At 67.1% G+C, this 57,671-nt stretch carries 46 protein-coding genes (1 of these 46 running past the window's edge); 31 read left to right on the top strand and 15 right to left on the bottom strand.

Going from position 1 to position 57,671, the window contains the following annotated elements:
- The 9 genes from EV672_RS11185 to EV672_RS11145 form a co-directional block, all read left to right on the top strand.
- Positions 1–1,609, top strand: partial view of an XrtA/PEP-CTERM system-associated ATPase gene (locus EV672_RS11185; RefSeq protein ID WP_133609228.1) — the 3' portion only. It extends 566 nt beyond the left edge of the window; 1,609 of the gene's 2,175 nt are visible here — the last part of the coding sequence; its start codon lies off the left edge, out of view; its stop codon occupies positions 1,607–1,609.
- Between the two features lie 383 nt (positions 1,610–1,992).
- Positions 1,993–3,399 carry a TIGR03013 family XrtA/PEP-CTERM system glycosyltransferase gene (locus EV672_RS11180; RefSeq protein WP_133609226.1) on the top strand — a complete coding sequence of 469 codons (1,407 nt, stop codon included), beginning with the start codon at positions 1,993–1,995 and terminating at the stop codon, positions 3,397–3,399.
- Positions 3,400–3,649: 250 nt separating this feature from the next.
- Positions 3,650–4,651, top strand: a complete 1,002-nt coding sequence (locus EV672_RS11175; RefSeq protein ID WP_243738664.1) for a lysylphosphatidylglycerol synthase domain-containing protein — start codon at positions 3,650–3,652, stop codon at positions 4,649–4,651.
- Positions 4,652–4,678: 27 nt separating this feature from the next.
- Positions 4,679–5,707 (top strand): glycosyltransferase family 2 protein, encoded by a 1,029-nt coding sequence (locus EV672_RS11170; RefSeq protein ID WP_133609222.1) that lies wholly within the window; start codon positions 4,679–4,681, stop codon positions 5,705–5,707.
- Positions 5,708–5,734: 27 nt separating this feature from the next.
- Positions 5,735–7,531, top strand: a complete 1,797-nt coding sequence (locus EV672_RS11165; protein WP_133609220.1) for an ArnT family glycosyltransferase — start codon at positions 5,735–5,737, stop codon at positions 7,529–7,531.
- Between the two features lie 10 nt (positions 7,532–7,541).
- Entirely contained in the window at positions 7,542–8,342 is an 801-nt protein-coding gene (locus tag EV672_RS11160) for a phosphatase PAP2 family protein (RefSeq protein ID WP_133609218.1), read from the top strand.
- Positions 8,343–8,386: 44 nt separating this feature from the next.
- Positions 8,387–9,520 (top strand): quinolinate synthase NadA, encoded by a 1,134-nt coding sequence (nadA, locus tag EV672_RS11155; protein ID WP_133609216.1) that lies wholly within the window; start codon positions 8,387–8,389, stop codon positions 9,518–9,520.
- A 48-nt stretch (positions 9,521–9,568) separates the two neighbouring features.
- Positions 9,569–10,474 (top strand): carboxylating nicotinate-nucleotide diphosphorylase, encoded by a 906-nt coding sequence (nadC, locus tag EV672_RS11150; RefSeq protein WP_133609214.1) that lies wholly within the window; start codon positions 9,569–9,571, stop codon positions 10,472–10,474.
- An 87-nt stretch (positions 10,475–10,561) separates the two neighbouring features.
- Positions 10,562–10,846 (top strand): late competence development ComFB family protein, encoded by a 285-nt coding sequence (locus EV672_RS11145; RefSeq protein ID WP_133609212.1) that lies wholly within the window; start codon positions 10,562–10,564, stop codon positions 10,844–10,846.
- Positions 10,847–10,867: 21 nt separating this feature from the next.
- Here the strand turns inward: EV672_RS11145 and EV672_RS11140 are convergent, their stop codons facing one another.
- Together EV672_RS11140 and nadB are read right to left on the bottom strand one after the other, a co-directional pair.
- On the bottom strand, positions 10,868–11,737 hold the full coding sequence (locus EV672_RS11140) for a hypothetical protein (RefSeq protein WP_133609210.1): 870 nt from the start codon (positions 11,735–11,737) through the stop codon (positions 10,868–10,870).
- Between the two features lie 597 nt (positions 11,738–12,334).
- A complete protein-coding gene (gene nadB / locus EV672_RS11135) occupies positions 12,335–13,981 on the bottom strand; it encodes an L-aspartate oxidase (protein ID WP_133609208.1) in 1,647 nt (548 codons plus the stop codon).
- 132 nt (positions 13,982–14,113) lie between these two features.
- On the opposite strand from nadB, the gene ypfJ reads away from it, so the two are divergent.
- Both ypfJ and EV672_RS11125 read left to right on the top strand, forming a co-directional pair.
- Complete coding sequence (gene ypfJ, locus EV672_RS11130; protein ID WP_133609206.1) at positions 14,114–15,046, top strand: KPN_02809 family neutral zinc metallopeptidase; 933 nt, start codon at positions 14,114–14,116, stop codon at positions 15,044–15,046.
- Between the two features lie 27 nt (positions 15,047–15,073).
- Positions 15,074–16,051 carry an NADPH:quinone oxidoreductase family protein gene (locus tag EV672_RS11125; protein WP_133609204.1) on the top strand — a complete coding sequence of 326 codons (978 nt, stop codon included), beginning with the start codon at positions 15,074–15,076 and terminating at the stop codon, positions 16,049–16,051.
- 427 nt (positions 16,052–16,478) lie between these two features.
- On the opposite strand, the gene queG is transcribed toward EV672_RS11125, so the two are convergent.
- Positions 16,479–17,657, bottom strand: a complete 1,179-nt coding sequence (gene queG, locus EV672_RS11120; protein WP_133609202.1) for a tRNA epoxyqueuosine(34) reductase QueG — start codon at positions 17,655–17,657, stop codon at positions 16,479–16,481.
- Here queG and tsaE point away from each other — a divergent pair.
- Both tsaE and EV672_RS11110 read left to right on the top strand, forming a co-directional pair.
- A complete protein-coding gene (gene tsaE, locus EV672_RS11115) occupies positions 17,649–18,233 on the top strand; it encodes a tRNA (adenosine(37)-N6)-threonylcarbamoyltransferase complex ATPase subunit type 1 TsaE (RefSeq protein ID WP_133609200.1) in 585 nt (194 codons plus the stop codon). The two genes, queG and tsaE, sit on opposite strands and share 9 nt — an antisense overlap.
- Complete coding sequence (locus EV672_RS11110; protein ID WP_133609198.1) at positions 18,226–19,773, top strand: N-acetylmuramoyl-L-alanine amidase; 1,548 nt, start codon at positions 18,226–18,228, stop codon at positions 19,771–19,773. The genes tsaE and EV672_RS11110 overlap by 8 nt, the downstream gene beginning before the upstream one ends.
- A 15-nt stretch (positions 19,774–19,788) precedes the next feature.
- Here the strand turns inward: EV672_RS11110 and EV672_RS11105 are convergent, their stop codons facing one another.
- Positions 19,789–20,445: a DedA family protein gene (locus tag EV672_RS11105; RefSeq protein ID WP_133609196.1), complete on the bottom strand. Its 657-nt coding sequence runs from the start codon at positions 20,443–20,445 to the stop codon at positions 19,789–19,791.
- Between the two features lie 95 nt (positions 20,446–20,540).
- On the opposite strand from EV672_RS11105, the gene mutL reads away from it, so the two are divergent.
- The 4 genes from mutL to EV672_RS11085 all read left to right on the top strand — a co-directional run bounded on the left by mutL (position 20,541) and on the right by EV672_RS11085 (position 25,819).
- Positions 20,541–22,616: a DNA mismatch repair endonuclease MutL gene (mutL, locus tag EV672_RS11100; RefSeq protein ID WP_133609194.1), complete on the top strand. Its 2,076-nt coding sequence runs from the start codon at positions 20,541–20,543 to the stop codon at positions 22,614–22,616.
- Positions 22,617–22,620: 4 nt separating this feature from the next.
- Positions 22,621–23,886 carry a pseudouridine synthase gene (locus EV672_RS19375; protein ID WP_133609192.1) on the top strand — a complete coding sequence of 422 codons (1,266 nt, stop codon included), beginning with the start codon at positions 22,621–22,623 and terminating at the stop codon, positions 23,884–23,886.
- Positions 23,873–24,934: a tRNA (adenosine(37)-N6)-dimethylallyltransferase MiaA gene (miaA, locus tag EV672_RS11090; RefSeq protein WP_424923148.1), complete on the top strand. Its 1,062-nt coding sequence runs from the start codon at positions 23,873–23,875 to the stop codon at positions 24,932–24,934. Before EV672_RS19375 ends, miaA begins: the two co-directional genes overlap by 14 nt.
- Positions 24,935–25,048: 114 nt before the next feature.
- Entirely contained in the window at positions 25,049–25,819 is a 771-nt protein-coding gene (locus tag EV672_RS11085; RefSeq protein WP_133609190.1) for an oxygen-binding di-iron domain-containing protein, read from the top strand.
- Positions 25,820–25,834: 15 nt separating this feature from the next.
- Here the strand turns inward: EV672_RS11085 and EV672_RS11080 are convergent, their stop codons facing one another.
- Genes EV672_RS11080 through EV672_RS11065 form a run of 4 tightly spaced genes read right to left on the bottom strand, consistent with a single transcriptional unit; the run spans position 25,835 to position 30,800 of the window.
- On the bottom strand, positions 25,835–27,388 hold the full coding sequence (locus tag EV672_RS11080; RefSeq protein ID WP_424923147.1) for a DHA2 family efflux MFS transporter permease subunit: 1,554 nt from the start codon (positions 27,386–27,388) through the stop codon (positions 25,835–25,837).
- Positions 27,389–27,390: 2 nt separating this feature from the next.
- Entirely contained in the window at positions 27,391–28,659 is a 1,269-nt protein-coding gene (locus EV672_RS11075) for an HlyD family secretion protein (RefSeq protein WP_133609188.1), read from the bottom strand.
- The gene (locus EV672_RS11070; protein WP_243738640.1) at positions 28,656–30,191 is read right to left on the bottom strand and encodes an efflux transporter outer membrane subunit; all 1,536 of its coding nucleotides are present in this window, start codon (positions 30,189–30,191) and stop codon (positions 28,656–28,658) included. The genes EV672_RS11075 and EV672_RS11070 overlap by 4 nt, the downstream gene beginning before the upstream one ends.
- Positions 30,192–30,221: 30 nt before the next feature.
- Positions 30,222–30,800 (bottom strand): MarR family winged helix-turn-helix transcriptional regulator, encoded by a 579-nt coding sequence (locus tag EV672_RS11065; protein WP_133609184.1) that lies wholly within the window; start codon positions 30,798–30,800, stop codon positions 30,222–30,224.
- A 72-nt stretch (positions 30,801–30,872) separates the two neighbouring features.
- Between EV672_RS11065 and EV672_RS11060 the strand changes: the two genes are divergently transcribed.
- The 10 genes from EV672_RS11060 (at position 30,873) to EV672_RS11015 (ending at position 43,775) form a co-directional block, all read left to right on the top strand.
- On the top strand, positions 30,873–32,663 hold the full coding sequence (locus tag EV672_RS11060; protein ID WP_133609182.1) for an ABC transporter transmembrane domain-containing protein: 1,791 nt from the start codon (positions 30,873–30,875) through the stop codon (positions 32,661–32,663).
- 98 nt (positions 32,664–32,761) lie between these two features.
- Positions 32,762–33,475 (top strand): YiaD family glycine zipper/OmpA-like lipoprotein, encoded by a 714-nt coding sequence (locus tag EV672_RS11055; protein ID WP_133609574.1) that lies wholly within the window; start codon positions 32,762–32,764, stop codon positions 33,473–33,475.
- A 128-nt stretch (positions 33,476–33,603) separates the two neighbouring features.
- Positions 33,604–36,708, top strand: a complete 3,105-nt coding sequence (locus tag EV672_RS11050; protein ID WP_133609180.1) for a type VI secretion system Vgr family protein — start codon at positions 33,604–33,606, stop codon at positions 36,706–36,708.
- Positions 36,692–38,101 (top strand): LysM peptidoglycan-binding domain-containing protein, encoded by a 1,410-nt coding sequence (locus tag EV672_RS11045; RefSeq protein ID WP_243738639.1) that lies wholly within the window; start codon positions 36,692–36,694, stop codon positions 38,099–38,101. Before EV672_RS11050 ends, EV672_RS11045 begins: the two co-directional genes overlap by 17 nt.
- Positions 38,061–38,891 (top strand): hypothetical protein, encoded by an 831-nt coding sequence (locus EV672_RS11040; RefSeq protein WP_243738638.1) that lies wholly within the window; start codon positions 38,061–38,063, stop codon positions 38,889–38,891. Before EV672_RS11045 ends, EV672_RS11040 begins: the two co-directional genes overlap by 41 nt.
- Before the next feature lie 127 nt (positions 38,892–39,018).
- Entirely contained in the window at positions 39,019–39,948 is a 930-nt protein-coding gene (locus tag EV672_RS11035; protein WP_133609178.1) for a class I SAM-dependent methyltransferase, read from the top strand.
- A 147-nt stretch (positions 39,949–40,095) separates the two neighbouring features.
- Positions 40,096–41,655: a M20 family peptidase gene (locus EV672_RS11030; RefSeq protein ID WP_279536184.1), complete on the top strand. Its 1,560-nt coding sequence runs from the start codon at positions 40,096–40,098 to the stop codon at positions 41,653–41,655.
- Between the two features lie 29 nt (positions 41,656–41,684).
- On the top strand, positions 41,685–42,533 hold the full coding sequence (locus EV672_RS11025; protein WP_133609176.1) for a thymidylate synthase: 849 nt from the start codon (positions 41,685–41,687) through the stop codon (positions 42,531–42,533).
- Entirely contained in the window at positions 42,533–43,051 is a 519-nt protein-coding gene (locus EV672_RS11020; RefSeq protein ID WP_243738637.1) for a dihydrofolate reductase, read from the top strand. The genes EV672_RS11025 and EV672_RS11020 overlap by 1 nt, the downstream gene beginning before the upstream one ends.
- 136 nt (positions 43,052–43,187) lie before the next feature.
- Positions 43,188–43,775: an outer membrane beta-barrel protein gene (locus tag EV672_RS11015; RefSeq protein ID WP_166643546.1), complete on the top strand. Its 588-nt coding sequence runs from the start codon at positions 43,188–43,190 to the stop codon at positions 43,773–43,775.
- 19 nt (positions 43,776–43,794) lie between these two features.
- On the opposite strand, the gene EV672_RS11010 is transcribed toward EV672_RS11015, so the two are convergent.
- The 4 genes from EV672_RS11010 to EV672_RS10995 all read right to left on the bottom strand — a co-directional run bounded on the left by EV672_RS11010 (position 43,795) and on the right by EV672_RS10995 (position 48,405).
- Positions 43,795–45,171 carry a HupE/UreJ family protein gene (locus EV672_RS11010; protein ID WP_133609172.1) on the bottom strand — a complete coding sequence of 459 codons (1,377 nt, stop codon included), beginning with the start codon at positions 45,169–45,171 and terminating at the stop codon, positions 43,795–43,797.
- A complete protein-coding gene (locus tag EV672_RS11005; protein ID WP_133609170.1) occupies positions 45,171–46,385 on the bottom strand; it encodes a hypothetical protein in 1,215 nt (404 codons plus the stop codon). Before EV672_RS11005 ends, EV672_RS11010 begins: the two co-directional genes overlap by 1 nt.
- Before the next feature lie 87 nt (positions 46,386–46,472).
- Positions 46,473–46,751 (bottom strand): hypothetical protein, encoded by a 279-nt coding sequence (locus EV672_RS11000; RefSeq protein ID WP_133609168.1) that lies wholly within the window; start codon positions 46,749–46,751, stop codon positions 46,473–46,475.
- Positions 46,752–46,761: 10 nt separating this feature from the next.
- Positions 46,762–48,405: a DUF4331 domain-containing protein gene (locus EV672_RS10995; protein WP_133609564.1), complete on the bottom strand. Its 1,644-nt coding sequence runs from the start codon at positions 48,403–48,405 to the stop codon at positions 46,762–46,764.
- Between the two features lie 249 nt (positions 48,406–48,654).
- On the opposite strand from EV672_RS10995, the gene EV672_RS10990 reads away from it, so the two are divergent.
- The 3 genes from EV672_RS10990 (at position 48,655) to EV672_RS10980 (ending at position 53,507) form a co-directional block, all read left to right on the top strand.
- On the top strand, positions 48,655–49,632 hold the full coding sequence (locus EV672_RS10990; RefSeq protein ID WP_133609166.1) for an ABC transporter substrate-binding protein: 978 nt from the start codon (positions 48,655–48,657) through the stop codon (positions 49,630–49,632).
- Entirely contained in the window at positions 49,629–51,995 is a 2,367-nt protein-coding gene (locus tag EV672_RS10985) for an ATP-binding protein (protein WP_133609164.1), read from the top strand. Before EV672_RS10990 ends, EV672_RS10985 begins: the two co-directional genes overlap by 4 nt.
- 252 nt (positions 51,996–52,247) lie before the next feature.
- On the top strand, positions 52,248–53,507 hold the full coding sequence (locus EV672_RS10980) for a tyrosine-type recombinase/integrase (protein ID WP_133609162.1): 1,260 nt from the start codon (positions 52,248–52,250) through the stop codon (positions 53,505–53,507).
- A 5-nt stretch (positions 53,508–53,512) separates the two neighbouring features.
- Here the strand turns inward: EV672_RS10980 and EV672_RS10975 are convergent, their stop codons facing one another.
- Positions 53,513–55,576: a hypothetical protein gene (locus EV672_RS10975; protein ID WP_133609160.1), complete on the bottom strand. Its 2,064-nt coding sequence runs from the start codon at positions 55,574–55,576 to the stop codon at positions 53,513–53,515.
- A 61-nt stretch (positions 55,577–55,637) separates the two neighbouring features.
- Here EV672_RS10975 and EV672_RS10970 point away from each other — a divergent pair, with 61 nt between their 5' ends.
- The gene (locus EV672_RS10970) at positions 55,638–56,417 is read left to right on the top strand and encodes an HNH endonuclease (RefSeq protein ID WP_133609158.1); all 780 of its coding nucleotides are present in this window, start codon (positions 55,638–55,640) and stop codon (positions 56,415–56,417) included.
- Positions 56,418–56,464: 47 nt separating this feature from the next.
- On the opposite strand, the gene EV672_RS10965 is transcribed toward EV672_RS10970, so the two are convergent.
- Together EV672_RS10965 and EV672_RS10960 are read right to left on the bottom strand one after the other, a co-directional pair.
- Positions 56,465–56,743: a hypothetical protein gene (locus EV672_RS10965; RefSeq protein WP_133609156.1), complete on the bottom strand. Its 279-nt coding sequence runs from the start codon at positions 56,741–56,743 to the stop codon at positions 56,465–56,467.
- Positions 56,740–57,570 (bottom strand): PRTRC system protein D, encoded by an 831-nt coding sequence (locus EV672_RS10960; RefSeq protein ID WP_243738636.1) that lies wholly within the window; start codon positions 57,568–57,570, stop codon positions 56,740–56,742. Before EV672_RS10960 ends, EV672_RS10965 begins: the two co-directional genes overlap by 4 nt.
- Positions 57,571–57,671: the final 101 nt, after the last annotated feature.

The raw sequence follows: 57,671 nt of genomic DNA, 5'->3' as shown, positions 1-57,671 counted from the left end.
GGGGCCGATGGACCGGGAGGAAACGCGCAGCTACATCGAGCACCGCCTGCGCAAGGTCGGCTGGGACAATCGCCCGCATTTCGATGACGACGCCTTCGACGAGATCTACCAGTGGACCTCGGGCATCCCTCGCCGCATCAACCTGTTGTGCAACCGGATCCTGCTGGCCACCTTCCTGGCCGAAGGCAACGAGATCACGGCGGCCGATGTGGCGCGCATCGCGCTGGAAATCCGCGCCGAGATTGGCGAAGCCACGCTCAGTCCGCCGCCAGTGATGGGGTCAACACCCGCCCACCTGGCCAGCGACGTCACAGCCACCAGCATGCAGGCAGGTCTGCAACAGGGTCTGCCGTCGCACCTGTCCATGCCCACGCTGACAGACAGCGTGCTGCCCTTGCCAACTCAGCCGCAGTTCCGCAACGAGTTGTTCGCGCCCACGGTCCACGCCCACACGGACCAGGCATTTTTGCTGCTGATCGCCAGTTCGCGCACCTGCTGCGTCCGCGCCGCCGCCTTGCAAAAGGCCTTTGCCAGCCGCCAGGACCTGCCCGCGCTCAAGTGGCTGATGATCGATGCGCCCGGACGGTTCGAGCTCACCAGCGACTGGTGCGAGCACATGGGCCTGCGCGCACCGGATGTGCAGATGCGTGTGCCCGCTGGCACGCCCGTGGCCCAAACCGCCGACGCCATGCGCCAGCTGGACCACGTCCTGGGTGAGTTCAGGCCCGCCGCCGTGATCGTTCAGAACGGCGACGACGCTGCCATGGCCGCCAGCCTGGCCGCCCACCGCCAGGGCATCCCCATCCTGCACCTGGAAGCAGGCTTGCGCAGCTTCGACCGCAGCCGCCCGCAAGAGATCAACGCCATGATGTGCGACCACATGGCCGACCTGCTGTTGACCTCCGAATGGGTGGCGCACGACAACCTCACGCGCGAGGGCATCCCCGCCGACCGCGTCGTGTTTGCCGGCAACCTCATGATGGACACCATGCGCGCCATGCTGCCGCAGGCCTCTCCGCCAAAGTACACCCTGCGCCAGTTCAACCAGTCGCCCGAACTGCTCAAGGCAGGGCGAGGCTACGGCGTGGTGTATCTGCAGAGCCAGGGACCATCGCAACAGGTGCAAGCCCTGGCGGAGCTCACCGCCATCCTGAAATCAATCGGCCGTGACATGCCGCTGATCTGGGTGGCCAGCGAAACCACACGTTCGCTCATCCAGTCGAACCACTTGCTCAGCGACGCGCCTGGCAGCCAGATCGCGCTGCTGCCCATCGTGCCCTACTTCAAAATGATGGGCCTGATCGGCACCGCCGCCTGCGTGCTCACCGATTCGTCCACCGTGCAGGAAGAGGCCACCATCCTGGGTGTGCCTTGCCTGACGCTGCACAACTACACGGAACGTCGCATCACGGTCGAGCAAGGCACGAACATCGCGGTCGGGCGCAACAGCAGCCTGATTCACCGCGCTGTGGCGGAAATCATCCGCGGCGGTGGCAAAAAAGGCCGCCTGCCAAAGTTCTGGGATGGCATGACGGCCAGCCGCGTGGCCGATCACCTTGCCGCCTGGTGGAAGCAGCGCCAGCCGCGCACCATGGTCACGCCCAGCTGAAGCAGGGGCCCCAGGGACAGCAGCAAGTGGCGTGGCAAGCACGCTGCGCTGCACAAACAAACGCCAGGACTGCTCAATGGTTCACGGCACTTTGTAACAGCCACACCCTGCGCGACGGGCACAGCCAAGGTGCCCCCTCCACAATGGATTTGTGGCTTGTGCGTGCGCCATGCAACCTGACATTGTCCGCTATTCCCATGGCCAATGGGCTGCAATTCGCGATGCGGCATGCGGATCCCCCAAAGTTTAGGGTGCACCCCACAAACGAAGGATGTTGGAACACGGCCATCTTCTTGACAATGGCTGGATTACAAAATCTTACCAATCCGAATCACCGGTTGCAGCTCTTGCGCATTGCAAGGGCCGGCACAGAGAGGCCAAACATGTTCCGGGTATTTCAGCACCACATCTCGCTGGTCACCTTGGCTGAGTTGATCGCAGACAGCCTCACCAGCTTTCTGGCGATCCTGCTGGGCACCCTGACGCTTGCGCACTTCTCTGGTGACGCAGGTTCGTTTGGCATGGCAACGGCGCTTCGCGCAGGTCTGGGCTTTGCCTTCCTGATCCCCCTGCATTGCGGCTTGGTCGGTGTGTACCGCGAAGGTGCGATCCGCAAAACCGCCAGGGCCAAGTTGGGTCGTGCCGTGCTGGGCTGCCTGATCGCAGCACCGATCGCTTACCAACTGGCCATCAAGACGTCTGTGGACGGCGCTCAGGCACACCACCTGATGGGCTTTGCCATCGTTTACCTCATGGTCGGCCTCGTGCTGGTGCGCGGTCTCCTGCTGACCGCCTGGAACGGCTCGCTCGTGCAACAACGCGTGCTGATCATCGGCACAGGCAACGAAGCCCATGCCGTGGCTGCCGACCTGAAGTCGCGCCGCCTGCGCAGCCACTCGGTGGTGGGCTTCTACCCCGCCGGCGAGTCGGTGCTCCCCGCCGAAGACAAGCGCTTCAACATCTTCCCTCGCGCAGCCTCTATCGACGACATCGTGAGCCGTCACGATGTCAACCAGATCATCGTGGCCGTCAAGGAGCAACGCGGCGGCAATGTGCCGATGGACCAGCTGCTGCAGGCCCGCATCCAGGGCATCCCCGTGATGGACCTCGCCGCTTTTTACGAGCAGACCACCGGGGAAGTGCCCGTGGACAGCCTGAAAGCCAGCTTCCTGGTCTATGGCCGCGGCTTCGCGCAGGACCGCGCTCGCATCATCGTCAAGCGCATGTTCGACGTCGTCACCTCGGGCACCCTGTTGCTGCTGACCTCGCCGGTGATGCTGATCACGGCCATCGCCATCAAGCTGGAGAGCCACGGCCCGCTGATTTACAGCCAGGAGCGCGTCGGTTTGGGTGGCAAGGGTTTCATGTGCCTGAAGTTCCGCAGCATGTGCAATGACGCCGAAAAAGATGGCGTGGCCGTGTGGGCCAAGAAGAACGACGCCCGCGTGACACGCGTTGGCAAGATCATCCGCAAGACCCGCATCGACGAACTGCCCCAGTTGTTCAGCGTGCTCAAGGGTGAAATGAGCATGGTGGGCCCGCGCCCGGAGCGCCCCACGTTCGTTGCCCAACTGCGCGAGCAGCTGCCCTTCTACGACGTGCGCCACAGCGTGAAGCCGGGTGTGACGGGCTGGGCCCAGGTGCGCTACGCCTACGGTGCATCGGTCGAGGACGCGCTGCACAAGCACCAGTACGACCTGTACTACGTGAAGAACAACTCGCTGTTCCTGGACCTGCTGGTGCTGTTCGAAACCGTGAGCGTGGTGTTGTTCCGCGAGGGCGCACAGTGACGTGAGCCACGGCGGCCAGCCTGATGGCTGTCACACAGAGGCGGGCTTCGGCCCGCTTTTGCCTTTTCGGCCCAAGCTCGCAAATGCGAGACAATCCCGCCTTTGCGTCAGACCGCTCCGCCTGCTCGCCCGCTTTTTTGCCTGCTTTTGCCCACCTCTGTCCACTTTCGTGCCAGACACCCGCCCCCTCCCATCGCCATCGCCTGATGCAGATGCTGCACCCGTTGCAGGCCGGCGCTCGCGCGTGAAAATGGCAGTGGCCTGGACGCTGGGCCTGGTGCTGCTGGGCTGGCTGTTGCACAAAACACCGCTGCACGAGGCACAAGCCGCGCTGGCGCGCCCCACCCTGCTGACCTGGGTGTTGACGCTGCTGGGGCTGCTGGGCAGCTATGGCCTGCGTTCGGCGCGCTTGCAGGTGGTGCTCGACCTCGACGCCCACCACCGCGCCGCGGGCCGCTGGTTCGGGCTGCGCACCGATGCGCTGCGCGTGATCCTGATGCACAACGCCGCCGTCAACCTGCTGCCCATGCGCGCCGGCGAGTTGAGTTTCCCCTGGCTGGCGGCCCGTCAGTTGGGCTACCCCGTGCCCCGCGCGGTGGTCTGCCTGATGTGGATGCGCCTGCAGGACCTCAGCGTGCTGGCACTGCTGGGCTTGCTGTTGTGGCCGGGTTTGCCGCTGGCCTGGCGTGCGGCCGGGCTGGCCGTGCTGGTGCTCGGATGGGTGGCGCTCACGCAGGGCCTCCAGCGCTGGTTCGAGGACCACCCGCAAGACGTCGATGAAGCCGCCCAAGGCTGGCGCGGTCACCTCTCCCGCCTGCGCCACGCCCTGATGGAGCCGGCACACCACCGCCCTGCGGCCTGGCTGCTGACCCTGGCCAACTGGGCGCTGAAGCTGGCCGCGGGTGCGGGCCTGCTGGCCGCCATCACCGACGCGGGCTTCATGCAGGCATGGGCCGGTGCTTTGGGGGGAGAATTGGCGGCGATTGTGCCCGTGCAAGGCCCTGCGGGCTTCGGCACCTACGAAGCGGGCGTCTGGGTCGGCATGGCCAACGGCCTGTCTGACCTGTCCGACCCGCCCACCGGCGTGGGCAACATGCCTCCCCCGCTCGCCCAAGCCATCAGCGCAGCCCTGGCGCTGCACCTGTGTTTCCTGCTGTGCGCCGTGCTGGCCGGCCTGGTGGCGCTGTGGCTCAGCCGCGGCGCGCCCAAAGTGCCCAAAGCGCCCGAAGCCCCGCCGCGCCCCGGCACTTGAGCCGCATCCGACACGAAAGAGAAGTCCATGAACACCGTCGCGAACCTATCCCCAGCCACAGGCCAGGTGCCTGACCACCGCCTGTCCATCGTGGTGCCCATGTACAACGAGGTGGAGAACGTCGAGCCCTTCGTCACCGCCGTGCACGAGGCCTTGGCCGACTACCCCTTCCCCTGGGAGCTGCTGATCGTCAACGATGGCAGCCGCGATGGCACGCAACAGGCCCTGGACGAACAAGCGCGCCTGCGCGGCCCGCACGTGCGCCCCATCCACCTGTGGCGCAACTTCCGCCAGACGGCGGCCATGCAGGCCGGCATCGACGCGGCGCGCGGTGACGTCATCGTGACGCTGGACGGTGACCTGCAGAACGACCCGAAAGACATCCCCAAGCTGGTGGCCCGCCTGCTGCGCGAGGACCTCGACCTGGTCGCTGGCTGGCGCCAGAACCGCCAGGACGGCCTGTGGCTGCGCAAGGTGCCTTCGCGCATCGCCAACCGACTGATCCGCAAGATCACGCAACTGGAGTTCCAGGACCTGGGTTGCAGCCTGAAGGCCTACCGTGCCACCGTGCTCAAGCGCGTGAGCCTGTACGGCGAAATGCACCGCTTCATCCCGGCGTGGATGGCCACCGTGACCTCGCCGGCCCGCATGGCCGAGGAACCGGTGAGCCACCATGCGCGCACGCGCGGCGAATCGAAGTACGGCATCTCGCGCACGCTGCGCGTGGTGCTGGACCTGCTGGCCGTCAACTTCTTCCTGCGCTTCTCGGGCCGCCCTGGGCACTTCTTTGGCGGTTTGGGCCTGGGCATCGGCTTGCTGGGCGGCGCCATCCTGAGCTACCTGGCGGTGCTGAAGATGTTCGGTGAGCAGATCGGGGGGCGCCCCCTGCTGTGGCTGGGCTTCTTCTGTGTGTTGGGCGGGCTGCAGTTCCTGACCACTGGCGTGCTGGCCGAGCTGCTCATCCGCATCTACTACGACCGGGGCGATGTGGCGCCATACCACACCACCCAGGGCCCGCAACTGGCCGCAGAATCGGCCTGGCACCAGACGCACTGAGCCGCCTTTGCAGCACCCCACCCGACCATGAACGAGCGCTCCACAGCAACCCCACCGGCCACCTCGCCTTCTGCCAAGGCCCCAGCCGTGCGCAAGCCCGCGGGTCAACGCTGGCCGCAGATCTGGGGGCCACGCCTGTGGATGCTGCTGGCCTTCGCCGTGGTGTTGCTGATCTACCGCGTGTGGTTGATCGGGCACAGCGGCATCTCGCTGTTCTTCGATGAGGCCCAGTACTGGGACTGGTCGCGTCACCTGGCCTGGGGCTACTACTCCAAGCCGCCGATGATCGCGGGCCTGATCTGGCTGAGCACGAAGCTGTTTGGCTCGGGCGTGGTCGGTGTCAAGCTGATGACCATGCTGCTCTACCCGGTCACGGCGCTGGTGATGGTCGGCTTTGCACGCGCCCTGTGGCCGACCAGCAGCGGTGTGCGCACAGGCGTCGTGGCGGGCGCCCTTTTCCTGACCCTGCCCATGGTCGGTGCCTTGGGGCTGTTCGCCAGCACCGATGCGCCTTTGCTGCTGTGCTGGACCGTCGCTGGCTGGATGCTGTGGCGCGCCCAGGTCACCAACCGCATGGCTTACTGGGTGGGAGTGGGCCTGGCCTGCGGCCTGGGCCTGATGAGCAAGTACACGATGGCGGCTTTTGCGCTGACGGCGCTCTGGACGCTGTGGGCCGTGCATGGCCCGCGCCGCGGCCTGATGCGACCGGGGCCGTGGGTGGCCATCGCGCTGGCGCTGCTGATCCTGTCGCCCAACCTGTGGTGGAACGCGCACCACGGCTTCCCGACCCTGCAGCACACGGCCGAGCTGACCACGAAGTCGGGGCGCAACGGCGGCTTGCTGTCCGCGCTCGAGTTCGCTGGTGGGCAGTTGCTGATGCTGGGCCCGGTCGTCGTCGTGGCCGGCCTGTGGCTGGCCTGGCGCCAGCGCCGTGCCCTCGGCCAGACGCCGGTCGCACCGCGCAGCCAGTGGGCGAACTCCAGCCAGGTGATGCCGCCGAGCCAATGGGCACACTCGACCCTGGGCAGCGCCCCTTCGGCTGCAGGCACGGAGGCCCGGCCCGTGGCGCGGACATCGGCTTACTACCTGGCGTCGGTGTCCAGCCGCCGCTACCTGTGGGCCATGAGCCTGCCGCTGCTGCTGCTCGCGCTGGGCCAAGCGCTTTATGCAGATGCGAACCTGAACTGGGCCGCGCCGGGCATGATCGGCCTGACGCTGCTGCTGGCCACACTCTTGAGCCCGCCCCTGGTGCCGCTGGCGGCACCGCGCCCGCACCGCTGGCTGGTCGTCATGCTGGGCGGCAACCTGCTGCTGACCGGGCTGGTGATGCACGCGCGCGATTTGTCCACTGCGCCGCTGCCTCATCAGTTCGACGCCATGTGGCGCATGCGCGGCTGGCAGGAGGCTTTCGCTGATTTGGCCCCGGCCCTGGACGACCCGGTGGTCGCAGGCCTGCCCGTGCTGGCCGACCAGCGCGTGCTCGTCACCCAGGCGGCCTACAACTGGCGCAGCCACGGCGTGAAGACGCTGTTCTGGAACCCCAAGGGCACGCGCAACAACCACTACGAGCTGACGCAGAGCCTGCCGGACCGCGTCGGCCCCGACGTGCTGCTGATCAGCAACTCGCCCCAGCCAGACGCCATCACCCAGCGCTTTGCCATCGTGCGGCACCTGAAATCCACCGTGGTGCCGGTGTCCTCGGACCGCAAGATCGAATTGCATCTCTTCTTCCTGCGCGGCTTCCTGGGCTACACGCAGCAGTCCTACATGGAGCAAAGCGGCACCCAGCCGGACAGTCGCTCCGCCCCCTTGCTGACGCCCTGAGGCTCATCCCATGACCGCCCCAAGCGCCCCGGCCAACGCGCCGGAAGTGGCAGAGCCCGCCGCCAGCATCGACAGCCGCCTGCTCTGGGCCGGCCTGTTCTTCGCCGTGGCCGTGTTCTCGAAGTTCCCGGGCCTGGACCTGCTGGTCTCGGCGCGCTACTTCGATCTGGATCTCGGCTTCTTCCGCGCGAAAGACCCCCTCGTGCTGGCGCTCTACAACTGGACGCCCATCCTCGGGCGTGCGCTCTTCCTGGCCATGCTCCTGCACGCCCTGCTCGCACCCTGGCTGGCCCGCGCGTTGGCCTCGGCCGGCAAGCCCGAGGCGGCCCAGCGCTGCCGCGGCCCCTGGCGCCACCTGTCCACCGTCTTTGTGTGTGCGGCGCTGCTGGGACCTGGCCTGCTCATCGAAGGCGTGCTGAAAAACACCGTGGGCCGCCCCCGACCGGTGCAGACCGTGCCTTTCGGCGGCCCAGAGCCTTACCACGGCCCTTTCTCCCCCGGCGACACCCCCGGGAGCCACCGCAGCTTCGTCAGCAGCCATGCGGCCACGGGCTTCGCGCTGATGGCCCTGGGCCTGACCTGCCGTCCTGCGGCACGCCGGCGCTGGCTCATCATCGGCCTGATGGCGGGCAGCGCCATCGGTGCAGGGCGCATCATGCAAGGCGGGCACTTCCTCAGCGACATCGTCTTTGCCTTCTACGCGGTGTGGTTGTCCTGCGAACTGGTAGTCTGGCTGGACCGCCAACGGTTGCAGCGCGGCCAGCCTCCCGCACCGCGCCAGCGCAGGCCCCATGCGCCCCCGCTGCCTTGACCCTGCACCCCCACCCTGAGCCTTCGGACCCGACCGCGAGCGCCATGAACACCTCCACCGGCACCCCCACCTCCGTCAGCTACGACTATGACCTGCAAGACGCCAGCGGCGCCACCTGCACCGCCCACGCCTGGGCCCGCGTGCCCGCGCCCCTGAGCCCCAGCGCCAAGGCCGCCACCAAGGCGCGCATCGCCGAGTTGCTCAAGGCCCGCAACGCCGTGCTGGTGGCCCACTACTACGTCGATGGCGACCTGCAGGACCTGGCCCTGGCCACCGGCGGCTGCGTTTCTGACTCGCTGGAGATGGCCCGCTTCGGCCGCGACCACGCCGCGCAAACGCTGATCGTCGCTGGCGTGAAGTTCATGGGCGAGTCGGCCAAGATCCTGTCGCCCGGCAAAACTGTGCTGATGCCCGACCTGGACGCGACCTGCTCGCTCGACCTGGGTTGCCCGGCCGATGACTTCGCGACGTTCTGCGACGCCCACCCCGACCGCAAGGTCGTGGTCTATGCCAACACCAGCGCCGCCGTGAAGGCCCGCGCCGACTGGATGGTCACCAGCTCCTGCGCACTGGCCATCGTCAAGCACCTCAAGGACCAGGGCGAGAAGATCCTGTGGGCGCCCGACCGCCACCTGGGCCGCTACATCCAGAAGGAAACCGGCGCCGACATGCTGATGTGGAACGGCGCCTGCATCGTCCACGACGAGTTCAAGGGCCTGGAGCTGGACCTGCTCAAGAAGGACCACCCCAACGCATTGGTGCTGGTGCACCCCGAGTCGCCCGAAAGCGTCGTGGCCCAGGCCGACGTGGTGGGCTCGACCTCGCAACTGCTCAAGGCCGTGGTCGAGTCGAACGCGCCCGAGTTCATCGTGGCCACCGACAACGGCATCCTGCACCGCATGCGCCAGTTGGCGCCAAACAAGGTGCTGATCGAGGCCCCGACGGCCGGCAACAGCGCCACCTGCAAGAGCTGCGCACACTGCCCCTGGATGGCCATGAACGGCCTGCAAGGCGTGCTCGACTGCCTCGAAAAGGGCGTGGGCGAGATCACCGTGGACGAAGCCATCCGCCTCAAGGCCCACGGCTGCATCGACCGCATGCTGGCCTTCGTGGCGCAGAACCCCGCCGCCATCGCCCAACCGGCCCAGGGTTTCGTGCCCAACGTCGGCGCCGCCTGAGCCGCTTTCGCCCCCCCAACTTCGCCCCCTTTCGATTGCCGCCCGACCATGTTCGACCACAACGAAACCCTGGAAGAAGCCCGCGCCCGCAACGTCCACGACGCCTTGTTCGAAGACGTGGGCGTGTGCGACTGGACGGCGCAGCTGGTGCCCAGCGAGCGCGTGCACGCCCGCCTGCTGGTGCGCGAAGAGGCCGTGCTGTGCGGGCGCGACTGGTTCGAGGCCTGCCTCTTCCAGCTGGACCCTTCCACCACCGTCGAGTGGGCCTACGCCGAAGGTGACCTCATGGTCGCCAACACCGACGTCTGCCAGATCCAGGCCGATGCCCGCGCCCTGCTGACGGCCGAGCGCCCGAGCATGAACTTCCTGCAGACGCTGTCGGCCGTGGCCACCCAGACCTTCCGCCACATGAAGGCCATCGAGCGCGCCTCGCCCAACCCGCGCGGCTGCGCCGTGCTAGACACCCGCAAGACCCTGCCGGGCCTGCGCCTGGCGCAGAAGTACGCGGTGCGCGTGGGTGGCGGCGTCAACCAGCGCCTGGCGCTGTACGACGGCATCCTCATCAAGGAAAACCACATCGCCGCGGCCGGCTCGGTGACGGCGGCGCTGCTCAGCGCCCAGACCCTGGTGGCCGAAGAGGCGGCCAAGCATGGCCGCGACATCGGCATCCAGATCGAGGTGGAAACGCTGGAGCAACTGCGCGAGGCCTTCACGGCGGGCGCCACCAGCATCCTGCTGGACAACTTCGACGAAGCCTTGATGCGCCAGGCCGTGGCCATCAACCAGGAGATGACCGGCGGCCATGCCCTGCTGGAGGCGTCTGGCGGCGTGACGCTGGCGCAGTTGCGCGGCATCGCGGCCACGGGGGTCGATCGCATCTCGATTGGCAAGCTCACGAAAGACGTGACGGCCATCGACTTCTCGATGCGGGTGCTGGGCAAGGTCGCAGGCTGAGGCGGCTTTTGCCGCTTTTTTCACGCCACGGCGCAGCCCCGCTGGGAGACACTGGCGAGCGTCGCTCCCAAAGCACCGTCACCGCCCATGCCCGCCGACTTCAGCACGATCCACAATTTCTACGAACAGCAGGTCGTGAACCTGGTGAGTGACCTGTCGGCCAACTACCCCTTGCTGACGGAAGACCACCACCCGGACGTGGCCTGCGTGGCGCTGAACCGCCTGCCCCCACGCTACATCCGCCACCAAGTGGACTTGGCTTTCCACATGACGGAGAAAGAGCGCCAGGACAGCGAGCAGCTCATCCACGACACCGTGGTCTATGCCTTCGAGTTCGTGCAGGCCCGCTACGCGATGCGGGCGCGGCGCTGATCCGGCTCAGCACCGCATGCATCAATCAGGGCAGTTTGCGCGTGTGTGCACCACCTGCAGGGCGGGCAAGAGGGTCGCGTCATCCTCTGTCTGTTGAGCAACAGCGCGATCGATGATCGCCATTCGCTTGCCCGCAGGCAGCACGCCCTTTTCGGCATCGATCCAACGGCCATCGGGCCGAATCTTGGCCGTGTACAAAATCCGCTCGCTCAGCGGCGCACCCAGCTCCACCATCATCTGCGGACGGTATTCGGCCACGATCAAGAAATCCGGACCATCCGGCTGTTCAAGGACCTCCTTGACCGCGACACCCACACAGTGCCGGCGCGCCTGAACAGCAACATCGCGCAGCACCAGACCTTGGCGCAGCAACTTCACGCCGCCATCTGGCGCACGCCCCAGTCCGCCAAACAGCGCAGACAGTGCCAAAGCACCGCTCAACAGGCACAAGGTGATCCAGTGGGCTGAGCGGGCAACCAGCCAGTACCCTCCCAGCAAGGCGGGCGCCAAGTACATGGCTTCATCAGGCAAGCGCACGAACAGCAAGCCATACAGCACGATCAGGCTCACGGACCAGGCCACCATGCCACGGTCCACCGGCGTGAGCGGCAGAGAACGACGGCGCATGCGCCAGGCGTCCACCACTGCCACTGCAACCACAGGGACCCCGATGGGCCCGAACAGGTTGATGCTCATGTTGAGCGCGAAAGTCAACCACCGCCCAACGCCTGGTGCAGGCGTTTGGACGACACGCCAGCCGATGGACTGGATCACAGGCACAAACAAAGCCAGCGTGATGGCGCCGGAGAGCAAGGCGAAAACACCCAGCGCGCGCCATGTGGCCAGCCTGCGCAGCCGCTGAAAGTCGCCTTGCAGGAACAGCAGCGCCAAAGGCACCACACCTGCGGCGTACGTGGGCCTGGACGCCGCTGCCAAGCCCAGGAACACCGCAGCTGCCAGCAGCTTCTGCTGCCTCATGAACAAGGTGGCGATCAGGAAGAACACCATGCCCCACAGGTAATCCATCACCGTGATCGACGCCACGAAAATGGCCGGCGTCATGGTCAGCGCCAACGCTGCCGCCAAGGCGCGCCCAAGACCAGCACCAGCCGAGACAGTGAACATCAAGGCGCCAACACAACCAGACAGCACCGCGGAAACCAAGGTCATGGCCAGAGGTGTGTCCCAACCCAGCCCATGGCAAAACGCCAGGAAGTACTCGGGCAGCGGGTAGCCCGGGGGGCGAGAGGGGATGTAGGTGCCCGTCTCAAACAAATGGGCGCCCGCTTGCACGGCACGCCATGCGTCTGCATCGGCACCGTAGCCCTGCCCCACCCATGGCAGCCGCGTCAACACAACCAAACAACCCAAAATGACAGGCAACCAAAATGGCAGCGACCCAAACTGGCCCCAAGGTGCGGACGGTGTGGAAGCTGTTGACTTGTTCATGGCATCGGTGGGGGGTGTTCACGCCAAAATCAAGTGACGTCACGGCAGCCAGGCGTCTTTGCGCTTGGGCTTCTTGCACAGGATGGTGGGGAAGCTCACTGGCAAGGTGCGCGGGTAATCGCGGCTGTAGTGCAGGCCACGGCTTTCCTGGCGCGACAGGGCCGAGCGCACGATGAGTTCGGCGCAATCCACCAGGTTGCGCAACTCCAGCAGGTCGCGGCTGACGCGGAAGGCGGCGTAGTACTCGTCGATTTCCTGGCGCAGCAGCTTGATGCGGTGCAGGGCGCGCTCCAGGCGGCGCGTGGTCCGCACGATGCCCACGTAGTTCCACATCAGCAGGCGCAGCTCGTCCCAGTTGTGGGCGATGACCACTTCCTCGTCGGCGTCCGTCACCTGGCTTTCGTCCCAGCCGGGCAGCTTGGGCGCCTTCTCGGGCAGGTTGGCCTGGATGTCGTCGGCGCAGCTGCGGCCCAGCACCACGCACTCCAGCAGCGAGTTGCTGGCCAGGCGGTTGGCGCCGTGCAGGCCGGTGTAGGTGGTCTCGCCCACGGCGTACAGGCCCGGCAGGTCGGTGCGGCCGTGCAGGTCGGTGACCACGCCGCCGCAGGTGTAATGCGCCGCCGGCACCACGGGGATGGGCTGCTTGCTGATGTCGATGCCCAGCGAGAGGCATCGCGCGAAAATCGTCGGGAAGTGCTCTTTGAGGAAGGCTTCGCCCAGGTGGGTCGCGTCCAGCCAGACGTGGTCCAGGCCGTGCTTCTTCATCTCGAAGTCGATGGCGCGGGCGACGATGTCGCGCGGGGCCAGTTCGCCGCGCTCGTCGTGCGCCGGCATGAAGCGCGTGCCATCGGGCAGGCGCAGGATGCCGCCTTCGCCGCGCAGGGCCTCGGTGATGAGGAAGCTGCGCTCCTGCGGGTGGTACAGGCAGGTCGGGTGGAACTGGATGAACTCCATGTTGCCGATGCGGCAGCCCGCGCGCCAGGCCATGGCGATGCCGTCGCCCGTGGAGGTTTCGGGGTTGGTCGTGTAGCGATAGACCTTGCCCGCACCGCCCGAGGCCAGCACCACGGCCGCGGCGTGCAGGGTTTCGATGCGGCCGTTCTCGATGTCCAGCGCATAGACGCCATGGCAGCGGCCCATGTCGCGGGCCTGCTCGTAAGCCTCCTGGGCGCTGCGCTTGAGGTGGCGGTTGGTGATGAGGTCGATGGCCATCCACTTCTCGCGCAGCGTGATGTTGGGATGGCGTTTGACCTCGTCGAGCAGCACGTCGTGGATGGCCTTGCCCGTGGCGTCGGCCGCGTGCGCGATGCGGCGCACCGCGTGGCCACCTTCGCGCGTCAGGTGCAAGCCCAGCGGGCCTTCGGGGTCGGGCGAGAAGGGCACGCCGCGCGCCACCAGCCACGCGACGGCTTCGGCGCTGTGGCGGGCGATGAACTCGGCGGTGCGCTCGTCCACCAGACCGGCGCCGGCCTCCTGGGTGTCGCGCACATGGGACTCGATGCTGTCGTCGCTGCCCAGCACGCCGACGATGCCGCCCTGCGCCCAGGCCGTGGCGCCTTCTTCCAGCTGGCGCTTGGCCAGCACGATGACGGGCTGGGTTTCGGCCAGGTGCAACGCCACGGTCAGGCCGGCCAGGCCAGCTCCGATGATGACGACGGGCAACGGGGAATCCGGCGCTTGGGGCATGGCGTGGGGTGGGGCTGAGCGGAGCGCCTGGGTGGGGCGCGGTTGGGCGGAATGCTGCCGCGATTGTAGTCAGGCGGGACGGCCGACACGCGCTGCTACCATCTGACCCGCATTGCGCACAGGGAGACACACATGCGGTTGGACGGTCAACGTGAAAGCGACAACGTCGATGACGTGCGCGACGCTTCAGGCCAGGGCGGCGGGTTTGGCGGCGGCGGTGGCCGTGGCGGCCTCGGGGGCCTGATCGGTGGCCGGCTCGGCCTGGGTGGCGTGGCCGTGGCCCTGGTGGCCAGCTACTTCCTGGGCATCAACCCGCTGACCGTGCTCAGCCTGCTCAACGGCGGCGGCCCGGTGGACGGCGGCCTCGGCCAGGGTGCACCCACCGAGGTGCAGCGCCCCAGCCCAGCCACCGCCCAGGCCAATGACCCCGGCGCCCGCTTCGTGCGCCAGGTGCTGGCCACCACCGAAGACGTCTGGCAAACCCAGTTCCAGGCGCACGGAAGTCAGTACGCGCACCCCCGCCTGACACTGTTCCGCGGCAGCACGGCCACGGCCTGCGGCAAGGGCGAGGCGGCCATGGGCCCCTTTTATTGCCCCGCCGACCACCGCATCTACATCGACCTGGGCTTTCACGACACCCTGCGCGACCGCCTGGGCGCCCCCGGCGATTTCGCCCAGGCCTACGTCATCGCGCACGAGGTCGGCCACCATGTGCAGAACCTGCAAGGCACGTCCGAGAAGCTCGACCGCCTGCGCGGCCGCGTCAGCGAAGCCCAGTACAACGCCGCCAGCGTGCGCCTGGAGCTGCAGGCCGATTGCTACGCCGGCATCTGGGCGCATGACACCCAGCAGGCCAAGGGCTTGATGGAATCGGGCGACCTGGAAGAGGCGCTCAACGCCGCCTCCCAAATCGGTGACGACACCCTGCAGCGCGAAACGCAGGGGCGCGTCGTGCCCGAAAGCTTCACCCACGGCACGAGCGCGCAGCGCATGCGCTGGTTCAAGCGCGGTTTCGAGACGGGCGACATGGCCCAGTGCGACACCTTCAACACCCGCCAGCTCTGACCACACAACGACGATAGGAGACACGACATGCAAGCCTGGTTCTGCGACACCCTCGACGGCCCCGACGCCCTGAGCTGGAAAGACGCCCCGACACCCGAGCCGGGCAAAGGCGAAGTCCGCGTGGCGATCAAGGCGGCCAGCCTGAACTTCCCCGACCTGCTCATCGTGCAGGGCAAGTACCAGATGAAGCCGCCCATGCCCTTCGTGCCCGGTGCCGAGTTCGCCGGCGTGGTCGAAGCTGTGGGCGAAGGCGTCAAGCACCTGGCCGTGGGCACGCACGTGGCGGGCTTCGCGGGCACCGGCGGCTTCGGCACCCACACCCTGGCGCCGGCCTTCGCGTTGATGCCGCTGCCGCCCGCCTTCAGCTTCGAAGACGCCGCCGCCTTCCTGTGCACCTATGGCACCACCTACCACGCGCTGATGGACCGCGCCGCCCTGAAGGCCGGTGAGACCGTGCTGGTGCTGGGCGCTGCCGGGGGCGTGGGCACGGCCGCCATCCAGATCGCCAAAGCCGCAGGCGCCAAGGTGATTGCCGCGGCCTCGACCGACGAGAAGTGCGCGCTGTGCACCACGCTGGGCGCCGACGCCACCATCAACTACACGACGCAGAACCTGCGCGAGGCGCTCAAGGCCATCACCGAGGGCAAGGGCCCCGACGTGGTCTATGACCCGGTGGGTGGCGAGTTGACCGAACAGACCTTCCGCTCCATCGCCTGGCGCGGTCGCCACCTCGTCGTCGGCTTCGCCAATGGCGCGATCCCCAACCTGCCGCTGAACCTGGCCCTGCTCAAGGGCGCCTCCGTCATGGGCGTGTTCTGGGGCGAGTTCGCCAAGCGCGAGCCGCAGAACAACGCCGCCTGCCTGATGCAGCTGGCCGCCTGGTACATGGAGGGCAAGATCAAGCCCGTCATCGAGCACACGCTGCCCATGTCCGCCCTCAAGCAGGCCTTCGACCTGATGGGCTCGCGTCAGGTGCGGGGCAAGGTGGTGCTGACGAACGGCTGAAGCTGGGCGCGCAGCGTCGGCGTCCGGCATCACCCACGGACGCCGCGCGCCGAATGGCTCCGTGCGTGGCCTGATGTGCTCGGCCCGCCAACCGATGAGCCTGGCGCGCAAGCCCCCAAGACCCGCCCGCCGCCCGCTCTGGGCCGCGCGCGATGCCACGGGCACTCGCCCGCGAACCGAAACGCTCGGCGTGCAACCCGGTTTGGCTGGCGCGCAAGGCTCACCGGGCGGCACGCCACCCAACTTGACCCGCGCGTGCAGTCGGTCGGTGTTGCGCACAAGCCAACAGGGTCGGCGCCTGCCCCGGCGCGGCTTGCGCGCGACTGACATCGCTTGGCGGCCCGCACTGTGCCGCAGGTGCGCCGTGCTGTCCGGCTTGTGCACCGCCCCCATCGGCTGGCGCGCCGCACCGGATGGCCGATCACCGTCACCGATCCGCTGGCACCTGGGCCAGCGCCCACCGCACGTGCTCCGCCACCATGGCCTGCTGCTCGCCCAAGGCCGGCGGCTGGGCCAACCAGGCTTGCAGGGCGGCGCGGATGGCTTGACGCAAGGGCTCATCGGTCGGTTCATCGGGCAGGTGACCGGTCGGCTGGCCAGTGGCATCGGCCCTCGCAGCCAGCGCATTGCCCATCGCCACCGCGATGTTGCGCTGCCAGCGCGCAAAGCCGATGCGGCGGATCGCGCTGCCCTCGGTGCTGCGCAGGAAGGTGGCCTCGTCCCAGGCCCAGAGCTGCAGCAGCGTGGCGCGGTCCAGGCCGATGCGGGTGTCGAAATCGGGCAGGCGGGCGCGTTGGGCGAATTTGTTCCAGGGGCAGATGAGCTGGCAGTCGTCGCAGCCATAGATGCGGTTGCCGATGTGCGGGCGCATGGCCTCGGGGATGGGGCCGTCGAGCTCGATGGTGAGGTAGGAGATGCAACGCCGTGCATCGACCACCCCTTCTTCGACGATGGCGCCCGTGGGGCAGACGTCGATGCAGGCGGTGCACTGGCCGCAATGCGCCGTCTCAGGCTGCGTCAGCGGCAGCGGCACATCGACGTAGATTTCGCCCAGGAAGAATGTCGAGCCGCTCTGGCGCGACAGCAACAGCGAGTGCTTGCCGCGCCAGCCCAGGCCGCTGCGGCTGGCCAGCTCGACCTCCAGCACCGGCGCCGAATCGGTGAAGGCGCGGTGCCCGAACGGCCCGATGGCCTCGGCCAGGCGCTCGGCGAGTTTTTGCAGGCGGTTGCGCAGCACCTTGTGGTAATCCCGCCCATGGGCGTAGAGCGACACCACCGCCGCCGAGGGCGTGGCCATGCGCTCCCAGCTGACCGCCTGCCAGCCATCGGGCAGGGCTTGCGGCAGGTAATCCATGCGCGCGGTGATGACGCGCACGGTGCCCGGCACCAGCTCGGCGGGCCGTGCGCGCTTGAGGCCGTGGGCCGCCATGTAGTGCATCTCGCCGTGGAAACCGCGGCCCAGCCAGGCCATCAAAGGCGCTTCGGCACTTGACAGATCGACATCGGCCACGCCAATCTGAGAAAATCCCAGTTCAGTGGCCCATTGGCGCAAGGACGCCAGCACCTCGTCGGGGTTCCAGGCCGTGTCTGCAGATTCATGACGCATCCAAGCATCCTAGCAAGCCAACACGCGTCGCACGTGCCACAAGCGCTGCACGCTGGCGCCGAACCACGCGACCTCGTCTGGCACGACGAGGCCGCGTGTGCCGCCCTGGCCGCGCAACTGGCGCAGGCCCTGCAGCCTCGCCTGCGCGCGGGCGGCTCGGTCACGCTGGAACTGCACGGCACGCTGGGCGCCGGCAAGACGACCTTCACCCGCCACCTGCTGCGCGCCCTGGGCGTGCAGGGCCGCATCAAGAGCCCGAGCTACGCCGTGGTCGAGCCGCACGAGGCCCCGGGCATGGCCATCCACCACTTCGATTTCTACCGCTTCAACGACCCGCAGGAGTGGGAAGACGCCGGCTTTCGGGACCTGTTCGGTGCGCCCGGCCTCAAGGTCGTGGAGTGGCCTGAGAAGGCCGCGGGCCTGCTGCCGGTGGCCGACCTGCAGATGCACATCGGTGTGCTGGGCGAGGCAGGCCTTGTGCGCGGCGAAGATGCCGACACGCCGCCAGCCCGCAGCGTGCGCTTGCAGGCCGGCACGCCCCTGGGCATGACCGTGAAGGAGTCGCTCCATGGATGACACGCGCCACGAGCTGCCCGACAACGCCCGTCGCCGCGGCCTGCTCAAGCAAGCCCTGGGCGGCGTGGCCGTGCTGGTGCTGGGCCCGCATGAGCTGGCCTGGGGCGCGCAGCTGCTGGCCGTGCGCCTGTGGCCGGCGGCCGACTACACCCGCGTGACGCTGGAATCGGACATCCCGCTCAACGCCACCTTCTTCGCGGTGGACAACCCGCACCGCCTGGTCATCGACATCGACGACCTGGAGCTCAGCCCCCAGCTGCGCGACCTGGTGCGCAAGGTGCGCTCGGACGATCCCTTCATCGCCGGCGTGCGCGTGGGCCAGAACCGGCCCAAGGTGGTGCGCCTGGTCATCGACCTCAAGCAGGCCATCAAGCCGCAGGTCTTCGGCCTGCACCCGGTGGCCGCCTACCAGCACCGCCTGGTGTTCGACCTCTACCCCACCCAGGCGGCGGACCCGCGCGCCGGCCTGCAGGTGGCCGCGAGTGCGCCGCAGACGGGTGCTGCCGCAAGTGCTCAGGGCTCGGCCACGGCTTCAGCCCCCCCCGCCTTGCCGGCTGCCCCCGCCTCCCCCACGGCACCTGCCACGCCAAGCACAGGGGCCGGCACCGGCACACCCTCATCGCAGGCGGCCGATGCCGTCAACGACGCCCTGGGCGAGTTCATCGGTGGGCTCAAGAAAGGTGGCACGGCCACGGCAGGCAACAGTTCGGTGGGCGGGTCAGGCGGCAATGCGAGCGGTAATGCGAGCGGCAACGCGGGCAAGGTCGCTGAGCGCAGCGCAGCCGCCAATGCCGCATCGGCCGAAGCCAGCAAAGCGGCCAACGACACCTCGCGCCTGGTCATCGTCGCCATCGACGCAGGCCACGGTGGCGAAGACCCCGGCGCCGTCGGCCCCAGCGGCCTCTATGAGAAAGACGTGGTGCTGTCGATCGCGCTCAAGCTGCGCGCCCGCATCAACGCCCAACCGGGCATGCGCGCCATGCTGACGCGCGAGTCCGACTATTTCGTGCCCCTGCAGGAGCGCGTGTTGAAAGCCCGCCGCGTGCAGGCCGACCTGTTCGTCTCGGTGCATGCCGACGCCTTCATGAACCCCGAGGCGCGCGGCGCGTCCATCTTCGCCCTGTCCGAGAACGGTGCCACGAGCGCCGCCGCACGCTGGATGGCCAAGAAGGAAAACGCGTCCGACCTGGTGGGGGGCGTCAACATCAAGGCGCGCGACGCCTCGGTGATGCGCGCCCTGCTGGACATGTCCACCACCGCCCAGATCAAGGACAGCCTCAAGCTCGGCCAAGCCATCCTGGGTCACCTGGGCAAGGTCGGCCGGCTGCACAAGCCTCGGGTGGAGCAGGCCGGATTCGCGGTGCTCAAGGCGCCGGACATCCCGTCCATCCTGGTCGAGACGGGCTTCATCTCCAACCCGGAGGAAGAGTCCAAGCTCAAGGACGACACCTACCAGGGGCAGCTCGCCGACGCCTTGCTGGCGGGCATCCAGCGCTATTTCGCGCGCAACCCGCCGCTGGCACGCAACCGGGCGCTGTGAACCCGGGCGCCGCGCTCAGGCCTGCTGGCCCTTCGCTTCCTGGCGGCCGGCTTTCCAGGCCCCGAAGATGGCGATCAGGCCCGGCACGATGATCATGGCCAGGATGATCTTGCTCAGGTGCTGCTGCACGAAGGGAATGTTGCCGAAGAAGTAGCCGGCCAGCGTCAAGCCCACCACCCAGATCAGCGCGCCCACCACGTTGTAGAGCGTGAAGGTCACGCGGTTCATCTCGGCCACACCGGCCACGAAGGGCGCGAAGGTGCGGATGAACGGCATGAAGCGCGCCAGGACGATGGTGATGCCGCCGCGCTCCTCGTAGAAGCGGTGGGCGGCGTCGAAGCCCTTGCGGCTGAACCAGCGCGAATCCTCCCACTGGAAGACCTTCGGCCCGAGGTGGCGCCCGATGCTGTAGTTGAGCTGGTCGCCCAGGATGGCCGCCACCAGCAGCACGCCCATCGCCACGGGCAGGCTCATGGCGCCGCCTGCGGCCAGCGCGCCGACCATGAAGAGCAGGGAGTCGCCCGGCAGGAAGGGCATCACCACCAGGCCGGTTTCGACGAACACGATCAGGAACAGCAGGCCATAGACCCAGGTGCCGTGCATCTGGACGAACTCGGCCAGGTGCTTGTCGATGTGCAGGATGAAGTCGATGAGGAAGGTGGCGATTTCCATGGGGACGGCGTGGGTCTGGCGAGAAAGGTGCGCAGGGCGCAAGGTTGGCGAAAAGGCAGGCGCCCTTTCACGAGCGCCCCTTTTACAATAACAGCATGACGTCCGACCGCCGCAGCACCGCCCTTGCCCTCGATGAGGCGGCATCTTCACCCGAAACCGGGGGGCCGGCCCGCGCAGGTGAGGTGCGCGCACGGCGCCAGATCCAGGCCCTGCCCGACGAGCTGGTCAGCCAGATCGCCGCGGGCGAGGTGGTCGAGCGCCCGGCCTCGGTGGTGCGCGAGCTGGTGGACAACGCGTTGGACGCGGGCGCCAGCCAGATCACGGTCAAGCTCATGGGCGGTGGGGTGCGGCAAATCCTGGTGGAAGACGACGGCTGCGGCATCCCCGTCAGCGAGCTGCCCCTGGCCCTGCTGCGCCACGCCACCAGCAAGATCCGCTCGCTCGATGACCTGGAAAGCGTGGCCACCATGGGCTTTCGCGGCGAGGCCCTGGCGGCCATCGCGTCGGTGTCGGAGGCGGCCATCGCCAGCCGCACGGCGGAAGACGCCCACGCCCACCGCCTGGACGCCCGCTCGGGCGAGCTGACGCCGGCCGCGCGCAGCATCGGCACCAGCGTCGAGGTGCGCGAGCTGTTCTTCAGCACCCCGGCACGCCGCAAATTCCTCAAAACCGACGCCACCGAGCTGGCGCACTGCCTGGAATCGGTGCGCCGCCATGCCCTGGCGCGGCCCGATGTGGGCTTCAGCGTCTGGCACGAAGGCAAGCTGGTCGAGCAGCTGCGTCCGGGAAGCCTGCAGCAGCGCATGCAGGACGTGCTCGGCGAGGCCTTCACCGACACCAGCCGCGAGGTGGACCTGCAAATCGGCCCGATGCGGGTGCACGGCCGCACCGGCCTGCCCGACGCAGCCCGTTCGCGTTCGGACTGGCAGTACTGCTACGTCAACGGCCGCCATGTGCGCGACAAGCTCATCTCGCACGGCATCCGCTCGGCCTACGAAGACGTGCTGCACGGCAGCCGCCAACCCACCTACGTGCTGTTCATCGAGATCGCGCCCGAGCGTGTTGACGTGAACGTGCACCCGACCAAGATCGAGGTGCGCTTCCGCGATTCGCGCGAGGTGCACCAGGCGGTGCGCAAGGCGGTGGAGTCGGCGCTGGCGCTGTCGCGGGCGGCGGGGACGGGTGCGGCGGCGGGGGCATCGATGGGCGCCATGGCCGGCGCTGCCGGGCAGGTCGAAGGCGGCAGCACGCTGCGGGCCGATGGTTCCTACATGCCCGTGCAAGCGCCCTTGCACGCACCTGGCCACGCACTGCAAGCTCAGGCCCCAGCCCCCCTGGGCGGCGCCTCGCAATCCGCCCTGCCCTGGCGCGCCGCCGATGCCGCCAGCGAGCAGCGCTGGGCCGGCTGGCCAAGCGCTGGCTTGCCTGCAGAGGCCACGGCGGCTCGCACCGGCCCGGTCGATGCCTTCGCCGACCTCGCCCTGCCGCAGGTGCGCAAGGCCGCCGATGACACCGAGGCGCAGGCGGCATCCTCCTGGCCCCGCCTGCCAGCCGCTGAAGCACCGCCCACCGACCCGAGCGGCCACGAATGGCCCTTGGGCCGCGCCATCGCACAGGTGGGTGGCATCTACGTGCTGGCCGAAAACGCCCAGGGCCTGGTCATCGTGGACATGCACGCCGCGCACGAGCGCGTCGTCTATGAACGCCTGAAGGCCCAGCTCGATGCGGCCCCGCTGCACAGCCAGCCGCTGCTGATCCCGCTGACCTTTGCCGCCACGCCGCAGGAATGCGCCACGGCCGAATCCCACCACGCAGCGCTGCTGCTGCTCGGCCTGGACGTGGGCCTGATCGGCCCGGGCAAGCTGGCGGTGCGCGCCGTGCCTGCGGCGCTGCAACAGGCCGATGGCGTGGCGTTGGCGCGCTCGGTGCTGGCCGAGCTGGCCCACCTGGACGCCAGCGACGTGGTGCGCCGCGCCCAACACGAACTGCTGGCCACCATGGCCTGCCACGGCGCCGTGCGCGCCAACCGCCGGCTCAACCTGGCGGAGATGAGTGCCCTGCTGCGCGACATGGAAGCCACCGAGCGCGCCGACCAATGCAACCACGGCCGGCCCACCTGGCGCCAGCTCACCCTCAAGGAGCTGGACGCGCTTTTCCTGCGCGGCCGCTGACGCCATGACCGAACGCAAAAAAATCACCCTGTCGCGCCCCGCCGGCGCCGACAGCAACGCCCCTTCCCAGACGCCTGAATTCGGCGGGCGCAAGCCCCCGGTGCGTGGCAGTGGCACGGCACCGCGCAAGCGCATGACAGCGGCCGAAGCCGAGCAGGCACGCGCCGAAGCCGCCGCCCGCGCCCCGGGCCAGTGGCAAGACCGTGGCCCCGGCCCGGACCGCCCGCGTGGCGACGACCGCCGCCGGGATCCACGCGATGCACGCGACAACCGCGGTCCGCGCGATCCCCGTGACCCTCGCGCGCCTCGCGATGCGCGGGATGCCCCCGAGCGCTGGGGCGAGCCGCGCTACGACCGCGACCCACGTGACGCCTACCCCCCGGCCCGCCAGGACCAACGCCGCCTGGGCACCACGTCCTCGCGCCGAGACAGCGGGCCCCACCAGGATCCACACCAGCGACAGCCCGCCTACGCCCACGCTGCACCGCGCCAGGAAGCCGCCGAGTCCGACGGCCGCCTGCGCCTGTCCAAGCTGATGAGCGAGCGCGGTCTGGCCTCGCGCCGCGAAGCCGACGAGTGGATCGACGCCGGCTGGGTGCGCGTGGATGGCGAAGTCGCCGAGCTGGGCACGCGCGTGCTGCCCACCGTGCACATCGACATCGACCCGCAGGCCCGCGAACAGCAAACGCAGCGCGTCACCATCCTGCTGCACAAGCCCATCGGCTACGTCAGCGGCCAGGCCGAAGATGGCTACGAGCCCGCCGTCGTGCTCGTCCAGCCGCAGAACCGCTGGGCCGACGACAAGCTGCCCATCCAGTTCAACCGCGCCCACCACCGCCACCTCGCGCCCGCCGGCCGCCTGGACATCGACTCCACCGGCCTGCTCGTGCTGACGCAGGATGGCCGTGTGGCCAAGGCCCTCATCGGCGAGGACTCGGGCGTCGAGAAGGAATACCTGGTGCGCGTGCAGCTCATCGAGCAGCCCGAGGCCGAGAACGTGATGGCCGTGACGCCGCCCGAGGCCATCGAAGCCCTGCGCTTCGGCCTGGAGCTCGACGGCAAGCCGCTCAAGCACGCCCAGGTGTCGTGGCAAAACGAGCAGCAGCTGCGCGTGGTGCTGCGCGAAGGCCGCAAGCGCCAGATCCGCCGCATGTGCGAGCTGGTCGGCCTCAAGGTGGTTGGCCTCAAACGCGTGCGCATGGGCAGCGTGGTGCTGGGCAAGCTGCCCGCCGGCCAGTGGCGCTACCTGCGACCCGATGAGCGCTTCTGAGGCCAGTCTGAACACCCCCGGCAACATGACCGCTGCCGCCCCGCTTTGGGTGCTCACCGGCCCGACCGCCTGCGGCAAAACCGCGGTGGCCTTGGCCCTGGCCGAACGCCTGAGCCAACAGGGCGGCGCCACCGAAGCTGTGGAAATCGTCAGCGTGGATTCGGCCCTGATCTACCGCGGCATGGACATCGGCACGGCCAAGCCCACGCCCGCCGAGATGGCCCAGGTGCCCCACCACCTGATCGACACCGTGGACGCCACCGAGCGCTACAGCGCCGCGCGCTTCGTGGCCGATGCGCTGGCCGCCGTGGCCGACATCCGCGCGCGAGGTCGCACCCCGCTGCTGGTCGGCGGCACCATGCTCTACCTGAAGGCCTTGCTCGAAGGCATGGACGAGATGCCCGCCATCCCATCCGAGGTGCGCGCCGAGGTCGATGCACGCATGAAGGCGCAAGGCAGCCTCGCCCTGCACGCCGAACTGCAGCGGGTGGACCCCCTCACCGCCGCGCGCCTGGCCCCGGGCGACACCCAACGCATCCAGCGCGCCATCGAGGTCTGGGCGGCCACCGGCCAGCCACTGTCGGCCTTCCAGCAAAAGCGGCACGGCGCGGGTGCCGCCACATCGGGCACATCGGGCACACCCGCCACGCTGGTGTCGCTGGAGCCCCAAGACCGCGCCTGGTTGCACCGCCGCATCGCCCTGCGTTTTGAGCAGATGATGGCCGCCGGCTTCATCGACGAAGTCGTGCGCCTGCGTGCGCGTGGCGACCTCGATGCCGATCTGCCCTCGATGCGTTGCGTGGGCTACCGCCAGGTTTGGGAAGCCCTGGACGCGGGCCTCGACCTGCGCGACCAGCGCACCCTGGCCGAGCTCACCGAGCGCGGCATCGCCGCCACCCGCCAGCTCGCCAAGCGGCAAAGCACCTGGCTGCGCAGCATGCCGCAGCGCCACGTGTTGGCCTGCGACAGCGGCCTGTCTGCCAACGCCCTGGCCGAGCAAGCCTGTGCCATCTTCACGACGGCAGCGCCGCCACATCCACCGCGCTGACCCCGAGGCCGGGGCCATCACCTCGCTTGCGCTGGCTTGATTTGGCTTGATCTGGATTAAGCCTCCCCACGAGGCCTGCGACGTAAGCTCGCGCATCCAAAGACGGGAGGCCGCATGCCACAAGAGTTGTTCCGCAGCGCCCACCACGCCTGCCTGATGTTTTCCGACCTGGGCAACGAAGGCGGCGAGGCGGTGCAGGCCAACCAGTTCCTCATCGTCGATGGCGATGTCGGCGCCATCATCGACCCGGGCGGCAACCTGGCCTACAGCGAGCTCTACCTGGGCATGACGCGGCACTTCCCGCCCTCCAAGCTCTCGGCCATCCTGGCCTCGCACGCAGACCCGGACATCATCGCCTCGCTCGACCGCTGGATGACGGCCACACCCGACGCCAAGCTCTACGTCTCGACGCTGTGGGAACGCTTCGTGCCGCACTTCTGCAAGCCAGGCAAGACCACCGGTCGCATCGTCGGCATTCCCGACGCTGGCATGCGCATCCCCGTGGGCCGGCACGAACTCATCGCCCTGCCCGCGCACTTCATGCACGCCGAGGGCAACTTCCAGTTCTACGACCCGGTCAGCCGCATCCTGTTCTCGGGCGACCTGGGCGTGTCCATGCAGACCGGGCCCGACGCCACGAAACCCATCACCTCGCTGGCCACGCTGCCGCCAGGCATGGAGGCCTTCCACCGCCGCTACATGGTGTCCAACAAGATTTTGCGCTGCTGGGCCCGCATGGTGCGCGAGCTGCCCATTGACATGATCGCGCCCCAGCACGGCGCGCCGCTGGTGGGCGAGGCCGTGCCGCAGTTCATCCAGTGGGCCGAGAACCTGGCCTGCGGCATCGACCTGATGGGCGAGGCGCACTACCAGGTGCCAGCCTGAGCGGTCAGGCCCCCGTCAATGCGCCCCTGAATCCACCGCCGCGCCGCCCTTCTTGACCTTGGCCAGCCACACGATGGGGATCAGGCACAGGAACAAGATGGACGAGGCCAGATAGACGTCGTCGGCCGCTCGCGTGAAGGCCTGTTGGTCGATGAGCCGGTTGATCTGCGCCGCGGCCTGCTCGAAGCTCATGCCGGTGGACATCAAGGTGCCGATGCCCTCCACGGCCGCGCCATCGGTGGGCGTGATCTTCTCGACCATGTGCGCGTGGTGCAGGGTGGCGCGGTTGTCCCAGATGGTCGTGACCAGCGAGGTGCCCATGGCGCCCGCCGTGATGCGCACGAAGTTGCTCAGGCCCGAGGCCGAGGGGATGCGGTCTGGCGTCAGGCCCGACAGCGTGATCGCGCTCAAGGGGATGAAGAAGAAGGCGATGGCCGCGCCCTGCAGGATGGTCGGCACCATGATGGTGTTGAAGTCGGCCTGCACGGTGAAGTGCGAGCGCATCCACAGCACCAGCGCAAAGCCAGAAAACGCCACCGTTGCCAGGATGCGCGGGTCCACCCGGGTCACGTTCTTGCCCACCAGCGGCGACAGCAGGATGGCCAGGATGCCCACCGGCGCCACCGCCATGCCGGCCACCGAGGCCGTGTAGCCCATGTACTGCTGCAGCCACAGCGGCAGCAGCACCACGTTGCCAAAGAACAGGCCGTAGCCAATCGACAGCGCCAGCACGCCGAACAGGAAGTTGCGCTTGGCGAACAGACGCAGCTCCACCACCGGGTGCTCCTGCGTCAACTCCCAGATCACGAAGACGACGAAGCCGATGGCCGCCACGGCCGTGAGCGCCACGATCTGGCCGCTCTCGAACCAGTCGAGCTCCTTGCCCTTGTCGAGCATGATCTGCAGCGCGCCCACCCAAATCACCAGCAGCGCCAACCCCACCGTGTCGATGGGCAGTTTGCGGATGGGCGTCTCGCGTTTGGCGTAGATGCGCCAGGTCACCAGCGCGGCCCCCAGGCCCACCGGCACGTTGATGTAAAAAATCCAGGGCCAGGTGATGTTGTCCGTGATCCAGCCCCCCAACAAAGGCCCGGTCACGGGCGCCACCAGCGTGGTCATGGCCCACATCGCCAGCGCCATCCCCGCTTTCGACGGTGGGTAGCTGGACAGCAGCAAGGTCTGCGACAGCGGGATCATCGGCCCGGCCACCAGGCCCTGCAGCACGCGGAAGCCGATCAGCATCTCCAGCGACGAGGCCAGGCCGCACAACCAGGACGCCAGCACGAACAGCAGCACGCTCATGGTGAACAGCCGCACCGCGCCAAAGCGCTGCGTCAGCCAGCCCGTCAAAGGCACCGAGATCGCGTTGGACACGCCAAAGCTGGTGATGACCCAGGTGCCCTGCGTCGGGCTCACACCCAGGTCACCGGCGATGGCGGGCAGCGAGACGTTGGCGATGGACGAATCGAGCACGTTCATGAACGTCGCCAGCGACAGGGCGATGGTGCCCAGCAGCAGCGACGAGCCTTGCAGCGGCTGCAGGGCCGCGGGCCCGTGGTTCCCACTCACGCTCAGGCTCCGGGGCGGGCGGCCACAGGGGCGACGGCCTGCGCAGGCACAGGGGCACGCGCGCGGCCCAGGTTGGCGTCGATGATGCGGCGCACCAGGGCATCGGCGTCTTTTTGCACGACATCGAACACCGCGGTCTGTGCCACCGCGTGTTCACGCGGGTGCTGCGCCAGCACCGGGCCATCCTGCTGGGCCACGTCCACCTCGACCTCCATCGACAGGCCCACGCGCAGCGGGTGCGCCTTGACCTCGGCCAAGTCCAGCGACAGGCGCACCGGCACGCGTTGCACCACCTTGATCCAGTTGCCCGTGGCGTTCTGCGCCGGCAGCAGCGAGAAGGCCGCGCCCGTGCCCGCACCCAGCCCCACCACCTTGCCGTGGTAAGTCACTTTCTGGCCATAGACGTCGGCCGTCAGCGTGGCCGGCTGGCCGATGCGGATGCGCTGCAGCTGGCTTTCCTTGAAGTTGGCGTCCACCCAGGGCTGGTCCAGCGTGACGAGCGCCATCACCGGACTGCCGGCCTGCACGCGCTGGCCGACCTGCACGCTGCGCTTGGCGACGTGGCCATCGACCGGCGCGGGCAAAGCAGCGCGTTGCAAGGCCAGGTAGGTTTCGCGCACGCGGGCGGCGGCGCGGGCCACGTTGGGGTGCTGGTCCACGGTCGTGCCATCGGTCAGCGACTGGTTGGACATCAGCTGCTCACGGGCGGCAGACAGCGCCGACTCGGCTCCGGCCTGGGCACTGCGGGCCGCGGCCAGCTGCGCCGTGGCGTGGTTGTACTCCTCCTTGCCCACGGCACCGCTGGCCAGCAAGGGCGCACGGCGGTTGACGTCGTCCTGCGCGCGGGCCACCTCGGTCTGCGTGCGGGTGAGGTCAGCCTGGCGCAGTCGGATCTGCGCCTCCAGGCTGCCGTTGTTGGCGAACAGGGTGCGCACCTCGCGCACGGTCTGGGCCAGCTGGGCCTGGGCCTGGTCGAGCGCCACGCGGGCATCGGCGGGGTCGAGCTTGACCAGCACCTGGCCGGCCTGGACCTTGTCGGTGTCGTCGGCGGCAATCGCCACCACCGTGCCACCGACCTGGGGCGTGATCTGCACGACGTTGGCCTGCACGTAGGCGTTGTCGGTGTGCTCGAAGTGGTTGGCCACCAGCGCGTAATAAGCGCCGTAGCCGATGCCACCGATCACCACGGCGGCGGCCACCAGGGTCAGGGCCTTCTTGCGGCCGGGCGCGGCTTGGGTGGCCTCGGGAGCGGATGGGGTGGGCTGGCTCATGCGGGATCTCCGGACTTCTGGGGCAAGGTCTGCGACGGCGCCTGGGCCTCGCTGGGGGATGTGGATGCGGGCGTGGCTGCGATCGACGCGGGCGGCGGCGTCCCTGCCGTCGGTGCTTTGGCCGCGGGCTGCAAGCTGCCGCCCAGAGCGCGCACCAGGCTGAACTGGGTGTCGAAGGTGCGGGCCTGCAGGTCCACGGCCTGACGGCGCTGGTTCAGCACGGCCGTTTCTGCGGCCAGCACATTGAGGTAGTTGCCCAAGCCGGCGCGGTAGCGCTCTGTGGCCAGGGCGTAGGCGGCTTCGGTGTGGCCTTGTGCGCTGCGCTGCTCGGCCTGCTGGCGCGCGATGGCCTGCAAGCTGCCCAACTGATCGACCGTCTCTTGCACGGCCTGCAGCACGGTCTGGTTGTAGTTGGCCACCGCCACGTCTTCTTCCGCGACGCGGCCTTGCAGGTTGGCCAGGCGGCGGTCACCGTCGAACAGCGGCAGGTGGATCGCGGGCATCAAGCCCCATTGCCAGCTGCCCGGCTTGAGCAGGCGGTCCAGGCCGATGGCGTTGTAACCGGCATAGCCCACCAGGTCGATGTTGGGATAGAACAGTGCGCGGGCTGCCTTGATGTCGTAGCGCGACACCTCGACGCGCCAGCGCGCGGCCATCACGTCGGCGCGGCGGGCCAGCAGGTCCATCGGCACGGCCGGCGGCAGCGCGGGCTGTTGCATGGCATCGAGCTTCACGTCCAGCGTGTCCAGCGCATTCGGAGCCTGGCCCGTCAGCACCGCCAGGGCATGGCGCGTGAGCATGATCTGCTCGTTGAGCGCCTCGATCTGCAGGCGCGCATCGGGCAAGGCGCCCTGCCCCTGGCGCAGCTCGACGCTGGTGTCCAGGCCGGCCTGCACGCGCTGGCGGATCAGCTTGAGCACGTCATCGCGCTGGGCCAGCGTGCGCTGCAAAACATCCGCCTGGGCTTGCAGTCGGCCCAGCGCAACGTAGCTGCGCGCCACTTGCGAGGACAGCAGCACCCGCGCGGCCTGCGCATCGGCCTCGCTGGCGCGGGTCTGGCCGATGCTGGCCTGGACCTCGGCGCGCTGCTTGCCGAACAGGTCCAGCTCCCAGCTGCCCGCCAGCTGCAGGGTGCCGGTGTTGCGCACCGTGCCCGCCACCGGCGGCGGCACCAGGCCGTTTTCGGTGAAGCGCTGGCGGCTCAGCTCGGCGGAGGCCTCCAGCTGCGGCATGTCGCTGCCTCGGGTGAGGCGCTCCTGGGCGGCTGCGCGCTGGAGGCGGGCCGCTGCGGCCTGCATGTTGGGGTTGCCCGCCAAGGCTTGCTGGACGAGCGCCGACAGGCGGGCATCGCCATGGGCCTCCCACCAGGGCGTGAGGTCCCGGACCACGGGGGCGGGCTCTGCGGCCTGGACACCCAGCGCCTGGGTGTCCAGCGCCTTCAAACGGGGCTGGATGTCCTGCCCGGTGGAGCAGCCGGCCAGCGACACCAGCGTCGCCAGGGCTGCGAGGGTCAGCAAACGGGCGTGCTGCATGGTCACTCCAGAAATCATCTGCGGCTGAGCTCAGTCTTCCCGGTGCCGCTCGGGCACCGTCGTGGGCAAGGGGGCCTTGAGCGTCTCCACATTGGCCACCATGCGGCGCAGGAAGCCCATCAGCGTCTCCCACTCCTCGCGGGAAAAGCCTTGCAGCATGGTGTTGGAGACGTCGCACAGCACGCCTGGCACGGGGGCGGCGGCTTTTTCCCCCTCGGGGGTGAGGGTCAGGTGGATCACCCGGCGGTCATCGACCGACCGCTCACGCCGGCACAGGCCCTTGGCCTCCAAGCGGTCCAGCGTGCGCGTCAGGGCACCGGCATCCAATTGCAGGTCGCGCGCCAGGGCGGCCAGCGTGTTGGCCTGCCCGCGGTGGATGAGGAACAGCGGCGTCCACTGCGCGTGGGTCAGCCCGCCATCGGCCAGGCGGTGGTCCACCTCGTTGACCATCAGGTGAACGATGCGGCGCATGAGGTACCCCACGCTGTTTTCGCGGGTGAAGGTGCCCGGTCCGTAGATCGGCTCGTTCTGAGGCGCATCGTGGGGCGTACCCGGCGGATCAGCAGCCTCAGGGACGCTGGCGGGGTCGGAATTCGAGCGTTTGACCATGGGCAGAAATTTAGTTGCCTACGCAAATATTGTCAAGGCATGATAATGTCCGATCGATCACACGCTGTTGTCATGTCCGGCTCCCACACCCCTCCCGCTGCCAAATCCCCCCGCGCCCTGGCCAGCCTGCGCCCCTTCTTGCGCCCATACCGCGGCCGCATGGTCATGGCCCTGGTGTTCCTGGTGATGGCCGCCGTCACGACGCTGGTGCTGCCGATCGCGCTGCGCACCCTCATCGACCAGGGCATGGTCTCGGCCGACCCTGGCCAGCGCGTCATGGCGCTGCGCACGCACTTCCTCGCGCTGTTCGGCGTGGGGGCGGCGCTGGGGCTGTTCTCCGCCTCGCGCTACTTCGTCGTCACCTGGCTGGGTGAGCGCATCACGGCCGACATCAAGCAGGCCGTGTATGCCCACGTGCTGCGCCAGAGCCCCGAATTCTTCGAGACCACGCAAAGCGGCGAAGTGCTCTCGCGCCTGACCGCCGACACCACCCTCATCCAGACCGTGGTGGGCACCAGCGTGTCCATGGGCCTGCGCAACGCCATCATGACCGTCGGCGCCTTGACCATGCTCATCGTCACCAACCCCTTCGTGATGGCGCAGGTGCTGGGCGGCCTGGTGCTCGTCGTGCTGCCAGCGATTGCGTACGGCCGCCGTGTGCGCAAACTCTCGCGCGCCAGCCAGGACCGCATCGCCGATGCCAGCGCGATCGCCGCCGAGGTGCTCAATGCCGTGCCCGTGGTGCAAAGCCACAACGCCGAAGGCCGCGAAGCCCGGCGCTTTGACGACGCCACCGAAGGCGCTTTCCGCACCGGCGAGCGCCGCATCCGTGCCCGCGCCATCCTCGTGGCCTTCGTCATCACCGCCACCACTGGCGCCCTGCTGTGGGGCCTGTACCAGGGCACCCAGGCCGTCATGGACGGCCGCATCAGCGCCGGCCACCTGGGCCAGACCGTGGTCTATGTGATCCTGCTGCTGAGCTCGGTGGCGGCGCTCTCCGAGGTCTATGGCGACATCCTGCGCGCCGCGGGCGCCACCGAGCGCCTGATGGAGCTGCTCGCGGCCCAATCGCCCATCCAGTCGCCCGCTTCGCCGCGCGCCTTGCCAGCCACCACCGAGGGCTCGCGCCTGAGCCTGCAGCAACTGCGCTTCAGCTACCCCTCGCGCCCCGGCCAATTGGCGCTGGACGAGGTCACGCTCGACGTCGCCCCGGGCGAAACCATCGCCCTGGTCGGCCCCAGCGGCGCCGGCAAAACCACCGTCTTCCAGCTGCTGCTGCGCTTCTATGACCCTCAATCCGGCCAGATCACGCTGGACGGCGTGCCCATCACGGCGCTGTCGCTGCAGGACCTGCGCCAGCGCATCGGCATCGTCCCGCAAGACAGCACCATCTTCTCGACCAGCGCCATCGAGAACATCCGCTACGGCCGCCCCGACGCCAGCGACGACCAGGTCATGGCCGCTGCACGTGCAGCCCACGCCCACGACTTCATCCAGAAGCTGCCCGAGGGCTACGCCACCTTCCTGGGCGAGCGCGGCGTGCGCCTGTCGGGCGGTCAGCGCCAGCGCATCAGCATCGCACGGGCCATCCTGAAGAACGCCCCGTTGTTGCTGCTCGACGAAGCCACCAGCGCCCTCGACACCGAGAGCGAGCGCGCCGTGCAGGCCGCCCTGGAAGAAGCCATGAAGGACCGCACCACCCTGGTCATCGCCCACCGCCTGAGCACGGTGGTCAATGCCGACCGCATCGTGGTGCTGGACGGCGGGCGCATCGTGGACGTGGGCACCCATGCCGAGCTCATGGCCCGCAACGGCCTGTATGCTCGGCTGGCATCGATGCAGTTCGACCAGGTCGCGGCTTGACGCCGTGTGAAGTCTTGTTGCCGGCGTCATCCGCGCCCTGCCTTGCCCCGTTGATACCCGGTCTCTCACAACGAAAGGTTCCTGCCATGTCCGCTCCCATGCCCGCTTCCCTGAACGCCACCGCAGCCACCCGCAGCCCCTCGCGCCGTGGCGTCACCCTGGTCGCCGCCGCCACCGGCGTGGCCATGCTGCTGGCCGGCTGCGAGAACATGGGCGCACGTGAGCGCGGCACAGCCCAAGGCGCGGGCCTCGGTGCGGTCGCCGGTGCGGCCATCGGCGCCATGACCGGCGGCAACAACATCGGCAAGAGCGCCGTCATCGGTGCGGCAGCGGGTGCCATCGCCGGCAACCTGTGGTCCAAGCACATGGAAGACCAGCGCCGCGCCATGGAACGCGCGACCGAAGGCACCGGCGTGGACGTCGTGCGCACGCCGGACAACCAGCTCAAGCTCAACATTCCCAGCGACATCTCCTTCGCCACCGGCAGCGCCGCGTTGAAGCCCGAGCTGCGCACCGTGCTGCAGCAGTTCTCGCAAGGCCTGAAAGAGAACCCCGGCACCCTGGTGCGCGTGGTCGGCCACACCGACAACGTGGGCTCCGACACGCTGAACAACAAGCTCTCGCTGGACCGCGCCGACACCGTGCGTGACTTCCTGGAAGACCGCGGCGTGTCGCGCAGCCGCATCGACGTGGCCGGCCGCGGTGAGCGCGAGCCCATCGCCAGCAACGAGACCGCAGAAGGCCGTGGCAAAAACCGCCGCGTGGAAATCTTCCTGCGCGAACCCGAAAGCGCCGCCGGCACCGTGCGCTGACCGTCGCGCTGGGGAGCTTGCGAAACATCTGATTGCAAATCTCCCCCGCCGAGCCCCCTTCGTGGGGGACCGGTGCGGCACCTTCCTGAGACAGAATCCGCGCCAGAACAAAACATTCAGGTGGATTCATGTGGGGTACCCAGGACCTGTCAGCGGTCCTCCCGGAGGGCGCCAGCGGCTTGCTGGCGCAGCTTCGAGCCGCGCTGTCGCTCACGCAAAACACGCGCCTGCTGCAACTGGACACGGCCTTGCCGTCCGGCACGCTCATCCCTGAGCGCTGCAGCGTGCACGAGGCCCTCCACGCCGAGCAGCCCTTCCTCGCAGAGCTCGACTGCGTCAGCACCCACAGCGGCATCCCCCTGACCTCGCTCATGGGCACCGGGGCCACGCTGCAGCTGCGCTTGCAAGACGGCGGCTGGCGCGCCTGGCACGGGCACGTTGCGCGCGCCGCCCACCTGGGCAGCGATGGCGGCCTGACACGCTACCGCCTGCAGCTGCGTGACTTCACCCACTGGGCCAGCCTGCGGCGCGACACCCGCATCTTCCAGGACCAGACCGCCGCTGACATCGTCCAGAGCGTGCTCATGGCACACCCACAAGCCCAACTGCGGCTGGACGTCAGCCACCCGGGCCCGGTGCGCGCCATCACCACCCAATACCGCGAAACCGACTGGGCATTCGCCCAACGCCTGATGGCCAGCGAAGGCTGGAGCTGGCGCATCGACCACGACCCGCACAACACAGACAGCCCCAGTGGCACGACCAGCCTGCTGACGCCCTCGCGCCACACGCTCGTGGTCTTCGATGCCCAGGCACCGCGCCCAGAACTGGGCACCTTGCGCTTCAGCCGCCCCGGCATGCGAGGCGCCACGCCCGACGGCTTCGCCCAAGACACGCTCACCGCCTGGGCACCGGCCCGCCAGGTCGGCACGAACGCCATCACCCTCGGTGCCTGGGACGAACGCCAACTGAGCGGCGTGAGCGGCAGCAGCGCCCTGCCCGATGCACAACGCCCACCCGGCGTGCCCATGCTGGAACGTTACGTCGGCGTTGGCGAGCGACAGTTTGCCGACGGACGGGTCGCCGACGCGCAACACGGCGCACCCGATCTTGCCAACGCACGCGCCCAAGCCTGGCTGGACGCCCTGCTGCTGGCACAGCAAACGGTTGAAGGCCAAGGCGCCGTGCGTGCGCTGAGCGTCGGCGCCACCTTCACCTTGGCCGAGCACTTCACCAGCGGCGCCCTCGACGGCAGTACTTTCGGCAGCAACGCATTCAGCGTCATCGGCATCACCCACGAAGCCGCCAACAACCTGGGTGTGCGCACCGCACCGCTGGCATCGGCCACCAAGGTCGAAGCCGGCAGCTACCGCAACCGCTTCCAGGCCGCGCCAGGTCACCTGCGGCTGGTGCCTGCCCCGCTGGCGGCACCGCCCTCGCCGGGCCTGCAAACGGCGGTGGTCATGGCGCAGCTCTCCGGCGGCGGTGTTGGCAGCGATGCTGGCCGCACCGCCATCCACAGCGACCGCGACGGCCGCATCCGCATCCAGTTCCCGTGGCAACGCGGCGCGCCCGATGACACGCCCTTGGCAGGCGGCTTGGCGGCACCAGCGTCGCCCAACGGCCAAACCACCGGTCACGCCCCGGGCGACGCGCGCGGCGGCACCTGGGTGCGCGTGCTGCAAGACCAGGCCGGGCCCGACTGGGGCGCCGTGTTCACGCCCCGCCCGGGCACCGAGGTGCTGGTGGATTTCATCGACGGCGACATCGACCGCCCCATCGTCATCGGCCAGCTGCACAACGGCCCGCACACCCTGCCCTGGCCCGCAGGCGCAGGCAGCCAGGCCAACCACCCCGGCACCCTCTCAGGCTGGCACCACCCCCTGCTCGACGAGGCCGGTGGCCAGTCGGGTGCGAACCAATGGCTGATCGACGACAGCCAGGGCCAGCTGCGCATGCGACTGCTGAGCTATTCGGCCAGCCACGGCCACAGCGAGCTCAGCCTCGGCCACCTGGTGCAACACAGCGCAAGGCACGACGCCCAGGGCTCACAAGCCCGGCGCGGCCACTGGCTGGGCGAAGGTTTCTATGGGCACACCGAGGGCTGGGCAGTCGTGCGCGCAGGCCAGGGCATGCTGTTGAGCACTTCTGCCCGCGCCGCGCAAGGCAGCAGCGTGGCCAGCACACAGATGGACGCCAGCGAGGCCGTGGCCCAACTGCGGGCCAGCCGACAGCTGGGCCAGGCCCTCGGCGACAGCGCCCGCCAGCAAGGTGCGCTTGGCCTTGACAGCCACGGTGACGGCCACGGTGACAACGGCCCAGCCTGGATGGCGCACACCGCCGCCATGGCCCCCGCCGCCAGCGGCAAGCTGCCCGCCACACTCAACGGCCAGGACGCCCGCAAAGCCCAAGCTGGCAGCCGCACCTTGGCAGACCCCGTCGAGGCCTTCGCACGCGCACAGTTGCACCTCGACACCCCGAGCAGCGCCGCCCTGGTCAGCGCCGAGCACCTGAGCATGTTCAGCGGCCAGGACACTTCCTTGAGCACCCAGGGCGACGCACACCTCACAGCCGCTCACACGCTGAGCGCCGTCAGCGGCCAGACCACCAGCCTCTACACCCACGCCGGCGGCATCCACGCCATCGCCGCCAACGCCACCCTGAGCCTGCGCGCCCACACCGACGCCCAGCAACTCTGGGCCGACCAGGACATCACGGTGCAAAGCACCACCGACGAAGTGCGCGTCTTCGCGCAAGACAGCATCACCCTCACCGCCGGGCAAAGCCAAATCACCCTGCAAGGCGGGGACATCACCTTCACTTGCCCGGGGAGTTTCACGGTCAAGGGGGCTAGTCATGAGTGGGGTGGGGGCGCGAACGCAAGCTCGTCTTTGCTGGCATTGCCCTCTGGAACGCATCAGATCGAAGCTGTTTCGACTCCACTCGAGCGCGTCTATGGCCAAGCTGTCAGCGTGGAAGAAGTACCCGCTGAATGGTTACCCAACCCGATATCGCGGCAAGTCAAGGGGTACCTGCAAAGCCAGTCAGTAGCCGAAGCACCCATGTCGAGAGGACAGGTCTCAAGCGAAACCATGCTGCTTGACCGCCCGGCAGACCTTCAGCTGTGGTTGCTTTCATCGGCCGCATGGCACGTCAGCGAGGACGTCTTGCAGCCGTTGGAGGACTCATCCGTGCATCAAGAGGATCGGGGCGAAGATGACAATGACCAATGAAGAAAAAGGCGTTCAAAGGGCAGCGACGAAGCTCGCGGACCCCTACCGAACCCGACCAGGCGACACCTTGTCATCCATCGCCCGCCGTTCGGGCGCGAGCATGGCTGATCTTCAGCGCTGGAACGGCCTTCGTGACGCGAACAAGATCCAAGTCGGCCAGGTGCTCTATTTGTCGGAGTTGTCAGCTTTCGGTGTCAGTGTGGCCTTCCTCGATGCCTTGCGGCACCCGATTGCCAACCTGACGTACAAATTGGAGGTCGATGGTCACCGCGTGATGGGCAAGACCTCAGCCGATGGACAGGTCCCGACGCAAATCACCCAAAGTGCGCGATCACAAGTGGATGTGTGGGTGCAAGACGCACAGCGCCAATGGCAAAAGCTGGCCAGCACCGCCTCGGGATATGGCCACAAGCTGATCACCTTGGTCAGTGGTGCCATCGTGGTGCCCACCACGCTGCAAGAGGTGTCTGCCGACGCCGCCAAAGCGCCCTTGAAGCCGCGCGAGACAACGGCCACGGCCAGCAACCAGGCCAAGCCACCTGTCAAACCCACCGGAGCCCCCTCGAAGAACAACCCAACCGTCACAGCCAAGCAGGTCAAAGGGCCGCAAGGCCTGCCAACCATCGTCATCGGGGTGGATTTGCCAAAAGGGTTGATAGACCACTTCGATTGCTTCGAGGGGGGCGACATCACAGAAGAGGATTGGACCGATGTCGCCGCAGAGTTGAAATGCGAAGTAGAGGTCCTCAAGGCGATTGCCAAGGTGGAAAGCGGGGGCCGCAGCGCCTTCTGGCGCCTGATGGACGGCCAGGGCGGCCATGTGCCGGCCATCCTGTACGAGCGCCATTACTTCAGCCGCCTGAGTGCGCGCGCGCATGACAAAGACCACCCGGATATCTCATGGCCGGTGGGTTACCGAACGAGCAAGCGGCTGGGCAAAGAAGACAAGAAGATGCACGACGGCAAGGTGGACGACGATGACATCTACGCCAGTTACGCCACGTCTTACCTGCGACTGATCAACGCCTACCGGCTCGATCCCGATGCCGCGCTCAAATCTTGCTCTTGGGGCAAGTTCCAGATCATGGGGGCGAACCACGAACTGTGTGACGAACCTTCTCTCAAGAAGTTTGTCAACAAAATGTGCACGTCGAATGCGGCACAGATCAAGCTGCTGGCGGGCTTCATTCGAAACAAGCCGCGAGCCTGGAAAGACCCCAAAAACAAGAAACTCGGCAAAGAAATTTCTTTGTGGGATGCGGTCAAGACCAAGAACTGGCGGGCCATGGCCTTCAACTACAACGGCCCAGCATATGAAACGTATCACTACCACACCAAACTGGAAAATGCTTATGAGCAATACAAAAAGGCCCGTGAAGCCAAGAAGGCTTGAAGGCTTGGGGCTCTCGCTGGCCGCTGCGGCTTGGCTCAGCATGCCGTCGCTTGCCCACGCAGACGTCAAACTGTCGAATGACTGGAACGAAGACCGCACCTGCACCGGTTCTGCACGCAACAATGCCGAGTTGGCAGAGATGCAGCAGGGGCTGCGGCCCAGATCGGTGTGCACAAAGACTGAACCCGACAAGGTTAGAGATGCTTCAGCTCTGTCAGCCACGGCGCGCTCTGCAGCCATGAGCCGCACGAAGCCGACCGAGCGCGGTTTCAATCAGTATCTGGGCTTCAAAATGCAATTGGATGGGCTTCAGCACTATCTGGAGCCCGTCGGCTTCATGACAAAGAGCCGGCCCGATGAGGTTTGCACGCCGTCTGACTTCAAAGGCCAGCCCACCTACCGCTGCGATGAAGGGCAGCGCCACACCGTGGACTGCCACATCCTGATCTTCAACGACAAGTTTGAAGAGGTCGGCTACCACCGCATCGTGGTCAAGGAGCCCTACCAGTTCTACTGCAATGCGGTGCCCGCCGTGGGAGTGGGCGATTCGGCCAACAACCTGGTGCTGGCCACCATCCAGTACTTTCCCATCGACCGCAAGCACGCCAGCACCGTCGCGGAAGTCGGCCAGGGCTGGAATCGCATGACCGTCGCACTGCGACTGAAGCGCCAGGCGGACGGTCATGTGCTCATCGAACAAGAAGACGATTGCCTGGGCAACCCCAACCGCATCGACACCGTGCCAGATGCAAAGCGGTTGTTGAGGAAATGCGCGGCACAGCGCAAGTAACTGCTGAGGCCAAAGACCGGCGCGGTATAGCTCAGATGCATACACTCCACGCTCTGCCGCTCCGCCGCACCGCGCGCGGCACACTTCATCCTGTGCGCAGCCCCGCGTTTTTCCGCCTCACGCCACCATGCAAGCCCTGCTCGACGCCATCGCCCAGACGGCCCTGCCCACCGAGGCCCAACGCATCTTCCACGGCCGGGGCGGCATGCACCCGGGCTGCGAGCAGTGGTCGCTGGACGCCTACCCGCCGGTGTGGGTGCTGACCTCCTTCCAGCCCACGTCTGACGATGAATTGGCCGCCATCCACGCCGCGCTGTCCGAGCGCTGGCAGCAGCTGGCGCCGCAGCAGCCCTTGAGCTGGGTGTACCAGTGCCGGCACGAAGGCCGCACCGAGACGCGCCTGATGGCCGGCGAGGTGCCGGATCCCCATGTGGTGAGTGCCGAGGGCGCACGGTTCAAGGTGCACGTGCTGCGGGGTCAGAACCATGGCCTGTTCCTGGACATGGCCGAGGGGCGGCGCTGGGTCGCCGAGCATGTCGCGGCCCACCCGCGGCGGGAGCGGCTGAAGGTGCTCAACCTGTTCGCCTACACCTGCGCGTTTTCCGTGGTGGCCCTGCAAGCCGGCGCGCGCCAGGTCGTCAATGTGGACATGAGCCATGGCGCCATGGGCATCGGGCAGCAAAACCACCACCTCAACGGGGTGGCCGCCGGCGCCAGCTTCCTGGTGCACGACATCTTCAAGTCCTGGGGCAAGGTGGGCAGACCCGGGCCTTACGACCTGATCATCGTGGACCCGCCGAGCTACCAGAAGGGCAGCTTCGTGGCGACCAAGGATTACGCCCGCCTGATGCGCCGCTTGCCGGAGCTGCTCGCGCCCGGCGGCCATGCGCTGCTGTGCCTGAACGCGCCGGAGCTCGGCATGGCCTTCCTGCAGGACCAGATGCAGGCCGTGGCGCCCGAACTGGTCTTCGTCGAACGGGTGGCCAACCCGGCGGTGTTCGCCGACGTGTCGCCCGAGCGCTCGCTCAAGGTGCTGGTGTACCGCCTGCCGGCGTGAGACACCCCCTCGGGGTCGGTCGGGTCGCGCAGGGTGCCGGCACAATGGCACGGGCCATCGAGCGAGGCCACTGCCCGCCGCCGCTGGCGCACCGCACACGGATCAAACGCTGCGCCACAAGCAGCGCGACCACCCAAGGGACCCACCATGCCAGCGCCAAGCCACCCCCCCGTACCCGCACGCACGCCCACGCCGCGCACGCCCACACAACGTGCACCTGCACCGAACGCACGCCGAGGTCGCATCCTCGGGCGCCTGCTGGCCACCCTGGCCATGGCGGTGCTGGCGCTGGTGGCCACGATGGCCTGGCACACCTGGCGGCTCGGGCGTGCGCAAGAAGCGGTGACGCCCCGTGCAGGCGTGACTGTGGACGCCCAGGCCGCCGCACAGCGCCTGAGCCTGGCCGTGCAGCAAGCCACCCTGGCCGATGCCGACGATGCACATGCAGACGCTTTCCGCGACCTGCACCGTCACTTGGCCAGCAGTTTCCCCACCGTCCATGCCCGATTGCAGCGCACCGAGGTGGGCCGGCACGCCCTGCTCTTCACCTGGCCCGGCAGCGACCCGAAAGCCCAACCCATCGCGCTGATGGCCCACCAGGATGTCGTGCCAGTGGCGCCGGGCACCGAGTCGCAATGGACCGCCCCGCCCTTCGGTGGACAGATCAAGGACGGCTTCGTGTGGGGGCGCGGCGCCTGGGACGACAAGGCCGGCCTGATGGCCATCCTGGAGGCGGTGGAGTCGCTGTTGAAGGCGGGCTTCCAGCCCCGCCAGACCGTCTATCTGGTGTTCGGTGCCGATGAGGAAGTGGGCGGTGCCGATGGCGCGGCCCGCATCGCCGCACAGTTCAAGGCCCAAGGCGTCAGGCTGGGGCTGGTGCTGGACGAGGGCCTCTTGATCACGCACGGCATGGTGCCCGGCGTGAGCAAGCCGGTGGCCCTGGTGGGTCTGGCGGAGAAGGGCTACGTGACGGTCAAACTCACAGCGAAGGGCGCAGGCGGCCACAGCAGCATGCCGCCACCGCGCAGCGCCATCGGCATCCTGGGTGAGGCCGTGGCCCGCGTCGAGGCGCACCCCATGCCCACGCACTTCGGTGGCCTGCCGCGTGCCACCTTCGAAGCCGTCGCACCGGAAGCCGACGGCGCCATGCGCTGGGTGCTGAGCAACCTGTGGCTGACCTCGCCCCTGGTGGAGCGCCAACTGGAAAAACTGCCCGCCGGCAACGCCATGCTGCGCAGCACGGGCGTGGCCACTGTGTTCCGCGCCGGTGAGCGCGACAACGTCCTGCCCGGCGTGGCCCAGGCCAGCGTCAATTTCCGTTTGCTGCCTGGCGACCGCAGCGCCGATGTGCTGGCCCATGTGCGCCGCGTGCTGGGCGAGTTGCCCGTCACGGCGGAAGTCGGCCAGGAGTTCACCGAGCCCTCGCCCGTGTCACCGCGCGATGGGCTTGGGCTGAAGTGGGTGTCGCGCGCGCTGCGGGAGTTGCAGCCCGGTGTGGTGGTCGCGCCGGGCTTGCTGGTCGGCGGCACGGACTCGCGCCACTTCACCGACGTGGCCGACGAAGTGCTGCGCTTCGCGCCCATCCACGCCACTTCGCCCGACATGCCGCGCTTCCACGGCAGCAACGAGCGCATCAGCGTGGCCAACCACGTCCAGATGATCCAGTTCTACGAGCGCCTGCTGCGGCTGGCGTCCACCCCACCCTGAGGAACTGGCCGAGCGCCTAAAATGCGCCCATGACGACCGCCCCCCTCGCGCCGCGCCCCGTGCGCAGCCAGTACGAAGATTTCATGCGCCACGTGCACAGCACGGGCGTGCTCAAGACCGACCGCACCGGCACCGGCACGAAGAGCGTGTTCGGCCACCAGATGCGGTTTGATTTGTCCGAGGGCTTCCCGTTGGTCACCACCAAGAAGGTGCACCTGAAATCCATCATCGTGGAATTGCTGTGGTTCCTGCGCGGTGATGACAACGTCAAGTACCTCCACGACCACGGCGTGACGATCTGGGACGAGTGGGCGCGCGAAGATGGCTCTCTCGGCCCCGTTTATGGCGTGCAGTGGCGCAACTGGCCCAAGCCGGATGGCGGCCACGTGGATCAGATCAGCGAGGTCGTCAAGCAGCTCAAGCAGACGCCGGACTCGCGCCGCATCATTGTCAGCGCCTGGAACCCGGGCCTGATCGACCAGATGGCGCTGCCGCCCTGCCACGCCTTCTTCCAGTTCTACGTGGCACCGGCCACGAGCGAAGGCGGCAAGGGCAAACTCAGCTGCCAGCTCTACCAGCGCAGCGCCGACATCTTCCTGGGCGTGCCCTTCAACATCGCGTCCTACGCGCTGCTGACGCACATGCTGGCGCAGCAGTGCGACCTCGACGTGGGCGATTTCGTCTGGACCGGCGGCGACTGCCACATCTACAGCAACCACACCGAGCAGGTCGAGCTGCAGCTCAGCCGCACGCCCCACCCTTACCCGGTGCTGCACATCCAGCGCAAACCAGACTCGATCTTCGATTACGCCTTCGAAGACTTCGAAGTGCGCGATTACCAGCACCACCCGGCCATCAAGGCGCCGGTGGCCGTCTGATGCCGACACCGATGAAGAAGCCCGCCTGCCTGAGCCTGATCGCTGCTGTGGCACGCCGCGGTGCCATCGGCCGCGACAACGACCTGCTGTGGCACGACAGCCGCGACCAGAAGCACTTCCGCGCCGCCACCCTGGGCTGCCCCGTCGTCATGGGGCGGCGCACCTGGGACTCCCTGCCCGAGCGCTTTCGCCCCCTGCCTGGCCGGCGCAACATCGTCGTCACGCGCAACACCGCCTGGCAAGCGCCTGGCGCCGAGGTCGTGCACTCGCTGGCCGAGGCCCTGGCGTTGGTGGCCGATGCGCCCAAGGCCTTCGTGATGGGCGGCGGTCAGCTCTATGCCGAGGCCCTGCCCTGCGCCGATGAGCTCGTGCTGACCGAGGTCGATGCCGATTTCGAGGCCGACACCTTCTTCCCCGACTGGGACCGCAGCGCCTTCACCGAGGTGGAGCGCGAGGCTCACACCGCGCAGGCGCCGGGCGAATGCCCTTTCGCCTTCGCCACCTACCGGCGTCGCTGAGGCCCGCATGTACGCAGGCCCCAGCCAAGCGGATGCACAGGCTGTGCATGCTGCCTGGTGTCGCAAGGTCTTGCCTTTGCAAGCACCGAAGCGCTGCCTACCATGCCCTTTGTTCCCTCATTTTCAGGACCTTGGCATGAAGAAGTACATCGCGTTCGGTGTGGCGGCAACCCTCTGGGCAACCCTGGCCGGCACAGCTGCCGCTGAAAGTTACGTCGGCCTGAGCGCAGGCCCGTCCAGCTACAAGCTGAACTGCGCGGGCTTGAGCCGCTGCGACAAGTCCGACGTGGGCGTCAAGTTCTTCGGCGGCTACCGCTACAACCCGATGATCGCAGGCGAGTTGGCTTACATCGACTTCGGCAGGAGCGTCTCCTCCGGCACGCAAGACGGCTTCCAGCTTGAAGGCACGCTGAGGTCACGCGCGCTGGCGGCCAATGTGGCTTTGCGCCTGCCCCTGGCGAAAGACCTGAATGGCATCGCCCGCCTGGGCCTGGCCCGTGTGCGCAGTTCGCTGGACCAGCGCGCCGATGGCATGGTCATCGCGTCCGATGCCCGCACGTCAATCCAGCCTTATCTGGGTCTGGGCCTGCAATACGCGCTGCACAAGAACGTGTCGCTCGACGTCGGTCTCGACATGACCCGCGCCAAGCTGGGCAATGGCTCGGGCGGCACCACCACGAGCGCTGTGCGGCTGGCCAATGCCGGCGTCACCTACGGCTTCTGAACTTTCCGCGTGGCAACGTTCAGCCGCCACCCCAGCCCAGGATGACGCGGTCGGTGCTGCGCTCGACCAGCCACACCAAGGCCATCAGCCCGATGGCCACCGAGCCCGGCAGCACCACGCCCAGGCGGTAGAAGGCGGTGCGGCGCAAGGCGAAGCACAAGGGCAACACCGCGGCCACCAGTGCCAGCTGCCCCAACTCGACACCGAGGTTGAAGCCCAGCAGCGGCCAGGCGAGATCTTGGGCGGACAAACCCAAGTCCTGCATCGCACCTGCGAAGCCGAAGCCATGAACCAGGCCAAAGCCGAACACCACGGCCCAGCGCGGTGCACGCAAGACCGGCCAGAGATTGTCCACCGCCGCCACCAACACACTGAGCGCGATCAGCGACTCCACCCAGCGCGAGGGTGGTGAGAGCACGCCGAACGCGGCCAGCCCCAAGGTGATGGAGTGCGCCACCGTGAATGCCGTGACCAGGCGCAAAACTTCGCCCAAAGCGCCACGCCAGTGGCCACGCGGCGACCAATCGGCCATGGGCCGGCGCCCATGGTTGCGCGTGTCGGGCGTGGCCTGGCGCTGCCACACCGCCACCAACAACAGCAGGACCAGGAACAGGATGTGGTCGGTGCCTGCCGAGATGTGCTCGATGCCATCGCGCACGGTGCGCTGGACCTGATCCCACGCCGACAGACCGCGGGACGAAGCCGCCTGCGGGCCTGCGGCCACACCGATCGCAGGGGCTGAAGCGACCTTGGCGCCAGGCTGGGCGTCCGAGGGGGCGTCCACGGAAGCAGGCACCGGCTTGCCACCTGGCGCCGCCACATCGGCCTGGGCCAGCGCAAGCCAGGTCTGCGCATGGCTGGCCCGGTTGGCACCCATCACCACCACGCCCATCTCCTGGGGCGCACCGCCTGCCGTCTGCAAGCGCCAGCGCACGATGCCGCGGTGGGTCGGGTCGGTCAGCGCGAACAGGCTGTAGGCCAGCGTCACGCCCGTCCAGGGGCTGCCCGGCGCCACCTCGCATTGCTGAGACCACGCGAACACGGCGTAGCGCCCGTCGGTGTGCTCGATCAACGCTGGTGGGTTGGCTTTGGCGTCGTCCGGCAAGGGCAGGCAGGCCTCGCCACCGTGCACCAGGCGCAAGTGGGCCTGCACGAAACGGCGCATGTCGGCCCACCGGCTGCGAACCTCGCCCCAGGTGAGGCGGCCATCGTCGTTGGCGTCCAGCGCGAGTTCGTTGTCGAGGTCACGCAGGGCCACGTGCCAGTCCACACCCACGCGGCCTGCTTCGCTCACCGTCAGCTTGAGGTAGCTGTCGCTGGGTTTGTGGGCTTGCGCCGTCAGCGGGATGGCCCAGGCCAGAAGGAGCACGGCAAAGGCCGTGAAGACGCGCCACATCACAGCAGCACCTCCAGGCGGCGGTCGGTCCAGCCCCAGCGCTGCATGAAGGCGCGCATGTCGGTGACAGGCTGCGCAACGCCTGCCGCGCGGGCGGCCTCCAGCAGGATGCGGGCATCGGCCGGTTCTTTCTGAACCGCCCAGTTGCGCTGCGCCAGCTGGAGGGCCTGGGCAGGCTGACGCAGCAGGCGCAGGGTGAAGCGGGCTTCTTCGCGCCGGTGGACGCTGTCACCCCGCTCACGGGCGGCAGCAAAGCGGGCACGCAAGGCGGCCACGCGCTGGGCGTTGGCGGGGTCGTTCACCGCCGCACCGGCCTCGGCCAGGCGCAGCAGCAGCGCGTCATTGCGCTCCCGGCCCTTGAGCAGGGAGAGCACCTCGGCCGCACGCCCCTGGTCGAGCAACAAATCGGCATAAGCGCCTTCGGTGTAGGCATCGCTCTGGCGCAACAGCAGCGCCTGGTACAACAACGCAGCCTGGTCGGGCTGGCTCAGGCGCTCGGCCAGTTCGGCCCGGATCAGCTGAACCAGGCCCGACCACTCGCGCGGTGCCTGCTGCGCAAGCTGCGTCAGCCCGCGCTGTGCCGCGTCGGCTTCGCCGCGGTGGCTGCGCAACTCCAGGCTGCAGGCTTGCGACAGCCAGGGCGATGGCACTGGATGTGGCACCTGCGCCAGCGCCTCGCACGCGCGCTGGGCCTCGTCGTACTGGGCCGTCACCTGCAGCACCGACGCCAGCGTCAACCAGGCTTGTGCGCGCTGCGCCGGCAGCAAGGCAGTGGCAGGCAGCTGCGCCAAGGCCCGCAGGTCGCGCAGGGCGGCATCGAAATCGTGGGTGCTTTGCAGCACCGTGGCGCGCAGCAGGCGCACTTCGGGCGGCGGCGTGGCCTGGGTCCACCAGTGTCCGAGCGCAGCCTGCGCCTGCCCCAACCAACGCGGGTCGCCATCCTGGCGCGACCACTGGATGGCCTGAGAGGCCACCGCCACAGCGAGCGTCACGTCGCCAGGCTGGGCGCGGGCCTGGGCACGCAGTGCGCGCCAGACCTTCTCTTGCGCAGTCAAGGAACGCTCGCGCAGCACCTCGACCACCTCGTTGTCGCGGGCGGGAACCCACGGACCGGCGGCCTGCGCCACACCGCTCAGCAGCACGCAGCCTGCGGCCCACGCCAGCGCCATCGATCGCCATGAGGCGGGGCGCACATCCAACAAGCATCGGTGCATGGGCATCGTCCGTTCGGGTCGAAAAAAAGGCCCCCTGCGGGGCATGCGAGGGCCAGGGGGTTGCCCCACCTGGCCCAAAGCCCAGGCTCAGGTGGGCTCGGCCGTGTCGTCTGTCGCCAGCATGTCAGGCACGGCCACAGGTTCCAGGACGTCGGTCTTGGCCTCTGGCTCGCTGGACAAGGCCGCGACATAGGACGTGGCTGCGGCGGCTTCGGTGGCTGCGGCTGCAGGCACCTGGGTCGTCACATCCACGGTCGCCGTCACCGGCTTGACGTTGTCACCGCCACCGCCGCAAGCGCTGAGCAAACCCAGGGCCAGCACAGGCAGCCAGGCGGGCGTGCGACGGAACACTTCAATGCGCATCATGGTCATCACCTCACTGCTGGGGGGTCGAGCCGGAGTTCGGCGTGTTCAGGTACGGGAAGCGGGTGAGGAAGGTCACCGCGGCCTGGTCGGCGCCGTCGTGGACGTTGGCGGCGTTGGGCAGGCCGTTGGGGGCCGTTGCCTTGGCCAGGGTCGTCAGCGAAGCGGTCGTGCAGGTCGAGGTCAGCGTACCGACCTTGGGCACCACCACCGAGCTCAAGCCCAGGTCGATGCCTTCGTTGATGGCGCACAGGCCGCCGATGGTGGCCACCAGGGCGATGTCCACCACGTCGTCCTTGGGGCGGCGGCCGTTGGGGAAGCCCGCCAAGTCAGCTGCACCCGACACCGAGCCTGCAGCCAGGATGGAGCCAGCAGCGCCCAGGCGGTTCTGGTTGGCCAGGGCCACGGCGGGCACGCCGGTGTTCAGGCGCAGCTGGTCCGAGGGCGACGACAGCGCGGCGGGGCGGTTCAGGCCGTTGATGCCCGTCAGGAAGGTGGCAACCAGGTCGGTGCGCGGGAAGTTGGTGGGCGCCAGCGCGGCCGTGTCACCCGCCAGGACCAGGCCCAGCAGCGCGGGCAACGTCGGGTTCGTCACATAGGTCGCGAACTGCAGGTCGTCCTTGGGCTTGGAGGTGTTGAACTTGTCCTTGTCGCGCAGGCCGATGACGACCTCGTTGACCAGCGGGTTGCCCAGGCGCGAGACCTGCACCCAGGCGCCACCGTCCTTGGATGAGGTCTGGTAGCCGGAGGCCGGGGCCGCGGCCATCAGGCGGGCCTGGCGCACGCTGGCCGTGGTCCAGCCGCCCACCACCGTGTCCGATCCGGCGGTCAGACAGGACTTGTGCACCTCCAGGGCCATCGTCGTGACGTTCTTGTCCTGGATGGAGTTGGCGGCGAAGGCGTTTTTCAGCGAGGGGTCCAGGATCTGGCCCGGCGTGGCGTTGACCAGGTCGAAGATCGGGCCGAGGTTGACGGCAAAGCCCTCCTGACGCTGGCCGACGAAGACCTTGGCCGGCATCGCGCAGCCGGGGATGTTGACCGCGTGCACGTGCTGCGCTGCGTAGGCCTCGTACGCAGCCGAGTCGCCCAAGGTCTTGTCGCCGATGTAGTCCACCGGCTTCTGGAAGGTGGTGGCGCCGCCCGAGGCCTTGCTCAGCGCGCCGCGGCTGCCCTTGCGGCGGTCACCGCGCACCACGGTCACGCCGTAGGTTTCCGCGACGTTGAGGTTGGCATCCGACACCGATGTCACCGCACCGGCCTGCGTCAGCGGGATGGCCACCATCGAACCACCGATGTTCAACTCCACGCCCTTGCCTGCGTTGGCCAAGGTGTTGTTGAAGCGGAACTGGAAGGTCAGGTCCTCCACCGCGTCACCGTTGTTGTCGATGTGGATTTCGTACAGCGCGTTCGGATCGAGCTTGAAGTAGTTGGGGCCACCGTAGGCGTCTTGCAGCGGCTGGTAGTTGGCAATCAGCGTGACGTAATCGGTGCGGCCCGACTCGTAGCTCATGAACATGTAGAAGTCCGTGCCATCGACCTTCGGGCTGGTGGTGATGAACGGCGCCTCACGGTGGCTGGAGGCCCAGGCAGGGGACAACGCCGCGCAAGTGGCGACGGCTGCCGCAGCAAGGGCGGTGCGGGTGGCAAAACGGATCATCGTCGGCATGGTGGGTCCTTTTGTGTGTGGGCTAAGGCGGCTGCAACACGGCACCGCTTGCTTCCTGTACGCAGCCCAAGCCGCGTCGGATGCCTGGCCGGATGCCCTTTTGCGCAAAAGGGTTGTGTGCCGCCATTTCTCAGTGCCAACCGACATGGAAAAACCCCACCGGGGGTGTAACAATCACGCCATGTGAACAAACAGGGCCCACAGCGCGCTTGCCGCGACCGGGAGGGCAAAGCGCGACACATGAATCGACGAGACCTGTTGCTGGGAGGCGCCGGGGCCGGTTGCCGGTGGTTGACACCACTGGGCGGACTGGCCGCTTGCACCGCCGCCGCGCCCGCCTTGCGCGTGGCCCTCAACGGCTGGATCGGCTACGCGCCGTTCTTTCTGGCGCAAGACCTGGGTCATGTGCCCGAATCCGCGGTGCGGCTGCTGGAATTCCCCTCCAACACCGCCAGCATGATGGCGCTGGTCAACGGCGAAGTGGCCGCTGCCGCCCTCACCCTCGACGAATTGCTGCTGGCCCGCGAGGGCGGGCTGGACGTGCGCGCTGCGCTGGTGTTCGACGAATCTGCCGGCGCAGATGTCCTGATGGCCCGCCAGGACATCGACTCGCTGACCGCGTTGCGCGGCAAGCGCATCGGGGTGGAGGCCACCGGCGTGGGCGCCTTGATGCTGTCGCGGGCGCTCGAAGCAGCGCAGCTCCATCCCACCGACGTGGTCAAAGTCCCCCTGACGGCCGACCAGCACGTCGCCGCCTACACCGCCCAGCGCGTTGACGCCGTCATCACCTTCGAGCCCATGGCCTCGCGTCTGCGTGCCCTCGGCGCCCGCCCCCTGCTGGACAGCAGCCGCTTGCCCGGCCTGATCGTCGATGTGCTGGCGGTGTCCGCACAGATCACCCCCCACCAGGGCGAACAACTCCGTCAGCTGCTCGATGGCCATTTCCAGGCTCTGCAACACCTGCGCAGCAACCCCGCCAACGCCGCCCGCCTGCTGGCCCAGCACCAACAGATCGCACCCGATGCCGTGCTGGCGGCTTTCAGCGGCATCCGCCTGGCCGATGCGGCAGCGAACCGAGGTTGGCTGGCTGGCCAGAACCCGGGGCTGAGCGCCTCGGCACGCTCGGTCGGGCAACTCATGGTGCATGCCAAGCTGCTGCAGCGCCTGCCCGACACGGCCACCCTCTGTGACCCCCGCTTCCTGCCCGAGGCCGCATGAACATCCGATCCTTGCGCGTGTTTTTGCCGCTGGCCTTGCTGGCCCTGATGCTGCTCACCGGCGCGGTTTCGGTGGTCCTCAGCCTGCAACAGCAGCAGCGGCACCTCACGGAGGAAGCGCGGCTCTCTGTGCTGGCCGACGTCTCGCGGCTCGTGCGGCTGACCAGCGAGGGCATGGGATCCACATCGTCGCTGGTGGCCGCAGAAGTGGCGCAGATCGCCAGCCGTCCCCAGGTGCACAGGGTGCTGCTGCTCGACGAGCGCGGCACCGTGCTGAACGCCCAGCGTGCCGCCTGGCGAGGCCGCAGCCTCAAGGAGGTCGCCCCAGAGCTGGTCGGCGAGCGGCTGCAGCAGGCCACGCACAGCCGCATGCCGCAATGGCACATGCAGCCCGACGGCAGCCGCATGGACGCCGTGCAATCTTTCGAGCTGCCCCTGCAAAACGACGAACTTCGCAGCTCACGGCGTGGCCTGGTCTATGTCGCCTACGACTTGCGTGAACAGCGCGCGGCCGCCACACGCAGCGAGGTGCAAGCGCGCCTGCCGGAACTGGCCGGTCTGCTGGCCGTGTTCCTGCTGATGGCCTGGTGGCTGGGCCGCCATGTGACGCAACCGCTGGCACGCCTGGACGCCGCCGCCAAGGCCTTGCGCGCCAGCGACCTGTCGGTGCCCGTGCCACGCGGCGGCTTCCTCGAAATCGACCAGCTCGCCGGAGGCCTGGAGGCTTTGCGCCAGGAGTTGTCGGCCACCTGGCACGCCATCCCCGACCTGCTGTTCGAGCTCGACGCCCGCGGCCGCTACCTGCGTGTGCTGGCGGTGCGTCCGGAGTTGGTCGTTCAAGCCCCGCAGTCGCTGCTGGGCCGGACCGTGCATGAGGTCATGCCCGCCGATGCCGCACAGGCCATCCAGCAGGCCCTCGACGATGCGGCGGTGTCAGGCGCCGTGTGGGGCCGCGAATTTGCATTGCAGGTGCCAGCCGGGCAACGCTGGTTCGAGGTTTCGGTGGCGCGCAAGACCGCGCCAGACCATGGCAGCCCGACCTTCCTGCTGATCTCCCGGGACATCACCGAGCGCAAGGAAGCCACCGTCAGCCTCCAGCAACTCAACGAAGCCCTGGAGCAGCGCGTGCAAAGCCGCACCGCAGAGTTGCTCGGCGCCAAGAACGAAGCCGAGCGCGCCAACGACAGCAAGAGCGAGTTCCTCTCGCGCATGAGCCACGAACTGCGCACGCCGCTCAACGCCATCCTCGGCTTCGGTCAGTTGCTGGAGCTGTCGGCGCAAGAGCCCAAGCAGCAACGGCAGGTGGGGCACATCCTCAGTGCTGGCAAGCACCTGCTGTCGCTGATCAACGAAATCCTCGATCTCTCCCGCGTCGAATCCGGCCAGATGACGCTGAGCCTGGAGCCCGTGCCCGTGGCCGAACTCGTCGAAGAGTCCCTGGCGCTGGTCCGCCCGCTGGCCGAATCCCATGGCATCCAACTCGCACCGGTGCCCACCCTGCCGTCAGGCAGTCGGGTGCGCGCCGACCGCACACGGCTGCGGCAGGTGCTGATCAACCTGCTCTCCAACGGCATCAAGTACAACCGCCAAGGAGGTGCGCTGAGCGTGCACATCGAGGTGCAAGCCGACACCGTGCGGCTGGGGGTGCAGGACAGCGGCATGGGCCTGAGCGCCGAACAACAGGCCCGCCTGTTCACCCCCTTCGAGCGGCTGGACGCCGACGATCGCCAGATCGAAGGCACCGGCATCGGCCTGGCCCTCTCCAAGCGCCTGGTGGACATGATGGGCGGGCACATCGGGGTAGATAGCGAACCAGGCCAGGGCAGCACCTTCTGGGTCCAGCTGCCACGCAGCGAGGATGGCGCTGTGATCTCAGGTGCGCCGGGCGACACCCCCGGCAACGCCCCCCAACACCCCCTCACGGCCTGGGGCAGCAACGCGCACCTTCAGCATGCGCAAGCCGCCCAACGCCCCGATTGCACGGTCCTGTGCGTCGAAGACAACGAGCTGAACCTGCAGCTCATCGACCACCTGCTGGGCCGCCAGCCCGGCATTCACCTCCTGTGCGCCAGCGAGCCCCGGCAAGGTCTGCGCATGGCCCATGAGCTGCGCCCCCACATCATCCTGCTGGACATCAACCTGCCCGAGATGGACGGCTACGAAGTCATCGCGCGCCTGCGCTCTGACCCGGCCACGGCCACCATCCCAGTGCTCGCCGTGACCGCCAATGCCATGCCCGGCGATGCGGCACGGGCGCGGTCTGCCGGCTTTGCCAGCTACATCACCAAGCCCATCAACGTGGCCACCCTGCTGGCCGAGGTCGAGCGCCTCAGACCCGCCGCGCCACCCGCCGCGGGCCTATGATCCGCAGCCAGACGCCCCCCTGAACCCACACCGCCACACCGCAGGCCTCCCTTGAAACTCGCCACCTGCGAGTTCAATTAGCGTTTCAAGGGAGTTCAACACATCCCACGCAACGACCATAAGCTGTTGTCAACAAACAGCTTTTCTCCCATAGCGTCCCATCACGTCTCACTGAAGCACAACAAAAATGGGTAGCTAGCTGGGTAGCTAGCGGACTAAAATTGCGCCTAGCTACCCATTGGAGGACGAGCCATGGCACGCCGGGGAAATTTGCTGGACGATGTACAGATTCGACGCTGGGTCGCAAAGGGCGCCGCCATCGCGCGATCTGATGGCGATGGCTTGACTTTCACCTTGTCGAGTGCAGGAACCGCCACGTGGGTTCTGCGCTACCGAGTCTCTGGTGTGCGCCGCAAAGAAATCACGCTTGGAAACTATCCGGACCTGACCCTCGCTGCAGCCCGAAAGCTTGCTCGTGAGCGACGCGTTGATGTAGACCAAGGCAAAGATCCTGCCGCGGACAAGAAGGTCCTGAAAATGAGGACCCAGATGGCTTGGACAGTGCGGGAGTTGATCTCGGACTACAAGGAAAAGAAGCTGACCACACCGCCATTGGCGGAGGGAACTGTCTACTACCGAAAGTGGGATCTGGACAAGATTATCGGACCCAAGTTGGGCTCCATGGAAGTACGCCACGTCACCCCTGCTGACATCGTGCACGTGATTGAGTCCAGCAAACGTTCCTGGACGATCTGCAAACGCTTGCTCACTTCAGCGAAATTGCTTTTCGCACACGCGTGCGGCAAGCGCCTGATCAATGTGAACCCATGCGTGGGCATTGACCTCACTGCTTTGATGGGCGCACGCCCACCCATTCGCAAGCGCGTGATGCTGGCCGAGGACGAACTGCGTGCGCTCCTGAAGGACATCAGCGACATTGGCGTTGAAAACGGCCTGGCCTTCCGCATCTTGCTGGCCACCTGTGTTCGGTCCATCGAACTGGCCAAAGCCAGATGGGAGCACATCGACTTCGAACTTGGTACTTGGTGGGTGCCGGCCGAATCGGTCAAAACGCGCACAGGCTTTTTGGTCCCCATCACACCAACAGTTGCAGAGTGGTTCAAAAGTCTCCAGTGCCTCTCCGGTGACTCCCCTTGGGTTTTGCCTGCCAGAACGGATCGACGCCGCAAACGTGTGGGTGACACTCATGTGGGAAAAACGACGCTTTGGGCGGCAATCACCCGGGCCTTTGATCGCGGCGACATCGACGTGCGGCGCTTTACCCCTCACGACACCCGTAGCACGGCAAAGGGGCATATGCGAAACATGGGGATCCCCAACGACATCACCGAGATTGCACTCAATCACGCGCTCAAAGGCATGGAGGCTGTCTACGATGTGCGCGAGGAGATCCCCGAGCGCCGTCAAGCCTTGGAAAAATGGGCGGCCTTCATCGAGGCTTGCGAAACTGGCCGCCCCTGGAATGTGCAACCTATACGGCGCGTGGCTTGATGCACTTACAAAGGTTCCGGTTGCAACCCATATTTCTTCGCAATGCCCCGCGCCATCTCAGGAAACAAAACGCCGAGCACCTTGTCGTAGGTGCTCGGACGCAGGTAAGTCACGTCTTGAAGGTCGACCCCATCAATGATGGATTGCCTCCATCTGGCATAGCTATCAGCCTGTGCCTTTGTGAAATGCGCCTCTAGACCATAGGCCTTCACAGCCATCGTGTAGATGGTGTGCCAACGCTTGTTGTCAGGCCCGCTCTGCATGATGGCGTTGAGCACTTGGTAACCCGTGTTCATGTCATACCCCACGCCTCGGTTCTGCTGGATCGACAGGATGCGGGTAACCATCCCGGATTCGTCCACCATCATCCGGTCAAGAGCGCCTGGCAGTCCATGCGCAGCAAGCGCCTCAGAAGCTTCCTCCACTTGCTGCCAAAGTTCGCTGTCGTTGCCCAAGAATTGGGGCTTGGGGCCATTACCCACGTGCTTTCGCCCTGCCCTCTTGATACCGACGTTGGCGTCATGAAACGACGTCATCGCAGAGATGTACCTGGCGGCCCAGTACGCTGCGGGTTGAGCAAGGTAGGCGGGGCGGCGCAACGCCAAGAGTCGCTCGCGGTAGCGCAAGGTCACCGGGTGTTCATCAACCGCTGATTCAAGCACCCGCCGCTTGGTCCGCAGGACGGGGTGGTGCACCCACCGCTTCCCGACCAACTGGTTGACCACCAAGTCACGCAAATTCTCGCGTGTCACCGTTCCGCCCAACGCTCCGAGGTCAATCTCCAGTGTCGGCATGTCCAGATCCCGAATGCGCCGCAACTTCTCGTCGTCGATGCCATGCGTCACAGTCACCTCAACCAGGATGGCTGCAGGCCAAGTGAAGGGGTACGTGTCTTCTTCGTCTTCGTCGAAGTCCCCGGCAACCCAAGTCATGGTCCCGCCCCAACCATGAACCTTGCCTGGATTCAGATCTGCAATGACATCGGGAACGATGCTCGCCACCTTTTTTTCAAGACGAACGTCGCCAAAGTCGAGTTGACGAGGCCCTGTCATCCACATCTTGCGGATGCTGGCCGTCTCCCACTCTCCGGCGAACTCATCTGGCGGATCCCGTTCCACCACAACCTCCAGGCCCGGGGTTGCAATGGACGATGCACTTTCAAGGATGGCTTTCACCTCGCGGTGCAGCACCGTCTCGCGCCTCAAAACAGGAACGAGGCTTGGCTCCACGTCTTTCGGCAACTGTGCCAGAAACTCAGCTTCGTCTGCCGCATCCCAACTGTCGAGTGCATCCTTTGCGGCTTTGGCCGCGACTGCGTCACCTTCAACAGCCAGACTGGCGTCATTCCAGTGTGAACACCAGTGCATATCTGGAAGAATTCGCAGTCTCGCGCGGATCTCCTCCGGGTCCATCATTGCAAGGGATGGATCTGAGAGCGAAAGCGTCACGACGGCATGCCCCAGTCCATCAGACCCAGGCTCGCGCACCCCCGTCAGATCAACCAGCAACTGCCGCCCGTCATCCAAGGTCAGCAGCGCCGTGGCGTGGTCGTGCATCGTCGCGTTTACGATTGAAATGTGCTCGGTGGGTTGTTCCACCCAGACCTCATACCCATGCCCGAGAAAACCAAGTGCCGTTCGATTCATCCGTCGCCGCGGCAACACCAACACCCCCAACTCCAACAAGTGCCGAGTTGCCGCTACGCGGGCAGCAACCAGTGAACAGTCGTCTTTGTGCGCGCCGTCAGGATGCCGGAAATGAGCCGTTGGTCTCACCCGCAAGGGCTGACCCGCCATCACCGGAGTGAGAGGCAAATCACAAGCTGGGCAGATGCAGGCAGCGGTCCGACTGACGACGTCCGAATCATGTATGTAGCGCGGCTGACCAGTTTTTGCGTCGTGCGCCCACTTCAACGGCACAGCAGACACATCCGCACCAGAACCCATACTTGCCGAGCCGCTACGGTCAATTTGCCATGTGCTCATTGATTGCGATCCTCTTCCATATTGGATTGAGCGTGAATGCACTGATGCCAGGGCGAAGTGGATTTTCAGAGATACTTCGACCACTTGACAGTCATTATCCCGATCAGAATGAGCGCGCCAAGACTCGCATGATTCAATGTGCCCGATGAGCAAGCCCACCGAACAAACCGTCAAGCGCTTATTCGCCCTGTCTGGCAACCTGTGCACCTTCCCTGGTTGCTCCCTACCCATGGTCGAAGCCACTGGCGTCGTCACCGGCGAGATATGCCATATCCACGCAAGGCGAAGCGGCGGGCCGAGGTTCGCCCCAGATCAGACAGAGAAAGAACGGCAGGCTTTCAACAACCTGACTTTGATGTGTGGCCCTCACCACAAAGTCATTGATTCCCAGCCAGAAATTTACTCTGCCGACGTCCTCAGGGAGATGAAGTCGGTTCACGAAGGTGCAGCGGGTCGGCCCGAGCAACCGACTGATGGCGTCTATGCAAAGATCCTTCTGAACCATATGGATCGCATTGAGGTGGTCAACAACTCTGGCAACGTTGCGATCAACAGCCCTGGAGCGATTCAAGCGGGCACTGTCGTTCTCAAGACCACACGCAAATCAGTCACGGTCACGCCTCCGCCAAACACTGTTGGTGCCGATGCGCAACTCAGCCTCTACGTTCAGTACCTGATCTCCCGCTACAACGAGTTCGCGGGCTCAGATCCAAGGCGCGCCACAGCATTCAATCCCAGCGTGATTTCCAAGAACATTGAACACAAATTCGGCGCGCCCTGGCGGCTCCTATCTGTTGCTAGTTTCGACGAGGTATGTGGCTACCTTCAGCAGCGGATCAGCAAGACAAGTCTGGCCAAGCTGAACAACAGCAAAGGCAGACCTTCATTTTCAAGCTACGCCGACCACCTCAGGAAGAACGCCTGACGCGCTGCGTGCCACCCATCGGAGAAACCTCTTCGACAGCTTTCTGATCAGTCCGCGATGGACGGCCCAAACAAATCGTTGGTGATCTGTTCCCCACGACCCACCTCCTCACCTTGCTGATCACCGCCTGGGCGAGACGCCACGATGGAAACGACGTGTCCGCTCTGAATGAGCAAGCCATCGTATGCAAGCACCCGCAGTCGATTGATCCTCTTCGTGCCCTTGGGGAACTGGATCAGATCGTCGTACAGCCTGGGGTGATCAGCACGCGCCAGTTCAAATACCAGCCGGATTGGCTCTCCACTGACCTTGGCGTTGCCGTTCATTGCTTGCTCCCCGACGGCATCGCACCTTGATCAGCCCGTGGGGCGGCCATCACCGTTCGCGCATAGTTCTGCCCTGCCAGTTGAAAGCCCCGCACATTGGCGAACATGGGTTCCTTGACCTCATGGATCTTGTGATTCGGGAACGCGGCCTTCACCGCCTTCTTGAATAGGAAGGCACCGCCTCCGACCAAGATGATGTTCTGCAAGCTATGTGGCGATTCGATGTACTGCTTCATTGCCGACACGGCCTGCTGCGCCACCGCCTCAGCCATGGGCATGAATCTGGTGATGTCGTAGGACTTCTGGAAAATCACCGGCTGTTTGCCCGTTCGCAAAGCCAGATCGATGGCATCAAGGTCGCGATAAGGGCTGCCAATGTCCTTGGTGATCTCGGCCGCGATCAGGCGCAGCACATCCGACATGCCACGGTTGAACGAATGGCTTTGCTTTTGAACCTGCCTCATGCCCCTGGCCACCAACCAGTCGAAGGTTCGTGAGCCAGGGTCGATGATCAAGCTCTGCTCGTTGCCGATGGTGGCCATCTTCTTGTGCACCGATGCGTAATGAGCCAACGCCCCTTGAGGCTGCGCCACAGCGAGTGCCTTGACGACAGTCACGGTCTTGCCACCCCCAACGTCATGCGTTCCCGTCATCGCTTTCTCCAGCGCCGCCTTCTTGAGGTGCAGCAGGGCCACAGGCAGGCCCACCACCAGGAGGTCGATGCGACTTTGCTTCATGAGATGCAGGGCGCCTCGAAGCAAGGCCATGTACTCGGGCGTGTCGGTGTACTCATCGTGCAATTGGGTTGCACGCACGGAATCGGCCACCAGGTGTGTTGGCGCCGACCGAAAACTGAGCCACTTTTGATGGGTGTGCCGATCTAAAACTGAGCCAGGTGTTCAACCTACTCTGCTGCTTTTTGATGCAG

This window comes from Aquabacterium commune, from assembly GCF_004362855.1.
Lineage (GTDB): Bacteria > Pseudomonadota > Gammaproteobacteria > Burkholderiales > Burkholderiaceae_C > Aquabacterium > Aquabacterium commune.
This window is presented reverse-complemented; position numbering and strand designations above follow the sequence as displayed.

Coding starts and splice junctions, on each gene's coding strand:
- EV672_RS11180 (WP_133609226.1), top strand. CDS start 1,993: ATGTTCCGGGTATTTCAGCACCACATCTCGCTGGTCACCTTGGCTGAG.
- EV672_RS11175 (WP_243738664.1), top strand. CDS start 3,650: ATGGCAGTGGCCTGGACGCTGGGCCTGGTGCTGCTGGGCTGGCTGTTG.
- EV672_RS11170 (WP_133609222.1), top strand. CDS start 4,679: ATGAACACCGTCGCGAACCTATCCCCAGCCACAGGCCAGGTGCCTGAC.
- EV672_RS11165 (WP_133609220.1), top strand. CDS start 5,735: ATGAACGAGCGCTCCACAGCAACCCCACCGGCCACCTCGCCTTCTGCC.
- EV672_RS11160 (WP_133609218.1), top strand. CDS start 7,542: ATGACCGCCCCAAGCGCCCCGGCCAACGCGCCGGAAGTGGCAGAGCCC.
- nadA (WP_133609216.1), top strand. CDS start 8,387: ATGAACACCTCCACCGGCACCCCCACCTCCGTCAGCTACGACTATGAC.
- nadC (WP_133609214.1), top strand. CDS start 9,569: ATGTTCGACCACAACGAAACCCTGGAAGAAGCCCGCGCCCGCAACGTC.
- EV672_RS11145 (WP_133609212.1), top strand. CDS start 10,562: ATGCCCGCCGACTTCAGCACGATCCACAATTTCTACGAACAGCAGGTC.
- nadB (WP_133609208.1), bottom strand. CDS start 13,981: ATGCCCCAAGCGCCGGATTCCCCGTTGCCCGTCGTCATCATCGGAGCT.
- ypfJ (WP_133609206.1), top strand. CDS start 14,114: ATGCGGTTGGACGGTCAACGTGAAAGCGACAACGTCGATGACGTGCGC.
- EV672_RS11125 (WP_133609204.1), top strand. CDS start 15,074: ATGCAAGCCTGGTTCTGCGACACCCTCGACGGCCCCGACGCCCTGAGC.
- tsaE (WP_133609200.1), top strand. CDS start 17,649: ATGACGCATCCAAGCATCCTAGCAAGCCAACACGCGTCGCACGTGCCA.
- queG (WP_133609202.1), bottom strand. CDS start 17,657: ATGCGTCATGAATCTGCAGACACGGCCTGGAACCCCGACGAGGTGCTG.
- EV672_RS11110 (WP_133609198.1), top strand. CDS start 18,226: ATGGATGACACGCGCCACGAGCTGCCCGACAACGCCCGTCGCCGCGGC.
- EV672_RS11105 (WP_133609196.1), bottom strand. CDS start 20,445: ATGGAAATCGCCACCTTCCTCATCGACTTCATCCTGCACATCGACAAG.
- mutL (WP_133609194.1), top strand. CDS start 20,541: ATGACGTCCGACCGCCGCAGCACCGCCCTTGCCCTCGATGAGGCGGCA.
- EV672_RS19375 (WP_133609192.1), top strand. CDS start 22,621: ATGACCGAACGCAAAAAAATCACCCTGTCGCGCCCCGCCGGCGCCGAC.
- miaA (WP_424923148.1), top strand. CDS start 23,873: ATGAGCGCTTCTGAGGCCAGTCTGAACACCCCCGGCAACATGACCGCT.
- EV672_RS11085 (WP_133609190.1), top strand. CDS start 25,049: ATGCCACAAGAGTTGTTCCGCAGCGCCCACCACGCCTGCCTGATGTTT.
- EV672_RS11075 (WP_133609188.1), bottom strand. CDS start 28,659: ATGAGCCAGCCCACCCCATCCGCTCCCGAGGCCACCCAAGCCGCGCCC.
- EV672_RS11070 (WP_243738640.1), bottom strand. CDS start 30,191: ATGCAGCACGCCCGTTTGCTGACCCTCGCAGCCCTGGCGACGCTGGTG.
- EV672_RS11065 (WP_133609184.1), bottom strand. CDS start 30,800: ATGGTCAAACGCTCGAATTCCGACCCCGCCAGCGTCCCTGAGGCTGCT.
- EV672_RS11060 (WP_133609182.1), top strand. CDS start 30,873: ATGTCCGGCTCCCACACCCCTCCCGCTGCCAAATCCCCCCGCGCCCTG.
- EV672_RS11055 (WP_133609574.1), top strand. CDS start 32,762: ATGCCCGCTTCCCTGAACGCCACCGCAGCCACCCGCAGCCCCTCGCGC.
- EV672_RS11050 (WP_133609180.1), top strand. CDS start 33,604: ATGTGGGGTACCCAGGACCTGTCAGCGGTCCTCCCGGAGGGCGCCAGC.
- EV672_RS11045 (WP_243738639.1), top strand. CDS start 36,692: ATGACAATGACCAATGAAGAAAAAGGCGTTCAAAGGGCAGCGACGAAG.
- EV672_RS11040 (WP_243738638.1), top strand. CDS start 38,061: ATGAGCAATACAAAAAGGCCCGTGAAGCCAAGAAGGCTTGAAGGCTTG.
- EV672_RS11035 (WP_133609178.1), top strand. CDS start 39,019: ATGCAAGCCCTGCTCGACGCCATCGCCCAGACGGCCCTGCCCACCGAG.
- EV672_RS11030 (WP_279536184.1), top strand. CDS start 40,096: ATGCCAGCGCCAAGCCACCCCCCCGTACCCGCACGCACGCCCACGCCG.
- EV672_RS11025 (WP_133609176.1), top strand. CDS start 41,685: ATGACGACCGCCCCCCTCGCGCCGCGCCCCGTGCGCAGCCAGTACGAA.
- EV672_RS11020 (WP_243738637.1), top strand. CDS start 42,533: ATGCCGACACCGATGAAGAAGCCCGCCTGCCTGAGCCTGATCGCTGCT.
- EV672_RS11015 (WP_166643546.1), top strand. CDS start 43,188: ATGAAGAAGTACATCGCGTTCGGTGTGGCGGCAACCCTCTGGGCAACC.
- EV672_RS11010 (WP_133609172.1), bottom strand. CDS start 45,171: ATGTGGCGCGTCTTCACGGCCTTTGCCGTGCTCCTTCTGGCCTGGGCC.
- EV672_RS11005 (WP_133609170.1), bottom strand. CDS start 46,385: ATGCACCGATGCTTGTTGGATGTGCGCCCCGCCTCATGGCGATCGATG.
- EV672_RS11000 (WP_133609168.1), bottom strand. CDS start 46,751: ATGATGCGCATTGAAGTGTTCCGTCGCACGCCCGCCTGGCTGCCTGTG.
- EV672_RS10995 (WP_133609564.1), bottom strand. CDS start 48,405: ATGATCCGTTTTGCCACCCGCACCGCCCTTGCTGCGGCAGCCGTCGCC.
- EV672_RS10990 (WP_133609166.1), top strand. CDS start 48,655: ATGAATCGACGAGACCTGTTGCTGGGAGGCGCCGGGGCCGGTTGCCGG.
- EV672_RS10985 (WP_133609164.1), top strand. CDS start 49,629: ATGAACATCCGATCCTTGCGCGTGTTTTTGCCGCTGGCCTTGCTGGCC.
- EV672_RS10980 (WP_133609162.1), top strand. CDS start 52,248: ATGGCACGCCGGGGAAATTTGCTGGACGATGTACAGATTCGACGCTGG.
- EV672_RS10970 (WP_133609158.1), top strand. CDS start 55,638: ATGAGCAAGCCCACCGAACAAACCGTCAAGCGCTTATTCGCCCTGTCT.
- EV672_RS10965 (WP_133609156.1), bottom strand. CDS start 56,743: ATGAACGGCAACGCCAAGGTCAGTGGAGAGCCAATCCGGCTGGTATTT.